This window comes from Flagellimonas hymeniacidonis (genome assembly GCF_008040165.1).
Classification (GTDB): Bacteria; Bacteroidota; Bacteroidia; order Flavobacteriales; family Flavobacteriaceae; genus Flagellimonas; species Flagellimonas hymeniacidonis.
Window position 1 is genome coordinate 989,523 of sequence record NZ_VRUR01000001.1, and the last position, 57,671, is coordinate 1,047,193.

60 protein-coding genes (2 of these 60 cut by a window edge) are annotated in these 57,671 nt (G+C 37.9%); 23 read left to right on the top strand and 37 right to left on the bottom strand.

Features of this window, described 5'->3' with window-relative positions; all coding sequences use genetic code 11:
* The 6 genes from FVB32_RS04420 to FVB32_RS04440 all read right to left on the bottom strand — a co-directional run.
* On the bottom strand, nt 1-744 hold the 5' portion of the coding sequence (locus FVB32_RS04420) for a helix-turn-helix domain-containing protein (RefSeq protein WP_147741557.1). 66 nt of this gene lie to the left of the window's left edge; 744 of the gene's 810 nt are visible here — the first part of the coding sequence; its start codon is at nt 742-744; its stop codon lies beyond the left edge, outside the window.
* Between the two features lie 231 nt (nt 745-975).
* Nucleotides 976-1,635 carry a hypothetical protein gene (locus FVB32_RS04425; RefSeq protein WP_147741559.1) on the bottom strand — a complete coding sequence of 220 codons (660 nt, stop codon included), beginning with the start codon at nt 1,633-1,635 and terminating at the stop codon, nt 976-978.
* Between the two features lie 166 nt (nt 1,636-1,801).
* A complete protein-coding gene (locus tag FVB32_RS04430) occupies nt 1,802-2,644 on the bottom strand; it encodes a tetratricopeptide repeat protein (protein ID WP_147741561.1) in 843 nt (280 codons plus the stop codon).
* A 152-nt stretch (nt 2,645-2,796) separates the two neighbouring features.
* Nucleotides 2,797-2,970: a hypothetical protein gene (locus tag FVB32_RS17685; RefSeq protein ID WP_187269541.1), complete on the bottom strand. Its 174-nt coding sequence runs from the start codon at nt 2,968-2,970 to the stop codon at nt 2,797-2,799.
* Between the two features lie 76 nt (nt 2,971-3,046).
* Nucleotides 3,047-4,339: an aminopeptidase P N-terminal domain-containing protein gene (locus FVB32_RS04435; RefSeq protein ID WP_147741562.1), complete on the bottom strand. Its 1,293-nt coding sequence runs from the start codon at nt 4,337-4,339 to the stop codon at nt 3,047-3,049.
* A gap of 96 nt (nt 4,340-4,435) precedes the next feature.
* Nucleotides 4,436-4,717 carry a hypothetical protein gene (locus FVB32_RS04440; protein ID WP_147741564.1) on the bottom strand — a complete coding sequence of 94 codons (282 nt, stop codon included), beginning with the start codon at nt 4,715-4,717 and terminating at the stop codon, nt 4,436-4,438.
* Nucleotides 4,718-4,894: 177 nt separating this feature from the next.
* On the opposite strand from FVB32_RS04440, the gene FVB32_RS04445 reads away from it, so the two are divergent.
* The 3 genes from FVB32_RS04445 (at nt 4,895) to FVB32_RS04455 (ending at nt 8,801) form a co-directional block, all read left to right on the top strand.
* Nucleotides 4,895-7,738: a beta propeller repeat protein gene (locus FVB32_RS04445; protein ID WP_147741566.1), complete on the top strand. Its 2,844-nt coding sequence runs from the start codon at nt 4,895-4,897 to the stop codon at nt 7,736-7,738.
* The gene (locus tag FVB32_RS04450; protein ID WP_147741568.1) at nt 7,739-8,128 is read left to right on the top strand and encodes a DUF2721 domain-containing protein; all 390 of its coding nucleotides are present in this window, start codon (nt 7,739-7,741) and stop codon (nt 8,126-8,128) included.
* A 247-nt stretch (nt 8,129-8,375) separates the two neighbouring features.
* Nucleotides 8,376-8,801 (top strand): hypothetical protein, encoded by a 426-nt coding sequence (locus tag FVB32_RS04455; RefSeq protein WP_147741570.1) that lies wholly within the window; start codon nt 8,376-8,378, stop codon nt 8,799-8,801.
* Between the two features lie 4 nt (nt 8,802-8,805).
* Here the strand turns inward: FVB32_RS04455 and FVB32_RS04460 are convergent, their stop codons facing one another.
* A complete protein-coding gene (locus FVB32_RS04460) occupies nt 8,806-9,765 on the bottom strand; it encodes a succinylglutamate desuccinylase/aspartoacylase family protein (protein ID WP_147741572.1) in 960 nt (319 codons plus the stop codon).
* Entirely contained in the window at nt 9,743-10,633 is an 891-nt protein-coding gene (locus FVB32_RS04465; RefSeq protein ID WP_147741574.1) for a RimK family alpha-L-glutamate ligase, read from the bottom strand. The genes FVB32_RS04460 and FVB32_RS04465 overlap by 23 nt, the downstream gene beginning before the upstream one ends.
* Before the next feature lie 291 nt (nt 10,634-10,924).
* Between FVB32_RS04465 and FVB32_RS04470 the strand changes: the two genes are divergently transcribed.
* The 7 genes from FVB32_RS04470 to FVB32_RS04500 all read left to right on the top strand — a co-directional run bounded on the left by FVB32_RS04470 (nt 10,925) and on the right by FVB32_RS04500 (nt 18,571).
* Nucleotides 10,925-12,502 (top strand): helix-turn-helix domain-containing protein, encoded by a 1,578-nt coding sequence (locus tag FVB32_RS04470; protein WP_187269495.1) that lies wholly within the window; start codon nt 10,925-10,927, stop codon nt 12,500-12,502.
* An 81-nt stretch (nt 12,503-12,583) separates the two neighbouring features.
* On the top strand, nt 12,584-13,225 hold the full coding sequence (locus FVB32_RS17940; RefSeq protein WP_147741578.1) for a collagen-like protein: 642 nt from the start codon (nt 12,584-12,586) through the stop codon (nt 13,223-13,225).
* Nucleotides 13,226-13,457: 232 nt separating this feature from the next.
* The gene (locus FVB32_RS04480; protein WP_147741580.1) at nt 13,458-14,126 is read left to right on the top strand and encodes a succinate dehydrogenase cytochrome b subunit; all 669 of its coding nucleotides are present in this window, start codon (nt 13,458-13,460) and stop codon (nt 14,124-14,126) included.
* Nucleotides 14,127-14,128: 2 nt separating this feature from the next.
* Nucleotides 14,129-16,132 (top strand): fumarate reductase/succinate dehydrogenase flavoprotein subunit, encoded by a 2,004-nt coding sequence (locus FVB32_RS04485; RefSeq protein WP_147741582.1) that lies wholly within the window; start codon nt 14,129-14,131, stop codon nt 16,130-16,132.
* A gap of 5 nt (nt 16,133-16,137) precedes the next feature.
* On the top strand, nt 16,138-16,884 hold the full coding sequence (locus tag FVB32_RS04490) for a succinate dehydrogenase/fumarate reductase iron-sulfur subunit (protein ID WP_147741584.1): 747 nt from the start codon (nt 16,138-16,140) through the stop codon (nt 16,882-16,884).
* 69 nt (nt 16,885-16,953) lie between these two features.
* Entirely contained in the window at nt 16,954-17,433 is a 480-nt protein-coding gene (locus FVB32_RS04495) for a very short patch repair endonuclease (protein ID WP_147741586.1), read from the top strand.
* Complete coding sequence (locus tag FVB32_RS04500) at nt 17,426-18,571, top strand: methionine aminotransferase (protein WP_317132197.1); 1,146 nt, start codon at nt 17,426-17,428, stop codon at nt 18,569-18,571. The genes FVB32_RS04495 and FVB32_RS04500 overlap by 8 nt, the downstream gene beginning before the upstream one ends.
* A 12-nt stretch (nt 18,572-18,583) precedes the next feature.
* On the opposite strand, the gene FVB32_RS04505 is transcribed toward FVB32_RS04500, so the two are convergent.
* Nucleotides 18,584-19,291, bottom strand: a complete 708-nt coding sequence (locus tag FVB32_RS04505) for an XRE family transcriptional regulator (protein ID WP_187269496.1) — start codon at nt 19,289-19,291, stop codon at nt 18,584-18,586.
* 133 nt (nt 19,292-19,424) lie between these two features.
* On the opposite strand from FVB32_RS04505, the gene FVB32_RS04510 reads away from it, so the two are divergent.
* Nucleotides 19,425-19,745: a hypothetical protein gene (locus FVB32_RS04510; protein WP_147741591.1), complete on the top strand. Its 321-nt coding sequence runs from the start codon at nt 19,425-19,427 to the stop codon at nt 19,743-19,745.
* Here FVB32_RS04510 and FVB32_RS04515 read toward each other — a convergent pair.
* From FVB32_RS04515 to FVB32_RS04550, 8 genes are all read right to left on the bottom strand, one after another.
* Nucleotides 19,734-20,249: a GNAT family N-acetyltransferase gene (locus FVB32_RS04515; protein WP_147741593.1), complete on the bottom strand. Its 516-nt coding sequence runs from the start codon at nt 20,247-20,249 to the stop codon at nt 19,734-19,736. The two genes, FVB32_RS04510 and FVB32_RS04515, sit on opposite strands and share 12 nt — an antisense overlap.
* Nucleotides 20,250-20,571: 322 nt before the next feature.
* A complete protein-coding gene (locus tag FVB32_RS04520) occupies nt 20,572-21,225 on the bottom strand; it encodes a CoA transferase subunit B (protein ID WP_147741595.1) in 654 nt (217 codons plus the stop codon).
* Nucleotides 21,226-21,227: 2 nt separating this feature from the next.
* Nucleotides 21,228-21,929 carry a CoA transferase subunit A gene (locus FVB32_RS04525; protein WP_147741597.1) on the bottom strand — a complete coding sequence of 234 codons (702 nt, stop codon included), beginning with the start codon at nt 21,927-21,929 and terminating at the stop codon, nt 21,228-21,230.
* A gap of 102 nt (nt 21,930-22,031) precedes the next feature.
* Nucleotides 22,032-24,356: a penicillin-binding protein 1A gene (locus FVB32_RS04530; protein WP_147741599.1), complete on the bottom strand. Its 2,325-nt coding sequence runs from the start codon at nt 24,354-24,356 to the stop codon at nt 22,032-22,034.
* A gap of 5 nt (nt 24,357-24,361) precedes the next feature.
* Nucleotides 24,362-24,850 (bottom strand): gliding motility lipoprotein GldH, encoded by a 489-nt coding sequence (locus FVB32_RS04535; protein ID WP_147741601.1) that lies wholly within the window; start codon nt 24,848-24,850, stop codon nt 24,362-24,364.
* Entirely contained in the window at nt 24,840-25,997 is a 1,158-nt protein-coding gene (locus FVB32_RS04540) for a PSP1 domain-containing protein (RefSeq protein WP_147741603.1), read from the bottom strand. Before FVB32_RS04540 ends, FVB32_RS04535 begins: the two co-directional genes overlap by 11 nt.
* A 100-nt stretch (nt 25,998-26,097) precedes the next feature.
* Entirely contained in the window at nt 26,098-27,129 is a 1,032-nt protein-coding gene (gene trhO, locus FVB32_RS04545) for an oxygen-dependent tRNA uridine(34) hydroxylase TrhO (RefSeq protein ID WP_147741605.1), read from the bottom strand.
* A 239-nt stretch (nt 27,130-27,368) separates the two neighbouring features.
* Entirely contained in the window at nt 27,369-27,779 is a 411-nt protein-coding gene (locus FVB32_RS04550) for a hypothetical protein (RefSeq protein WP_147741607.1), read from the bottom strand.
* Nucleotides 27,780-27,885: 106 nt separating this feature from the next.
* Here FVB32_RS04550 and recA point away from each other — a divergent pair, with 106 nt between their 5' ends.
* From recA to FVB32_RS04575, 5 genes are all read left to right on the top strand, one after another.
* Nucleotides 27,886-28,893 (top strand): recombinase RecA, encoded by a 1,008-nt coding sequence (recA, locus tag FVB32_RS04555; RefSeq protein WP_147741609.1) that lies wholly within the window; start codon nt 27,886-27,888, stop codon nt 28,891-28,893.
* Between the two features lie 96 nt (nt 28,894-28,989).
* Nucleotides 28,990-29,424 carry a hypothetical protein gene (locus FVB32_RS04560; protein WP_246139826.1) on the top strand — a complete coding sequence of 145 codons (435 nt, stop codon included), beginning with the start codon at nt 28,990-28,992 and terminating at the stop codon, nt 29,422-29,424.
* A gap of 28 nt (nt 29,425-29,452) precedes the next feature.
* On the top strand, nt 29,453-29,983 hold the full coding sequence (locus tag FVB32_RS04565; protein WP_147741611.1) for an RNA polymerase sigma factor: 531 nt from the start codon (nt 29,453-29,455) through the stop codon (nt 29,981-29,983).
* A 10-nt stretch (nt 29,984-29,993) separates the two neighbouring features.
* A complete protein-coding gene (locus FVB32_RS04570) occupies nt 29,994-31,586 on the top strand; it encodes an outer membrane beta-barrel protein (RefSeq protein ID WP_147741613.1) in 1,593 nt (530 codons plus the stop codon).
* A gap of 327 nt (nt 31,587-31,913) precedes the next feature.
* Nucleotides 31,914-33,770 carry a sensor histidine kinase gene (locus FVB32_RS04575; RefSeq protein WP_147741615.1) on the top strand — a complete coding sequence of 619 codons (1,857 nt, stop codon included), beginning with the start codon at nt 31,914-31,916 and terminating at the stop codon, nt 33,768-33,770.
* A gap of 1 nt (nt 33,771) precedes the next feature.
* On the opposite strand, the gene FVB32_RS04580 is transcribed toward FVB32_RS04575, so the two are convergent.
* Entirely contained in the window at nt 33,772-34,512 is a 741-nt protein-coding gene (locus tag FVB32_RS04580; RefSeq protein ID WP_147741618.1) for a lysophospholipid acyltransferase family protein, read from the bottom strand.
* 56 nt (nt 34,513-34,568) lie between these two features.
* Between FVB32_RS04580 and FVB32_RS04585 the strand changes: the two genes are divergently transcribed.
* Nucleotides 34,569-34,811: a GlsB/YeaQ/YmgE family stress response membrane protein gene (locus FVB32_RS04585; protein ID WP_147741620.1), complete on the top strand. Its 243-nt coding sequence runs from the start codon at nt 34,569-34,571 to the stop codon at nt 34,809-34,811.
* An 85-nt stretch (nt 34,812-34,896) separates the two neighbouring features.
* Nucleotides 34,897-35,865: a tryptophan--tRNA ligase gene (gene trpS, locus FVB32_RS04590; RefSeq protein ID WP_147741622.1), complete on the top strand. Its 969-nt coding sequence runs from the start codon at nt 34,897-34,899 to the stop codon at nt 35,863-35,865.
* On the opposite strand, the gene dprA is transcribed toward trpS, so the two are convergent.
* Nucleotides 35,862-36,968, bottom strand: coding sequence for a DNA-processing protein DprA (gene dprA / locus FVB32_RS04595; protein ID WP_147741623.1), 1,107 nt, complete (start codon nt 36,966-36,968; stop codon nt 35,862-35,864). The genes trpS and dprA overlap by 4 nt on opposite strands.
* 104 nt (nt 36,969-37,072) lie before the next feature.
* On the opposite strand from dprA, the gene FVB32_RS04600 reads away from it, so the two are divergent.
* Together FVB32_RS04600 and FVB32_RS04605 are read left to right on the top strand one after the other, a co-directional pair.
* Nucleotides 37,073-38,017, top strand: a complete 945-nt coding sequence (locus FVB32_RS04600; protein WP_147741625.1) for an HU domain-containing protein — start codon at nt 37,073-37,075, stop codon at nt 38,015-38,017.
* A gap of 61 nt (nt 38,018-38,078) precedes the next feature.
* Entirely contained in the window at nt 38,079-38,591 is a 513-nt protein-coding gene (locus FVB32_RS04605; protein ID WP_147741627.1) for an acyl-CoA thioesterase, read from the top strand.
* Between the two features lie 3 nt (nt 38,592-38,594).
* On the opposite strand, the gene FVB32_RS04610 is transcribed toward FVB32_RS04605, so the two are convergent.
* The 7 genes from FVB32_RS04610 to FVB32_RS04640 all read right to left on the bottom strand — a co-directional run bounded on the left by FVB32_RS04610 (nt 38,595) and on the right by FVB32_RS04640 (nt 45,349).
* Nucleotides 38,595-39,431, bottom strand: coding sequence for an aldo/keto reductase (locus FVB32_RS04610; protein ID WP_147741629.1), 837 nt, complete (start codon nt 39,429-39,431; stop codon nt 38,595-38,597).
* Between the two features lie 3 nt (nt 39,432-39,434).
* The gene (locus tag FVB32_RS04615) at nt 39,435-40,658 is read right to left on the bottom strand and encodes a murein hydrolase activator EnvC family protein (protein WP_147741631.1); all 1,224 of its coding nucleotides are present in this window, start codon (nt 40,656-40,658) and stop codon (nt 39,435-39,437) included.
* A gap of 1 nt (nt 40,659) precedes the next feature.
* Complete coding sequence (locus FVB32_RS04620) at nt 40,660-41,439, bottom strand: DUF4292 domain-containing protein (protein WP_147741633.1); 780 nt, start codon at nt 41,437-41,439, stop codon at nt 40,660-40,662.
* Entirely contained in the window at nt 41,439-42,335 is an 897-nt protein-coding gene (locus FVB32_RS04625) for a tetratricopeptide repeat protein (protein WP_187269497.1), read from the bottom strand. The genes FVB32_RS04620 and FVB32_RS04625 overlap by 1 nt, the downstream gene beginning before the upstream one ends.
* Before the next feature lie 69 nt (nt 42,336-42,404).
* On the bottom strand, nt 42,405-43,421 hold the full coding sequence (locus FVB32_RS04630) for a sugar phosphate nucleotidyltransferase (RefSeq protein WP_147741637.1): 1,017 nt from the start codon (nt 43,419-43,421) through the stop codon (nt 42,405-42,407).
* A 34-nt stretch (nt 43,422-43,455) separates the two neighbouring features.
* Nucleotides 43,456-43,890 carry a dUTP diphosphatase gene (gene dut, locus FVB32_RS04635; RefSeq protein ID WP_147741639.1) on the bottom strand — a complete coding sequence of 145 codons (435 nt, stop codon included), beginning with the start codon at nt 43,888-43,890 and terminating at the stop codon, nt 43,456-43,458.
* Nucleotides 43,880-45,349 carry a lipopolysaccharide biosynthesis protein gene (locus FVB32_RS04640; protein WP_147741641.1) on the bottom strand — a complete coding sequence of 490 codons (1,470 nt, stop codon included), beginning with the start codon at nt 45,347-45,349 and terminating at the stop codon, nt 43,880-43,882. The genes dut and FVB32_RS04640 overlap by 11 nt, the downstream gene beginning before the upstream one ends.
* Before the next feature lie 172 nt (nt 45,350-45,521).
* On the opposite strand from FVB32_RS04640, the gene FVB32_RS04645 reads away from it, so the two are divergent.
* Nucleotides 45,522-47,177, top strand: a complete 1,656-nt coding sequence (locus FVB32_RS04645) for a sulfatase family protein (protein ID WP_222707946.1) — start codon at nt 45,522-45,524, stop codon at nt 47,175-47,177.
* A 137-nt stretch (nt 47,178-47,314) separates the two neighbouring features.
* Here FVB32_RS04645 and atpG read toward each other — a convergent pair whose 3' ends face one another.
* The 11 genes from atpG to FVB32_RS04700 all read right to left on the bottom strand — a co-directional run bounded on the left by atpG (nt 47,315) and on the right by FVB32_RS04700 (nt 57,220).
* Nucleotides 47,315-48,175: an ATP synthase F1 subunit gamma gene (atpG, locus tag FVB32_RS04650; RefSeq protein ID WP_147741643.1), complete on the bottom strand. Its 861-nt coding sequence runs from the start codon at nt 48,173-48,175 to the stop codon at nt 47,315-47,317.
* A 96-nt stretch (nt 48,176-48,271) separates the two neighbouring features.
* Nucleotides 48,272-49,852, bottom strand: a complete 1,581-nt coding sequence (atpA, locus tag FVB32_RS04655; RefSeq protein WP_147741645.1) for a F0F1 ATP synthase subunit alpha — start codon at nt 49,850-49,852, stop codon at nt 48,272-48,274.
* Nucleotides 49,853-49,854: 2 nt separating this feature from the next.
* On the bottom strand, nt 49,855-50,394 hold the full coding sequence (atpH, locus tag FVB32_RS04660) for an ATP synthase F1 subunit delta (protein WP_147741647.1): 540 nt from the start codon (nt 50,392-50,394) through the stop codon (nt 49,855-49,857).
* A 6-nt stretch (nt 50,395-50,400) separates the two neighbouring features.
* Nucleotides 50,401-50,901: a F0F1 ATP synthase subunit B gene (locus FVB32_RS04665; protein WP_055395638.1), complete on the bottom strand. Its 501-nt coding sequence runs from the start codon at nt 50,899-50,901 to the stop codon at nt 50,401-50,403.
* An 83-nt stretch (nt 50,902-50,984) separates the two neighbouring features.
* Nucleotides 50,985-51,176 carry an ATP synthase F0 subunit C gene (gene atpE, locus FVB32_RS04670; RefSeq protein WP_055395639.1) on the bottom strand — a complete coding sequence of 64 codons (192 nt, stop codon included), beginning with the start codon at nt 51,174-51,176 and terminating at the stop codon, nt 50,985-50,987.
* Between the two features lie 75 nt (nt 51,177-51,251).
* Nucleotides 51,252-52,382: a F0F1 ATP synthase subunit A gene (gene atpB / locus FVB32_RS04675; protein ID WP_147741649.1), complete on the bottom strand. Its 1,131-nt coding sequence runs from the start codon at nt 52,380-52,382 to the stop codon at nt 51,252-51,254.
* 104 nt (nt 52,383-52,486) lie between these two features.
* Nucleotides 52,487-52,876, bottom strand: coding sequence for a DUF6168 family protein (locus tag FVB32_RS04680; RefSeq protein ID WP_246139827.1), 390 nt, complete (start codon nt 52,874-52,876; stop codon nt 52,487-52,489).
* 14 nt (nt 52,877-52,890) lie between these two features.
* A complete protein-coding gene (locus tag FVB32_RS04685; protein WP_147741653.1) occupies nt 52,891-53,118 on the bottom strand; it encodes an AtpZ/AtpI family protein in 228 nt (75 codons plus the stop codon).
* Nucleotides 53,096-53,530, bottom strand: a complete 435-nt coding sequence (locus FVB32_RS04690; RefSeq protein WP_147741656.1) for a bactofilin family protein — start codon at nt 53,528-53,530, stop codon at nt 53,096-53,098. The genes FVB32_RS04685 and FVB32_RS04690 overlap by 23 nt, the downstream gene beginning before the upstream one ends.
* Before the next feature lie 6 nt (nt 53,531-53,536).
* Nucleotides 53,537-56,092, bottom strand: a complete 2,556-nt coding sequence (porW, locus tag FVB32_RS04695; RefSeq protein WP_147741658.1) for a type IX secretion system periplasmic lipoprotein PorW/SprE — start codon at nt 56,090-56,092, stop codon at nt 53,537-53,539.
* A 114-nt stretch (nt 56,093-56,206) separates the two neighbouring features.
* The gene (locus tag FVB32_RS04700; protein ID WP_147741660.1) at nt 56,207-57,220 is read right to left on the bottom strand and encodes a GlxA family transcriptional regulator; all 1,014 of its coding nucleotides are present in this window, start codon (nt 57,218-57,220) and stop codon (nt 56,207-56,209) included.
* Between the two features lie 111 nt (nt 57,221-57,331).
* On the opposite strand from FVB32_RS04700, the gene FVB32_RS04705 reads away from it, so the two are divergent.
* Nucleotides 57,332-57,646 (top strand): hypothetical protein, encoded by a 315-nt coding sequence (locus tag FVB32_RS04705; RefSeq protein ID WP_147741662.1) that lies wholly within the window; start codon nt 57,332-57,334, stop codon nt 57,644-57,646.
* On the top strand, nt 57,598-57,671 hold the 5' portion of the coding sequence (locus FVB32_RS04710) for a TfoX/Sxy family protein (protein ID WP_147741664.1). It continues 304 nt past the right edge of the window; only the first 74 of its 378 coding nucleotides appear in the window; its start codon is at nt 57,598-57,600; its stop codon lies beyond the right edge, outside the window. The genes FVB32_RS04705 and FVB32_RS04710 overlap by 49 nt, the downstream gene beginning before the upstream one ends.

Genomic DNA, 57,671 nt, shown 5'->3' on the forward strand with positions numbered 1-57,671 from the left:
ATTAAAATGGCTTTGATCCGAAAAACCCACTTGATATGTAATTTCCGTTAATGATTTGGAAGCATCCCATAAAAGTGGAATGGCCTTTTTAATTTTATGTTGTCTTATATATTCCCCAAGGCTTATGGAAAGATATTTTGATGCAACTCTTGAGATATGTACAGGATGTACTTTTAGCTCATTGGATAAATATTCCAGGCTTAGCACAGCAGTATCATAGTGTAGTAATTCTTTTAATCCGTCTACCCAAGCAGGATTGTTTTGTGTATTAGTTTTATTTAGGTTACTTAAAGTTTCACAGATTTGCAGTAATAAAACCTCAACGGACACTTCACTGTAATTATCAGAAAGTAAAAATTCACGATATAATTTTGCAAACAGAAAGTGTAGTCTTGGGTTTTCAATAAGTTGGCTACCTTCTAACAAGCTCAAAGGGATTTTATTTTTTTTCAGCCAATTTTTCTCAAATTCTAGATGGAATCCACTAGCATTATCAGAATGTTTGGACCCATAATGTGGCTCTTGCCAATTATTAAACATTAAGCTACCAGAAGGACACAATGTTTTTAACCTTGTATTGCAATCCTTCATATTGCCACTTAATACGTACATAAAATAGGGGTTTTCATGGTAATGCCAATCTGTTTTAATTCCCGTATAAGTATACTGCGACAATAAAACCCCATTGAAGGAAGCTTCTGAATTTTGATTTCCAAAATATTGCCCTTTGGTTAGTATTTTCATTTTATTGGGTGCGCATAACGTTAAGCTAAAAATGGCTTTAATGATTTTCTAGTGACCGATACTAAAATAATTTCAGGGCACTCAAGTGAAGTTAGCCTAATTTAAGTTTAGAATCAAGAGAGCGTTAATCAATTGCTCTTGTACATAAATAAATCAATGTTATGATTTGTTTGATGGAAGTTTTAAATAAAATGGTCATTACCATTTTGTTAGTTCTTACTTTCAAGCAGCCTACTTGGTAATTTTATACCTAAACTCAAGCTTAATGGTATCTTGAGTGTCCCCCTTTATTCCATGGAGCACTCCCCAGTTTGTAAATGGGATTGTCTTAGGTTCATATGGAATATCCAAATACTGCTCCGGGGTTTCATATCCATTAAACCTGATGTAAAACTTTCTTTTATCCTCATAAAAAATAGCATTCCTATTTTCGTAGATGTAAAAATCATCTTCTACTTTTTCGTTCCTCATTTTACTATGTGATCCTCCTTTGGAACTTCTGAATGAAAAAGTTGCGTCTTTTAAACTTTCTTTGGTTCTAATTTCAAATGTAAGCCTATGCACTTGTTTTTCTATGCTTGCTTGTCTGGGAGTTCCTATTTCAAAAAATGTGATAAGAAATAGTAGTACTGGTAATGTTATTGGGACGAAGAAAAGAAACTTAACCCAAGTGGCGGTAATCCCTTTGAAAAAGAAGGCATTTATAATCGTAAAAATTACCGCGATCAAAAATAATATTCCAAGCCCATAAAAAAAGGTAAGCCCCGCAGCCATTCCATTTCCCGCAGCATCACTCCCTGTAAATTGTTGGTTTGAGTAACTTACATACATCAGCACCAATATGGCAATATAAATTATTACAGAAGTAATGATAACTTTATTTGATGCCATATTGTTTTAAAGCTAAAAAATTAGGGCACTTATCGTGTTTGTATATGGTTTGTTGCGTGTTTTAAGCACTTAATTTAGCAAATACAAACCGAATAGAAAATCCGCAAGGATTTTCGTAATTAGGCTAGAACTAGCAATAAATTATATACGGTGTTGGCACTAGTTTTTATTCACACAATTTTTTAAGTTTTTCAAAATCTTCGTCAGCTTCAAAATGCTCATTCTTTTCAAGGTCTAATTTGAGTGCTTTCTTAAAATCTTTGCAGGCATTTTTTTCCTCGCCGAGTTCCAAATAAATACCTGCTCTGTTGAATAGTCCAATGTCATAATTCTTTTTTAGTTTTAAAGCTTCATTTATTTTTTCAAGAGCTTCTTTAGGTTTTTCAGTTTCTCTGTAAAGACTAGCCCAGTTATTATAAAGAATATGAAGGTTTGGTTGATTTGGAAATTCGTTTACTATCTTTTGATAATCAGCTAAGGCTTCATCAAATAATTTTAATTTCTTTTTTATGTTAATCAGATTTGCCAATGATTTAAAATCCTTTGGTGTTATTTCTAATTGAGATTCTAAATCTGTTTTTGCTTTCTCATAGTTCTCCAATCTTATATTGGCATAAGCTCTGTCAAAGTATATATCAGAGAATGATGGTTTTTTCTCAATAATAGTTGAATAGTCAGAAATTGCCATTTCAAAGTTGCTATTGTCCATATAAGTGTTAGCTCTTGCGTAAAGAACACTTAAGTTATCAGGATTTAATTCTAAAGATTTGGAATAATCAGATAAAGCTAACTCATATTCTTTTCTCATTCGGTATACATTTCCTCTATTAGAATATGGTCCTGGTGAATCTGGATAAAGTTTTATTGCTTTTTCAAAAATTGAGAATGCTTTATCTATTTTACCTTTTTTCGCAAATTCAATTCCTTTAGAGTTCAGTTCCTGTGCAGTTTGAGATATTAAATTTTGAGTCGTTATTAATAGGATTGCTATTGCTAAAATTTTATTCATATCGTTTTTCAAATTAGTGCCAACTAAAAAGATATGGTCCGTTTCAATGGACTATATCGACTGATAAGTGAAGTTAGCGGAATTTAAGTTTAAAATCAACCTAGGATTGATGGATATACCATTTGAAAGGACAAGGCTTTACTTCCAATTCATTAAGACCCTCTCTTCCTTTTGTTATAATAATAAATGGCATACGCAATCCCTAGTAATACAACAAAAGGTAAATAGCTACCAATGACCACACCTATTTCATAGGCACTGTCTGGAGCCTCTTCCATCTTCTTTTCAATGTCTGGTTGTTGTGCTAAAAAGGTTATCAGTTTCACGCTTCAATTAGGATTTTTGATGATATATGACACATCCTTCCACAGTGCTTGAGGCTACGGGAAAAGACTGGTCAGGCTATGCCTGCATCAACTCCTCAATCTCATTTGCTTCAATAGGAATATTTTTCATCAAGTTAACGGGCTCTCCTGTTTCTTGAATCACCACATCATCCTCTAAACGAATGCCCATTCCTTCAGCAGGGATATAAATTCCTGGCTCCACGGTAAAGACCATATTGGCTTTCATAGGTGTTTTCAGTTCGCCATAATCATGGGTGTCCAAACCTATGTGATGACTGGTGCCATGCATAAAGTATTTTTTATAGGCAGGCCAGGTTGCATCCTCGTTTTGTACATCGGCCTTGTCCAACAATCCAAGCCCCAGCAACTCAGAAGTCATGATTTTTCCAACTTCTTTATGGTATTCTGCCCAAATAGTTCCTGGCACCAACATTTTGGTTGCTTCTTTTTTTACCCTAAGCACAGCATCATACACCGCCCTTTGTCGTGCGGTAAACTTTCCGTTAGCAGGTATAGTTCTGGTCATATCGCTGGCGTAGTTCGCGTACTCAGCAGCCAAATCCATTAGAATTAAATCCCCATCCCTTAGCTGTTGATTGTTCTCTATATAATGTAGCACATTCGCATTATTCCCCGAAGCAATAATTGGGGTATAGGCAAATCCTTTAGAGCGATTTCTAATAAATTCATGCAAGAACTCTGCTTCCAAATCATATTCCCAAACTCCAGGTTTAGTGAATTCCAAAATTCTTCGAAACCCTTTTTCGGTAATATCACAAGCCTGTTGCATCAAAGCAATTTCCTCGGGTTCTTTTACCCCCCGTATTTGTTGTAAAATGGGATTGCTTTTTGCCCATTGGTGCGCTGGAAAATCATTTTTGCATTTGGCAATAAAACGGTCTTCGCGCGTTTGGGTTTCCACAGATTGCCTGTAGTGCTCGTTGGTATTAAAATAGACCGTATCCGCTTCGGTCATGATATCAAAAAAAATCTTGTCAAAATCAGTAAGCCAATAAATAGTTTCAATTCCAGATACCTCGGTAGCTTTTTCCTTGGTCAGTTTGGCTCCTTCCCAAACCGCAATATGTTCATTGGTTTCCCTAACAAACATAATTTCCCTGTGTTTTTTATCCATCGCATCTGGAAACAAAACCAAAATGGTTTCTTCTTGATCTGCGCCACTTAGATAAAAAATATCTCGATGCTGTTCAAACGGCATGGTGCTGTCGGCACTAATGGGATAAATATCATTGGAATTGAATACCGCAATACTTTTTGGCTTCATGAGGGCCATAAATTTTTTGCGATTTTTGATAAAGAGCTGATTACTGATCTGATGGTATTTCATGGAACCCAATTGTTTGCCCAAATGTAGAAATTTGGAAGTGGGGTTACAAACAAAAAAGGAGCCAAGCTGGCTCCTTTTTCACTTCTTGTTTTCCGTTTACTTGGACATACTGCTTTTTATGGCACCTACAATGGCCATAATTACACCACCGCCAACGCCACCGCCAGCAACACTTCCAAGGATTCCGGATATATCCATTCCTCCATCGGTGCCTAGACCTAGCATTCCCAACAAGTAACCGCCCAATCCTCCACCGAGGATTCCAGAAATGGAATTCCCCAGCGTTCCAAGATTCAGTTTAGGCAATAATTTTGCAGCAAGATTTCCGCCTGCAGCACCAGAAATTAGTTGAATAATCAACGGTAAGTACTCTTCCATATTTATAGTTTAAATGGTTAATCTTCAAAAAATAAGCATTTTTTTGTCAATATGACAAAATAATTGTCTATAAAATTTGATTTTGTTAATATAATCAAGGTGAAGTTGCAGTATCAGCAGTTTGCCCCAATAGTTTCTAATTCATACCTTGATCAAAAGAATTAAAAAAGTCTCTTAATGAATAAAATTCTACTTCCTTGCTTGGTTTTAGTATTCCAATTCAGCCTAGCACAACAATCCCCTACTTCAAAAGATCAAGTGCTTCATAGTCTTACGCAAAAAGCTCAAATGGCAGAGGCCTCATTGGTTAAAAACATCCCTTTAAAAAACATTGGCCCTTCTGTAATGAGTGGCCGTGTTGTGGATTTGGATGTAAACCCAAACAACCCAACTGAGTTTTATGTGGCCTATGCCTCTGGCGGTTTATGGCATACCACTACAAATGGAATCTCATTTACTCCAGTACTTGACAACTCAGACACACAAAATGTGGGAGACATTGCTGTGGACTGGTCAAATGGCACCCTTTGGGTGGGCACTGGCGAAAATAACGCTTCAAGGTCTTCATATGCTGGAATCGGAATTCTAAAATCCGCGGATAAAGGAAAGACATGGCAAAATATGGGCTTGCATGATTCACATCATATTGGTCGTATTTTAATCAATCCCAATAACCCTAACGAAGTGGTCGTGGGAGCAACGGGTCACCTGTATTCTTCCAACGAAGAAAGAGGGGTCTTTAAAACTACAGATGGCGGAAAATCTTGGCAAAAAACCTTGTTCGTAAATGACGCGACTGGAATTATTGATATAGCAAGTGCTCCGAACAATTTCAATATTCAGTATGCCGCAGCTTGGGCAAAAGACCGCAAAGCTTGGGATTTTAAAGGTAATGGCACTTCTTCAGGAATCTATAAAAGTATTGATGGCGGAAGCAGTTGGTCTTTGGTGACAACACCCAATAGCGGATTCCCTACTGGCGAAGGTGTTGGGCGTATTGGATTGGCCGTTTTTGATGATAATACAGTTTATGCTGTTCATGACAGCCAATTTAGACGAGATAAAAAGGCTGATGAAAAAAAAGAGGGGCTTAGTAAGAATGATTTTAAAGCAATGAGCAAAGATTCATTTTTGGCACTAGAAGATAAAAAGCTGAACGACTATTTAAAGACCAATGGGTTTCAAGAAAAGTATAGGGCTGCGAATGTAAAACAAATGGTACGTAGTGGTACTGTGCAACCTGTAGATTTAGCCAAGTACTTAGAGAATGCCAATTCATTATTATTTGATACCCCTGTAATCGGTGCCGAGGTCTACCGGAGTGATGATGCCGGTGCAACCTGGAAAAAAATGAACGGCAAACATTTAGATGATTTATTCTATAGCTACGGATATTACTTTGCGCAAATAAGGGTTGACCCCAGCAATAAGAATCGAATTTATTTGGCCGGAGTACCGTTGATCAAATCTGAGGATGGTGGAAACACCTTCACTTCCATCAATAAAGAAAACGTACATGCCGATCATCATGCACTTTGGGTAAATCCAAAACGATCTGGGCACCTCATCAACGGAAATGATGGTGGTTTAAATATTACCTATGACGATGGCGAAAACTGGATGAAGAACAATTCTCCAACCGTTGCCCAATTTTATGCAATCAATGTGGACAATGAAAAGCCTTATAATGTATATGGTGGTCTGCAAGATAATGGGGTTTGGAAAGGAGCCCATAATAACAAACAAGATAGCCATTGGCATCAATCTGGAAAAAATCCGTGGGAGATGATCATGGGTGGGGATGGTATGCAAGTACAAATAGACAATCGGAATTCCAATATTGTCTATACCGGCTATCAGTTTGGCAACTACTTCCGATTGGATTTGGCCACTGGAAAACAAAAATACATTCAACCCAAACATGAACTTGGGGAATCTCCGTATCGCTTTAATTGGCAAACACCGATTCTATTATCATCACACAATCAGGACATTCTTTATTTGGGAGGCAACAAACTGCACCGTTCTTTAAATCAAGGTGATCATTGGGAGGTCATCTCCGGAGATTTGACCCAAGGAGGTAAAAAAGGAAATGTAGCTTACGGAACCATAACCACAATTTCAGAATCACCATTTAAATTTGGATTAATTTATACCGGAAGCGATGATGGTTTAGTACAGGTTTCCAAAAATGGCGGAGGTAATTGGGAAAATATATCGTCTTCGTTTCCTAAGAATTTATGGGTGAGTGAAGTTGCTGCTTCCAAGCATAAAAAAGAACGCGTGTACGCCACACTAAACGGATATCGCTGGGACGACTTTACCCCCTACGTTTATGTAAGTGACGACTATGGGAAAAATTGGAAAAATATTTCTGGTAATATTCCGGTCTCGCCTGTAAATGCATTGGTGGAAGATCCTGAAAATGAAAACCTTTTGTTTGTAGGAACAGATAATGGCCTTTATGCCAGCTTTAATCGCGGGGATTCTTGGGAATTGTTTCAAAATGGAATGCCCAATGTAGCCGTTCACGATCTTGTTATTCAGAGAGAAGCAAAACATTTGCTCATTGGCACCCACGGGCGTAGTATCTACAAGGCAGATATTGGGGCATTGCAGCAAATAAATACGGATGTGCTCTCCAAAGATTTAGTGATTTTTAACGTTGAAAACATAAAACATTCCGAAGGTTGGGGTAATTCCTGGAGCTCATGGACAAAACCTGAAACCCCAGGATTGGATGTGAATTTTTACAGCGCCACCCCTGGCACATGTAGTGCAAAAATACTTACCTCAAATGGTACAGTAGTAAGTGCTACTTCTATAGAAGCAAGCAAAGGATTGAATGTCCTTTCTTATGATCTTGCCTTCTCCAAAAAAGGAAAAAGCAATTTTCTAAAGAAAAACAAAATGAAGTTGACAGAGGCAAAAAATGGAAAAACCTATCTTCCAAAAGGAAACTACACTGTTGAAATTTCTGGGAATGGGCAGGTGGAAAAAATTGAATTTAAGATTGAGTAAATGCAATTATCATTAAGTATTCCTGCGCTACTGTTCCCGGCTATCTCTTTAACCATGCTGGCCTATAATGCCCGGTATTTGGCCATTGCCGCTCTAATACGCCAATTGCACAAACAGTATTTGGAAGATGCCACCCAACCTGTAAAAAGACAGATTACCCAATTACGTAAAAGGCTTGGCATCATTAAAAATATGCAAGCCATGGCCATCATTAGTTTTTTGTTGGCGGTGATCACCATGTTTTTAATCTATGTTGAACTAGTAGTTTGGGCCAATGTCTTTTTTGGGATAAGCCTTGTAGCGCTAATCTTCTCGTTGCTTTTATCACTACTTGAGGTTCAGTTATCCACAAAGGCACTCGGTATTCAATTGAATAAAATGGAAGAGTGAACACATCTTAAAAAAGGAAAAAAGAACCTTCAAAGTGATGGGTGGTATAAAAGTGAAATTTAGCTATGAATTCTTATATGTCATACACGGATTACATTTAAAAGATAAAAACTCTGTCATATAGATTAAATTAACATCAAAAACAGGCTATGACAGTGATTATATGCAGGATTAAAACCTAAGAATTCTTATTTTTACTCTTCCACAGTCCTCAATGTGGGTTTATGCTGATCTATAGGACAAGATTATGAAGCGTGTAAGGGAAATAGAATTTTTCAAGAACATTAGGGAAATCCGGGAATGTGAATTTGGCGTTTTTTACTTTTTTGATGGTTTGGTCATCTCCGAAATTAATGAAGGTGTAATTTTTAATTGGACCATGGCAAAAAAAGTAATCGATATCGCTTATGAAATTCTTGGTCGTGAGAGACGAATCGCCTATATTTCCAATAGAGTCAACCAGTATTCCGTAGTTCCTGCTGATTGGATAAAGTTCTACACAAATAGGCATGAACTTGAGTTCTATTCTGTGGTTGCCTATAACAAAATGGGGCTTTCGAGTATTATTTTGGAAAAAATGTTCTTTAGAAACAGTATCCGTCAATTTTCAGATCTAGAGACAGCAGTTAAATGGAGTTTATCTAAAATTGAAGCTGAAAAAGAACCTGCGTAGTACCCTATCTTCCTAAATGGAACAGGGCGTCTCCCTGATTTACCACTGCTTGGTGGTTTATGCAAAACACATGTCCACTAAAAGGGGCTTTTATTTTTTTTATTTTTTTGGCATCTGTATCTGTAATCAGTCCCAGTATTTGATTTTTTATAACCTGATTGCCATTTTTTACTTCAGGAATAAACATCCCTGCTTTTGATGCACGGATCCATTTGGTATATTCCAAATGGATAGATGATTTGGATTTATTCATTATTTTCTTAGGCAACATTCCTAGTTCACAGAGCACATTTTGCACTCCCTGAATCCCATTTTCAATAGCTAGTTCATCAAAACGCATGCTCTCTCCTGCTTCATAAACCACCGTGGGTATTCCCATTTTAAGTGTTGTTTTTCTAAACGATCCGGCAATCAGTCTAGAGGGAAAATAAAAAGGCGCATTAAAAGCTTCTGCCAACTTTTTACTTTTAATATCATCTGCAGAGTATCTAACCTGGGGATAATTATGGCGTTGGCCACCACCAGTATGTAAATCGATGCCAAAATCCACCTGAGGTAAAATTTCCGATGTATATGCATGTGCAATCCTACTGGCAAGCGAACCTATTCGGCTCCCAGGAAAGCTTCGGTTAACATCCTTGCCATCAGGTACATCTCTTGAAAAATGAATAAACCCAAAAATATTTAAAATCGGTACCGCTATTACTGCTCCCTTTTTAATGGCAAAACCACTTTCTTGTAACATACGTCTTAAGGTTTCCACGCCGTTAATTTCATCACCATGCAAACCAGCTTGCACCAAAACCGTTGGCCCTGGCTTTTTCCCATTAAATACGTGTACTGGAATATCTATTAAAGTGCCCGTTGGTAGTCTAGCAATATTAATATGGACGAGTTTGTTTTGGCCCGGCATAATCGTATCATTATTAATGGTAATGGTTTTATTTTCTTCGTCTACCCCCATTTCGTTCTACAAATTGAATAATATGCTTGGCAACGTTTACACCTGTTGCTCCCTCAATACCCTGAAGCCCCGGAGATGCATTTACTTCTATTAAAACCGGACCTTTTTTAGAGCGCATAAGATCCACGCCTGCGACCCCTAAACCCAAATGTTTTGTGGCATTTAAAGCAATAAATTGCTCTTTCGCTGTAGGCTTTATCGCTTGGGTCTCAGCACCGCGGTGTACATTAGATCTAAAATCGTCCAAATCACTGATGCGTTTCATGCTAGCAACAACTTTGTTGCCGACTACTATAATCCGAATGTCCTCTCCATTGGCCTCCTCTATGTATTTTTGAAGCAGTATACTGGTATCCATTTTATAAAAGGTGTCTATTATAGACTTGGCCGATTTCTTGCTTTCTGCCAAAATAACCCCACTTCCATGGGTGCCCTCCTGTAATTTGATGATTACTGGCGGTCCTCCCAATAGTTCAATTTGCTCACCAATATTATTGGGATTTATGGAAAAAAGAGTCTCTGGAATGGGAATCCCCTTCCTAGCCATGATCTGAAGGGTACGAACTTTATTTCTAGCTCTTGTAATCCCCAATGAACGGGCAGTACTAAAAATGTTATTCATCTCAAACTGCTTTACAATAGCCGCTCCGTGTCTGGTTACTTTGGCCCCTATTCTTGGAATGATTGCATCAAATTCATCAGTCACGTTTTCATCGTCCAAATAAATTTGGGGTTTTCCATCTCCCAATTTTACGGAGCATTTTGTGTGGTCAATCAGCTCAACATAATGTCCTGCTTTTTGCGCTTCTTCTACTATTCTTTTGGTAGAATGCACGTTAAGGCTAACAGATAAGATGGCAATGTCCACAATTTTGGTTTAGTTGGTTTTTAAAACTCAGTTTCAATATCGGTTAAAAAAATAAGCCTTCGCACTTATTATAAAATTATTTAAAGACCATTCATACACTTTTCTATACCACCCAAAAGATAAATCTTTCTCGGGCGCTTTTGAAAATTAATTTTAATGTTCAACCTATGCTTACTGTTGCAAATGAACTGGAATCCTCTCAATCTTACTGTTTTAATATGCTCACTCCCGATAATTTTTCTTTGCCTATTTAAAATTCTGGCTCACAAAAACAGCAAAGTTTCCCTGTACATGTATTGGCTCATTCTACTCTCCAATCTTGTAATCGTTCAGGTTATTTTAATTGATATTGGAATTACGAAAGCGTATCCACTGCTCTTGCTTTTTTATATGCCTTATCAGTTTTTATGTCCTGTACTATTTACTGCATTCGCCTATGCCTACATAGAGCGTACCGAAGTATTCAAAAAATATCGAGGATATTTTTTAATTCCTTTCATCATCTTTTTTGCCCTCTACGCCTTTTTAAAGGTGAATGTAGTATTGGAGTACTCACTTCTTTCAATGAAAACCGCTGCCAAAATTGGAGCAGAATGGGATGAGAACAGTGCCGTTGTACTTTCTTTATTGGCAGCTCTTTGGAACTATAACCTTATAAAAAACTACGAAAAAAGTATTGGAAGCCTACCCTACCAAGTAGTTGTAAAAAAGACAAAGTGGTTAAAAAAGATGTATCTCTCTATGGTTTTTTTATCCATCCTATGGGTATTGGTCATTCTAGGTATTAAAGCAATAGATTCTTGGTCTGGCCATGCGCCTTATTATCCGTTGTGGTTGCTTTTTATTGGATTCTATTACTGTTTTTACTTTTTGGGTGTCACACATTTAAAGGAGGTTGACAACAGAAAGTTGATTCAGAAAAATAAGCTTAAGTTCATGAATGAAAATTTTCAAATCTCTGCTTTGCGAAATATTTTTAGCAGCAATGAGCTTCTTTCTATTCATGAAAGTCAACATCATGTTACAGAAATCCTAAGCTATTTTGCCACATCGTTGTTCGATAAAAAAAATCAAGATGGGGTTATTTGGGACATCACCAAAAATTGCATTGCACAACTGGGGCTGGAAGACTGTGTAATCTACATCTGGAATGATACCAAAAATGTGCTGCAGCAAAAGGCTGCCTATGGAAGCAAGGACAATGGGGACAAAAAAGTCTTGAGCCCAATTGAAATTCCTTTGGGAAAAGGGATTGTGGGTATAGTTGCACAAACTAGAAAATGGGAGCTGGTCAATAATTTAGAAAATGATCGGCGTTATATCATAGATGATGATAAAAGAAATTCTGAGTTGACCGTACCTATTGTATTTGAGGATCAACTTATAGGTGTGCTAGATTCTGAGAATTCCAACAAAGACTTTTTTAATGAAAAACATGTTTTGCTCTTTCAATTAATTGCAAAGCTTACCGCAACAAAGTTGGCTCAACTGAACAAACAGTCACTTTTTGAACTCACAGATGACAACGCTTACTACAAAGAACTCCTAAAATGGTTTGAAAAAGAAAAACCTTATCTAAACCCTTATTTAAATCTTCTAATTGTTAGTGAGTATTTAAATATTAGTGGCGGCTACTTATCACAAATCATCAATAAAATAAGTGGTTCAAATTTCTCGGATTTTATCAATGTTTACCGTTTAAATGAGGCAAAAGAAATGCTTACTGGTCCTAGTTTTTCCAATTACACCATTTTAGCCATAGGCCTGGAGGCAGGTTTCAATTCCAAATCTGCATTCTACACCGCATTTAAAAAATATACAGGAATAACACCCTCCGAGTACAGAAACATGCATCTTGTTTTGTCCTGATTCTTTAAAATTGAAAGAAACTGGACTTCTAAAATTTACATCGGGCCTAGGTTTGCTAACAAATTTAAACCTCATAAAGTTATGCAGACAAGAACAAAATTCTTTCATTTATTTTTTAGTATGCTCTTTGGGTCATTGCTATTTATATCCTGTTCAGCAGAAGATGGCGCTACCGGTCCTGCTGGGCCTGCCGGGCCTCAAGGAGAACAAGGACCAGCGGGAGCTGATGGAGCTGACGGTGAAAATGGTGCTGACGGTGCCAACGGAGAACAGGGCGAGCAAGGCGAGCCAGGAACTGCCAATGTAATTTTTTCAGATTGGATAGATTCAGAATTTCCTGCCAATATTGTCGCTGTAGGTGCGGGCTTTGATATTGATGTAGAGGAACTAACTCAAGAAAACATTGATGGAGCAGCAATTTTAGTATATGGTAGGAATACTAATGTTATTGGCACACCAGACGTATTCCCTTTGCCTTTTATTACCAATTCAAACCAATACAACTATAGAATAGAAGATGTTGGTGTTTTGCGTATTACCATTGCATCTACTGAAGGATTATCTATTGGTATACCATTTTTTGAAGACTATAGATTTATTATTATCCCTGGCGAAAATCCAGCCAATGGCCCCGGAGGTGGTATTAGCATCAAAGGAAGTACAATAGATTACACTAAAATGTCTTATCAAGAAGTAATACAGTATTTTAATATTCAAGAATAAACTGAAAGTTCCAGAAGAAAAGTAAAAATCCCTCATCGAAACCTAAAGCTAAAAGCCCCTATCTTGGGGCTTTTTTTGTTTAGATATTATGTTTCATTTACCCAATAATGGTGTCAACATATTCAACAAAATCCATTTCATCTTATATTGATTCTAAATAGCACCCTTTAAAATATTCAAAGCTTGTTAATAACTCTCCTGTGCCGTAAATTTGTAGGTAAAACCAGCACTAATGAGTGGATTGATAAAATCTTCGATAGCCCGTAAAGTAGTGATGGCACTTTCGGGTCTTTTTTTGGTTGTTTTTCTAACACAACACTTTGTCATCAATATCACCTCGGTCATAGATCCTGAAACTTTTAACTCTTGGTCCCATTTTATGGGATATAACCCATTGGTTCAATTCATTTTGCAACCCATACTTATTGCAGGGGTAATTATCCATTTCGTTATGGGCTTCATTTTGGAGATTCAAAACAAAAAGGCCAGAGGAATCAGTTATGTAAAATATAAAGGAAGTGCTAATGCACCATGGGTCTCAAGAAACATGATTTATTCAGGATTAGTAATCCTTGCATTTTTAGGCCTGCATTTTTATGATTTTTGGGTTCATGAAATGACCTATAAGTATGTTGAGTTTTTACCAGAAGACCCTTCTCGCTACCATGAAGAAACTGTAGAAAAGTTTGCTCCATTCTGGAGAACCATCATCTATATGATTTCTTTTGTTCTGCTTAGCTTGCATTTATGGCATGGCTTTTCATCCTCCTTTCAAAGCATGGGTGTAAATAATAAATATTCTGCAGGCATAAAGATATTTACTAAATTATTTTCTGTGGTCATTCCACTGGGCTATGCATTCATTGCTCTATATCACCACCTTAACCCAATAACACATTAATTATGGGAGTATTGGATTCTAAAATTCCATCTGGGCCTTTGGCCGATAAATGGACCAAACATAAAAATGAAATTGACCTTGTTAACCCTGCAAACAAACGTAATATTGATATTATCATTGTTGGAACAGGTCTGGCAGGAGGTTCTGCGGCAGCCACTTTAGCAGAGTTGGGTTATAATGTAAAAACCTTTTGTTATCAAGATTCACCAAGAAGAGCGCATTCCATTGCAGCACAAGGTGGGGTTAATGCAGCTAAAAATTATCAAGGTGATGGAGATAGTGTCTACCGTTTGTTTTATGATACCGTAAAGGGAGGGGATTATCGTTCCCGTGAGTCCAATGTGTATCGTTTGGCTGAGGTTTCTTCCAATATTATTGACCAATGTGTTGCACAAGGGGTTCCTTTTGCCCGCGAATATGGCGGTCTTTTGGACAACCGTTCTTTTGGGGGCGTTTTGGTCTCAAGAACTTTTTATGCCAAAGGCCAGACAGGACAACAATTGCTTTTGGGTGCCTACGGCGCTATGAACAGACAAATTCAAAGAGGTAAAATAAAATCCTATACACGTCATGAGATGTTGGATTTAGTTTTGGTTGATGGGAAAGCACGAGGAATCATTGCAAGAAACTTGGTCACAGGAGAAATTGAAAGACATTCGGCTCATGCCGTGGTTTTAGCAACAGGGGGTTACGGAAATCTATTCTTCCTCTCTACCTATGCTATGGGTGCCAATGTAATGGCAGCTTGGCGGGCACACCGAAGAGGTGCTTTCTTTGCCAATCCATGTTTTACCCAAATTCACCCAACATGCATTCCAGTTTCAGGAGATCATCAATCCAAACTAACATTAATGTCAGAATCTCTGAGAAATGATGGTCGTATCTGGGTGCCTAAAAGAAAAGAAGATGCTATAGCGATTAGGGAAGGTAAATTAAAACCTATTCAATTAAGCGAAGAAGAACGAGATTATTATCTGGAAAGACGTTATCCTGCTTTTGGAAATTTAGTACCAAGAGATGTCGCATCAAGAGCAGCAAAAGAGCGATGTGATGCTGGCTTTGGTGTAAACAAAACCGGAGAGGCTGTTTTCCTTGATTTTGCTTCGGCAATTATGCGTTATGGAAAAGAGAAAGCTTTGACTTCGGGGATGAAAGACCCAGATAACAATACGATTCGAGAGTTAGGGGAGAAAATCGTTGAAGCAAAGTATGGTAACCTTTTTCAGATGTATGAGAAAATAGTGGATGCTAACCCGTACAAAACCCCTATGATGATTTATCCAGCGGTACACTATACCATGGGTGGGCTTTGGGTAGACTATAACCTTCAAACTACAATTCCGGGTTGCTATGCTGCCGGTGAGGCCAATTTTAGTGATCATGGCGCCAACCGTTTAGGTGCTTCTGCTTTAATGCAGGGCTTGGCAGATGGTTACTTTGTGTTGCCATATACCATTGGAGATTATTTATCCGATGATATTAGAACAGGAGCCATCCCTACAGATTCTCCAGAGTTTGACGCTGCTGAAAAAGATGTAAGGGATCGTATGGAAAAGCTTATGTCTGGCACGGGAATCCATTCTGTGGATTATTACCACAAGAAATTGGGGAAAATCATGTGGAATAAATGCGGAATGTCCCGTAATGAAAAAGATTTGAAAGAAGCAATAAAAGAGATTGCCGAGTTACGAAAAGACTTCTGGGAAAATGTAAAAATTCCGGGGAGTCCAGATAGCAAAAATCAAGAACTTGAAAAAGCTGGAAGGGTTGCTGACTTCTTGGAGCTAGGAGAACTTTTTGCAAAAGATGCTTTGGAACGTAAGGAATCTTGTGGCGGACACTTTAGGGAAGAATATCAAACGCCAGAAGGAGAAGCATTGCGGGATGACGAAAACTTCAAATTTGTTTCTGCTTGGGAATACAAAGGAGAGCCAAGCGCAGCAAAACTCCACAAAGAAGATTTGGTTTATGAAAACATCAAACTAAAAACACGTTCTTACAAATAAAAGCTATGAAATTATACTTAAAGATTTGGAGACAAAAAGATGCTTCTGCTAAGGGTCAAATGGTGGATTATACCTTGGACGGTGTGGAAAGTGATATGTCTTTTTTAGAAATGCTGGACATTTTAAATGAAGAGTTGATTTCCAAAGGAGAAGAACCCATTGAATTTGATCATGATTGCCGCGAAGGTATTTGCGGTACGTGTTCATTGCAAATAAACGGCAGACCTCATGGTCCAGATACCATGATTACGGTATGCCAATTACATATGCGCAGCTTTAATGATGGTGATGAAATTGTAATTGAACCATGGAGGGCAAAGGCATTTCCCGTTATCAAAGACCTTATTGTTGACCGCACTGCTTTTGATAGAATTCAACAAGCGGGAGGTTATATTTCGGTAAATACTTCTGGAAGACCGGTGGATGCCAACGCAATCCCCATTGAAAAACATATAGCGGATACAGCAATGGATGCCGCAACTTGTATTGGTTGTGGAGCTTGCGTAGCCGCTTGTAAAAATGCAAGTGCCATGTTGTTCACCTCTGCAAAAGTTTCTCAGTTTGCATTATTACCACAAGGTCAGGTTGAAGCCGCTGATCGTGTTCAAAACATGGTAAGGCAAATGGATTTAGAAGGTTTTGGAAACTGTACCAATACTGGAGCTTGTGAAATTGAATGTCCTAAAGGGATTTCATTGGAGAATATTGCCCGCATGAACCGTGAATACTTTTCAGCGAGTTTAAAAGGCTGATAGTTACGGCACATAAAATAGTAAAACCCAAACTCCTTAAGGAGTTTGGGTTTTTTAGTATCTTAACCTATGCCCAAAAAGTATTCAGAAGAGCGCATCAAGGTACCTCGGTTTAATGAGGAGTCTGGATTTTATACCACTCCGAAGCGCTCCAAAATTATGGGCAAGATTCGGGGGAAAAATACCAAGCCAGAATTGGCTTTTAGAAAAGCATTGTGGGCCGCCGGGTATCGGTATCGAGTCGATTATAAAAAATTGATTGGCAAGCCAGATATCGTGTTGAACAAATACAAGACGGTCATTTTTATAGATGGGGAGTTTTGGCACGGACACAATTGGGAGACCCGTAAACAAAAAATAAAGACCAACCGAGAATTTTGGATTCCCAAAATTGAACGGAACATACAACGGGATGCTGAAGTAAATGCTGCTTTGGAAAATCTAGGCTATACTATTTTTCGGTTTTGGGAAACTGATGTTAAAAAGAATCTTGATGCATGTCTTAAAACAGTAATTGCATCGCTACAAAACATGCATTCAAATGATTGAAATACATTCAAAACTACCTAATGTAGGCACCACCATATTTACCGTTATTGGGAAGTTGGCCAATGAATATGACGCAGTAAACCTATCCCAAGGGTTTCCAAATTTTGATACAGACCCAAAACTTTTGCAATTGGTGACCGATGCTTTAAAAGAAGGATATAACCAATATGCCCCAATGCAAGGTTCCTTTTCTTTACGTAAGATTATTTCTGAAAAAATAGCCACTTTATATGGGAACACATATCATCCTGAAAGTGAAATAACGATTACTGCTGGGGCAACCCAAGCTATTTTTACTGCTATATCTACATTTATAAGACCGGGTGATGAGGTAGTTGTGATAAAACCTTCTTTTGATTGTTACGAGCCTGCCATTGAACTTTTTGGTGGGAAAACAGTTCCAGTTGAATTAGAAGGGCTTGATTACAGCATCAACTGGAACAAGTTTAAATCTGCCATCACTCCCAATACCAAAATGGTCATTACCAATACTCCGCATAACCCCACAGGTACCATTTGGTCTGAAAATGATATGGTTCAGCTTCAAGAAATTCTTAAGGGAACCAATATTATTTTATTGAGTGATGAAGTATATGAGCATATCATATTTGATGGCAAAAAGCACGAGAGTGCCGCTAAATATCCCGAACTGGCCAGTCGGAGTATTATTTGTTCTTCCTTTGGAAAAACATTTCATGTTACCGGATGGAAGGTTGGTTATTGCGTTGCTCCAAATGCCTTAATGGGTGAATTTCGAAAAGTGCATCAGTTTAATGTATTTTCTGCCAACCATCCAACCCAGGAAGCTTTGGCTAACTATTTAAAAAACCCAGAGCATTATCTTAATCTTGCGCAGTTTTATCAAGAGAAAAGAGATTACTTTTTAGATGCTATCCGCAGTTCACGTTTTAAAATGATTCCCTCTTCTGGAACCTACTTTCAGGTTTTGGATTATTCTAATATCAGCAATGAAAGTGACACCGAATTTGTTGAGAGATTAATTAAAGAGTATAAGTTGGCCAGTATTCCCATGTCTGCATTTAGTTTAGATGGCTTTACTAACCGTCAAATTCGTTTTTGTTTTGCAAAGACCAATGAGGTACTTGATCAGGCTGCGGAGATTTTGAATCGCATATAATCCAGGTGTTCTTCACAATTGTTTTTTGATTACTTTAAAAATCTGGAGCACATCTTCCAAAGGAAGCTCAAAATCTTGGTATTCTGGTGACTTGTTTAGGTTTTGACAAAGGAGGATATTCTTTTTGGCATTTATGCTTGTAATCTGCTTACAGATAATCCGGTCACGGCAAACAAGCACATAGGCACTTTTCCTATCTAAAGCATCCTGGTTTTTAAATGCTTCTTTATCGCATTGAAGCCCCAAAACAATTGCCTTGTTAGGTATGGATGCAATGGAAGTATCGTTCATGGAATCTCCTGCTATTTCAAAAGCTATTTGGGCTTCGTCCTCCAAGTTGTCCACCACAAAACCTACCTGAAACATTTTTCGTTCTGATTCTTTCGCTAGAACCCTTTCAATGTAATCCTTTTGGTGCTCCATTAAAACAAGTGGGGCCATTACCAGATACTTTCCGTGTTCAAAAGGGTAAAAAACACTGCCATGTTTAGTGAACGGCTTGCTTTTACCATAGGGCTCTCCCATTTCGTTTAGCTCGTGCAGGTATAGTTCGGCTATGCTAAGATCAAAAAGGTCGGCTATTTTGGTCAAATTCTTAATAGGGATGTTGGCATCTTTCCTTTCGTAAAGCTGTATGGTACGTAGGCTAACGCCAATTTCTTTGGCCAAATCGGATTGGCTTAAGTTTTTTTTACGCCTTAATTGTTTAATAATGTACATATTATTACTATATTGTGTAGTATTATTACGCATATAGAGGTTTGCGTAAAAAATAACCCCATTTCTGTAATTCAATTACAATCAAATATAAAGATTTGAATTACATCATGATCTATAAATCAAAAACATAGTTATGGGTACACTTAAACATTTTGACCTCACTATCAACAGCGAGAACGTCTTTAACAAAGATGAATACGGCAAACCAATAAGCGAAGACCTTTCCGTTATCCTTAGAAGAAATACCTCAAAAACGGAGTATGCAGATATTGCAATGAGAACCAATGTTAGTTTTTCCACCATTCGGGATGTGGTTTATAGGACCAATAGCCTTACCAAAGCAAATGCAGAGGCCATTTCTCTGCTGATTCATGCTGCTTTTGAAAATGCTATTGCATATAAATTACAAGCAGAGGGCGATAGCTTGTTTTTGGACGACCTCTTAAAGGTCTAATCGCATCAGCCAATCCGTTTGCCTGTCTTTTCCGATATAGTAAGGGTGCGTATCGAACTTTTTAAAGCCGAATCTTTGGTAAAACCGAATGGCTGCAGTATTCTCTTCCCACACCCCAAGCCATACATACTGCTTACCTTCCTTTTTGGCTAGTTCCAATACGTTTTGCAGCATGGCCGCACCAATTTTTCTGCCTTGATGTGACTCAACTACATAAATGCGTTCCAGTTCAAAGGAATCGAAATCTTTAACATCTGTTTGGACCTCTCCTTCATTTACTTTGAAATATCCCACCAATTCTTCTTTCTCCTTTACAAAATAGAACTTTGACTTTTCATTTTCCAACTCGGAAAGGAGTTTATCCCTATCGAAGGCAAAATCTATATAGTTTTGAAAATCTGTAGGATCATTTGCTTCTTTAAATGCAGCTTCAAAAGTTTCTCGTGAGATGGCTATTAATTGCTCCAAATCTGAACTTGTACAACGATGAAATGTCAAATGCATTACAGTTTTTTAATCCTTAAAAATACTGCAAAAAAAAAGAGTCAAACAAAATGTTGACTCTCAAATTTTTCCTGATTTAATGGATACTAAAGCATAAAAAGCTTCTTAATCAAAAGCATAAATCCAGTAAAGAAATCGTTTCTGTAAACTTGAAGATTTTCGTCCATAGACGCTTGGTTGAATTTGGGTGCCATGTTGTTGTTGTTTAAGGTGTTAATTTGGGAAAAATATTCAATAAAACCAAAAATACGGAAACCTAATTCCCAATTAAAAAGTTTGTTGTGTAACGCTAATTTATTGTGGTGAACAAACTGATTGGTATTTAAGATGCCATCTCAGGCACTTCTCCTTCCACAACCAATTTCCCTTCTGTTGCAGCCACAATAGTCTCTACAGAAACTCCTGGGGCTCTTTCCAGCAGTTTAAACCCATCTGAGGTAACTTCCATGACAGCAAGATTGGTCACTATTTTCTTCACACAGCCAACACCTGTAAGTGGCAAAGAGCATTTTTTTAACAGTTTGGACTGCCCCGCCTTATTGGTATGCATCATGGCAACAATAATATTTTCTGCAGAAGCCACTAAGTCCATAGCTCCTCCCATTCCTTTTACCATTTTTCCAGGAATTTTCCAATTGGCGATGTCTCCGTTTTCTGCAACTTCCATTGCCCCTAAAATGGTAAGATCTACGTGCTTTCCGCGAATCATTCCAAAACTCATAGCGGAATCAAAAAAAGAGGCGCCGGGAAGCGTAGTAATAGTCTGTTTTCCTGCATTTATGATATCTGCATCTTCTTCTCCCTCAAAGGGAAAGGGGCCCATGCCAAGCACGCCATTTTCGCTCTGAAATTCTACACTTATATCTTCTCTAACAAAGTTGGCCACCAAAGTAGGAATACCAATTCCTAAATTCACGTAATAGCCATCTTTAACTTCTTTTGCAATTCGTTTTGCGATTCCGTTTTTATCCAACATATCTACGCTTTTTGCCTAACGGTTCTTTGTTCTATTCTTTTTTCGTAATGAGTTCCCTGAAAAATGCGCTGTACAAATATTCCTGGTACATGAATTTCATTTGGATCTAGACTGCCTGCCGGCAATAATTCTTCTACCTCAGCCACAGTTACTGTTGCCGCACCACACATACAAGGGTTAAAATTTCGGGCTGTGCCTTTAAAAATTAGATTGCCTGCTTCATCCCCTTTCCATGCCTTCACAAATGAAAAATCGGCCTTATAAGCGGGCTCTAACACATACATTTTTCCATCAAATTCTCTAGTTTCCTTTCCCTCAGCTACCTCGGTTCCATAACCAGCAGGCGTATAAAAAGCTGGAAATCCGGCTTGGGCCGCTCTACACTTTTCGGCCAAAGTACCTTGTGGTGTTAGTTCCACTTCAAGTTCTCCACTTAACATTTGCCGTTCAAACTCATCATTTTCACCCACATAGGACGAGATCATTTTCTTTATCTGATGTTGTTGTAAAAGCAATCCCAATCCAAAGTCATCGACCCCGGCATTATTGGATATACAAGTAATGTCCTTAATCCCCAACTTTACCAATTCTGCTATTGCATTTTCTGGAATACCGCATAACCCAAATCCCCCCAGCATAAATGTCATTCCGCTAGCTACGCCTTTTAATGCGTCCTCCACATTTGGAACTGTTTTTTTAATCATCTGCTCTCTTATTTTCTAATGGTTTGAAATTACGATATAAATAAAAAAGCCCCAAGACATAAATGGCTCAGGGCAAAGTTTTTTACAGATTTCCAAAGAAGGTTAAAAGCCTACGTCTTCTAAATCATCTTCGGTATCCAAATCATCTTGCAGTTCTTTCAACACCTTAGTGCAGTCCACATTGATAGACATATTTTCCGGTTTTTCAAAAGCCTCTTGCGAAACTCCCAATTCTTCATTTTCGTAATTTTTCTTCATATAAAGGGCCCAAATAGGTAAGGCCATTGAAGCACCTTGTCCATATGCAAGACGATTAAAGTGAATCGCTCTATCATCTCCGCCTACCCATACGCCGGTTACCAAATTAGGCACCATCCCCATAAACCAACCATCACTTTGGTTTTGCGTAGTACCCGTTTTCCCTGCAATTGGATTGGTTAATTCGTATGGATATCCGGTAATAATTTCTTTATACACCGTCTGGTTTTTTGCAAAGGAATGTCTTAGTCTTCCGCCCGAACCATATTGGGTAACTCCTTCCATTAGATTTACCATGGCATAAGCCACATCTTTGCTTAGTACATCTTTGGTTTTTGGAACATATTCGTACAATACCGTCCCATTTTTATCTTCTATTCTTGTGACCATTACTGGCTTCACATAAACTCCTTGATTAGCAAAGGTTCCATATGCGCCTACCATTTCATATACACTAAAATCATGGGTTCCTAGAGCAATAGAAGGTACTTCAGGAATCTCTCTGTCAAGCCCCATATCTGTTGCAATACTCACTACTGATCTTGGCCCTACCTTGTCTATTAACTGTGCGGTGACCGTATTTACTGAATTGGCCAACGCATGTTTAAGGGTTAAATTTTTACCTGAGTATTTTCCATCTGAGTTTTTAGGACACCACGCCTCCATGTTTCCATGCTTTAGGGGCTCAATACAATATTGGTTGTCCGGAAGCGAATCACAGGGAGAATATCTTAGTTGGTCAATGGCCGCTGCATATACAAATGGCTTAAATGTAGATCCTGCCTGTCTTGCTCCCTGAATTACATTGTCGTATTGAAAGTGTTTATAATCCACACCTCCTACCCATGCTTTCACATGTCCGGTTTGCGGTTCCATGGACATCATGGCCGTTCTTAAAAAGGTTTTATAGTATCTGATGGAATCCCGCGGGGTCATTATAGTATCCTTTTCAAAGGAATCGCTATTCCAATCAAAAACGGTCATTTCTGTTTTCTCTTCGAATGAGTCTTTTATTTCTTTTTCAGATTTCCCAGCTCTTGCCATGCTTCTCCATCTGTCTGAGCGCTTCATGGCACTATTCATAATGGTGTCTATAGCTCCCCTGGTCAAATCTAGAAAAGGAGCTGTACGATTTCTGTCGGGTGTATTTTGATGAAAAAATTCCGTTTGCAGGTTTTTCATATGTGCTTGAACTGCATCCTCTGCGTTCTTTTGCATTCGAGAGTCCACGGTTGTAAACACTTTTAGTCCATCCAAATAAATATTGTATTTCTCACCATCCGGTTTAGGGTTCTCATTCACCCAATTCTTTAAAAACCGTTGCAAGTACATTCTAAAATAAGTGGCCAACCCTTCTCTGTGAGATTCGGGATTAAAATTGATATTCATTCTCAGTGCTTGAAGGGAATCCTTTTCTTGCTCTGTGATATATTCATATTTGGCCATTTGCCCCAAAACCGTATTTCTGCGGTTCAAGACCAGTTCTTCTCTTCTAATAGGGTTGTATAGTGAAGAGTTTTTTAGCATTCCCACCAAAACCGCAGATTCCTCTACTCTTAGCTCTGCAGGTTCCTTCCCAAAATAAATCCGAGCGGCGGATCGTATTCCATCTGCGGCATAACCAAAATCGTAGATGTTTAAATACATGGCTACAATCTCTTCTTTGGTATAATTGCGCTCTAAACGAGTGGCAATAACCCACTCTTTTATTTTTTGCGTGTATTTGGTCCAGTCTTTAGCACGAATTCCTACAAATAGCTGTCTTGCCAACTGCTGGGAAATGGTACTTGCTCCTCCCTTTTTTCCCAGATAAGCAAAGGCTCTAATAGTTCCCCTAGCATCTATACCAGCATGGTCATAATATCTAGCGTCTTCTGTAGCGATAAGGGCATTTACCAAATTCTTGGGAAGCTCTTCATACGCAACTGGTGTTCTGTTGTCATCCAAGTACAGCTTTCCTAAAGTCTCTCCATCTGAAGAAATAAATTCTGTTGCAAGATTGGTCTGCGGATTTTCTAAACGCTCAAAAGTGGGCATTTCACCAAATACTCCCCACGATGCCAAGAGAAAAACCAATAAGACTAAAAGAATACCAGATCCGAAGAGAATCCAAAACCATTTAATGTAGGGAAAGAAGCTTCTTTGCTTCTTTTGCTTAGCTTTTGCCATTGTTTTTATTGCGTGCTTTTTTCAATTTCCAAACCGACATCTGTAATGCCTTCTAAGGCATAGATGCCATTTACATCGCCATTTTTGCGCATGGCGTGGGCAATGTTTAGTTTATATACGCCAGAATCTGGAAAAACGATGTTCTCCTGAAACCAAAGCTTGTTTTCTTTTATGCTCCCCAGTCCTTTGCCCAACCATGCTCCAGAGGGTTCCGCCATTTTGTACTCCAAAGTGTCCTTAAATGTTTTGCCATTGGGATATTCCAATTCCGTAATCAGAAAAAGATTGCTGAACTGAAAGGTGTTATCATTCCTAATGTTGATGAACATATTGTAATCTTGGACGGAGTCCATTTCGGAAAATTCAAAGTAAACTGATTTGTCCATTTCCCATTTTCCACTTTCTATGGCTTCATACTCAGAATACACCAAATTATTGTTGCACGAAACTAAACATAAAGAGAAAACCAAGGCAATGAGGAATTTATTGTGCATTGGGGGAAGCTTTTGGTTTATTTTTTCTTCTTTTTTTATTATTTCGCTTCTTCTTTGGGCGATCAAAACGAGTAAGACTGTCTTGGCCAACTACATTTTCAAAAACCATTTTTTCTTCGCTTACATTGTCCTGTGCATATTCTTCCAGGCTTGCAATTTTTTCATTCTTCTTGTTCATCTCCAGAATTTCTATAACCTGGTCTTTATCCAATGCGTGCCAAGTAGCTGGATCATCCTTATACGAAAACCAAAGAGTTTGTTTAAAAATATCAGCTTTTTGGCAGAAGGCAATACCCTTTTGGGTCATTAACTTACTGTCTTGTGATGGAAAGTCTTTTAGTGCTTCCAAATACATGTCCAACTCATAATTGAGACAGCATTTAAGCTTTCCACATTGGCCTGCCAACTTTTGTGGGTTTAAGGCCAATTGTTGATACCTGGCGGAAGCTGTGCTTACAGACCTGAAGTCTGTTAACCATGTGGAACAGCACAATTCCCTTCCACAAGAACCAATGCCCCCTAGACGCTGTGCTTCTTGACGGTATCCAATTTGACGCATTTCAATTCGGATGCCAAAAGCTTTGGCCATGTCCTTTATTAATTGTCTGAAATCTACTCGGTCTTCGGCAGTGTAATAAAATGTAGCTTTAGAGCCATCCCCTTGAAACTCAACATCACTAAGTTTCATTTGCAGTTTGAGCGAAATAGCAATCTCCCTTGATCGTTTTTGAATTTCGGGTTCCTTATTTCTACACTTCTGCCAAATGTCTATGTCTCTTTGGGAAGCTTTCCTATAAATTTTAGGTATTTCATTGTCATCCGGTGCAACCTTTTTTCTTTTCATTTGCACTTTCACCAATTCTCCGGTAAGCGTTACAATGCCAACATCATGGCCAGATTTTGCCTGAGTGGCTACCACATCTCCAATGGCCAAAGGGAGATTGTCCGCATTTCTAAAAAATTCTTTTCTACTATTCTTGAAACGTACCTCAACACAATCAAAAGGTTTTTGACCGTTGGGTAGCGACATATTGGAAAGCCAATCGAAAACGGTTAGCTTGTTACAACCATCAGAGCCGCAAGTACCATTGTTCTTGCAACCACGCGGTTGTCCATCCTTGCCGGTTGAACAACTGCTACATCCCATATTTTGTATCTTGATTTAAAGAAATGACTTGCATTTCCTTAAAAAGGGTTCATAAATAACTAGTTGTAAATATAGCACAAATTGTCGCAGATGAGAAATGCTACTTTTTATACTTTAATACTTCAGAACGGCCCTTTTTAAAAATTTTGTTGCTTGCTTTTTTACCCTTGCGAAGGCTTTTTTGCTCTTCATATGGCAACGCATGTGTTTCCTTACATTCCAAAGAACAACAATCATCCATGGCCTCTGCACATTCTTTACATTGTATAAAAAGCAAGTGGCAAGCTTCATTTGCGCAGTTCACATGGGTGTCGCATGGTTTTCCACATTGGTGGCAATTGGAGATAACATCTTCAGATATGCGTTCTCCTCTTCTATGGTCAAAAACAAAATTCTTGCCCAAAAACTTGTTTTCAAGATTTCGGTCTTTTACCTGTCTGGCATATTCAATAATACCTCCTTCCAATTGGTACACATTTTTAAACCCTTTATGCTTATAATACGCACTGGCTTTTTCGCACCGAATACCTCCCGTGCAGTACATCACCAATTTCTTATCTTCTTTGTGTTCCGCTAGATTGTTTTCAATAATATCAAGGGAATCCCTAAATGTATCTACATCTGGTGTAACAGCATTTTTAAAATGGCCTATTTCGCTTTCATAATGATTTCGCATATCCACCAATACCGTTTCGGGATCTTCAATAAGTTCATTGAATTTTTCCGCCCCCACATGAATTCCTTTATTGGTCACGTCAAAAGTGTCATCATTCAAACCATCTGCAACAATTTTATGCCGTACTTTAACCTTCAATTTTAAGAACGATTTATTATCTTGTTCTATAGCAATATTTAGACGAACATTCTCTAAAAAAGAAATGCTGTCCAAATGTTTTTTGAATGCCTCAAAGTTTTCTGCCGGCACTGAAAGTTGTGCATTAATTCCCTCGTTGGCTACGTAAATTCTTCCGAGTACGTCTAACTCGTTCCAATGAATAAAGAGATGGTTTCTAAAAATTTTAGGGTTTCCAATGTGTGCATATTGGTAGAAAGAGATAGTCAACCGATCCTTGCCGGCCTCTTCTATAAGTTTCTCTCTTTCCTTTGCACTTAAGGTATTGTACAGTTGCATGCTATACTAATATTTAAGTTAAAGAATTGTCTTTTTAAAAGTGGTTACAAAGGTAAAAAATCCACATGTCAAAAAAAGAAAAGGGACTCCTAAAATTAGGAGTCCCTTTTAACCACATAATTTTTTCATAGCACAAATTTCCCTTTTGCGGTGTGGCTGCGAATTAGAATTCGCCACTATAAATACTAGAGTTAGTAATTCGTAGATACGGTTTTTTGCATAAGGTTGCGTTACCTGTATTAATTACCAATTCCGCAGTTTTGTGTTTCTGGCCAAACAGCAATTCTATCCGTTACCTCTTCACTTGCAATGCTCTCTTTTTCTAGACTATTTGCATAATCAATATATCCTAAAAATTTACCAGAACAATCAAGGACCTCTGGAGGGAGAGAGTTACAAAAAGGGCAACAATTCCCAAAAACAAATACCGTGTTTCCCTGATAGTTTGCTTTAAAAACAAAAAGGTAATCCTTGATAATTGAGTCGTCACTGATATACGATTCTATTTTTTCCTTAATGATAGTCAAGTTTTTTTCAGCACAACTTTCTTCAGCATTTACTAACAATGCATTAGAATCAACGGAATCATCTTGATCTTTTGCACAAGAAACTAAAACCGCAAGCAGAAAAATCATGATGTATCTGTTCATTGATTGGTGTTTTTAACAAGAAGATTTTCTTCTTTCAAAAAGGTTGCGTGCCTTTTGCCGTATGTTGAAAGAAATGGTAATTTAGCCTTCCTAATTATAGAGAACCATGAGCAACGAAAAAGAAGCAAAATTAAAAGCCTTAAAACTTACCCTGGACAAATTGGACAAAACCTATGGAAAAGGTGCCGTAATGAAAATGGGGGACAGTGTAGTTGAAGATGTTGAAGTTATCCCTTCGGGATCCTTAGGGCTGGATATTGCTTTGGGCGTAAGTGGTTACCCCAGAGGTAGGGTCATCGAAATTTATGGTCCAGAATCTTCTGGTAAAACTACCTTAACGTTGCATGCCATTGCAGAAGCTCAAAAAAATGGTGGCATTGCCGCTTTTATTGATGCTGAACACGCATTTGATCGTTTTTATGCCAAAAACTTGGGTGTGGATATTGACAACCTTATCATATCTCAGCCTGATCATGGAGAACAAGCCTTGGAGATAACTGATAATCTTATTAGATCTGGTGCCATTGATATTGTGATTATTGATTCTGTTGCTGCCCTTACGCCAAAAAGTGAGATTGAAGGAGAAATGGGAGATTCTAAAATGGGACTTCATGCCCGTTTAATGTCACAGGCCTTACGAAAATTGACCTCTACCATTAGCAAGACCAATTGTACGGTTGTTTTTATTAACCAATTACGGGAAAAAATTGGTGTAATGTTCGGAAATCCAGAAACAACTACTGGTGGAAACGCACTTAAATTCTATGCCTCAGTACGTTTGGATATTAGGCGATCAACCCAAATAAAAGACACGGATGGAGCGGTTCTGGGCAACAAAACCCGGGTTAAGGTGGTAAAAAACAAGGTTGCACCACCATTTAAAACGGCGGAATTTGACATTATGTATGGTGAAGGCATCTCTAAAATTGGGGAAATCCTTGATTTGGGAGTAGCTTATGAAATTGTAAAGAAGAGCGGTTCTTGGTTTAGCTATGGTGATACAAAACTTGGCCAAGGTAGAGATGCTGTAAAGGCCCTATTGGCGGACAATCCAGAATTGGCAGAAGAATTGGAATCCAAAATAAGAGAGGCTATTTCAGCAGTGAACGCCTAAATTATGGCCTAATTTTTATGCTTATTTAGGCATAGGTTGTGAAAATCTTACGCAACCCTTATATATACCGTTCATCTAGGAGTTAAAAGAATTTTAATGATGAAAAAGGTAATTGCGCTATTTATCCTTTTGGGGGTAGGCTTATTGTCCAGTTCCTGTGATTTAAATGATGACGCCCCAAACTTTCATTTTACCACACTTTCTGTAGTTGAGGCTAATGTCCCCGAATCCTTTGAACTAAATCAGACATACGATATTGAGGTTACTTATTTAAGACCTGATGGCTGTACTTTTTTTGAAGGGTTTGACGTAGCAAAAACAGGGGAAACAGATCGGGATATTGTGGTAATAGGCTCCGTGCTTTCAGATGGTGACACCGCCTGTACACAGGCAGTTGAAGAGGTCGTAGCCATTTTAAAGTTCAATGTGATTTTCACTGGAGAATATAATTTTAGATTTTACGCAGGAACCGATGCAAATGAAGATGCGGTATATCTGGAGTATACTATTCCAGTAGTGCCAACGAACTAGATAATCAATAATCCAAAATAACCAACATTTGGATCTTGAAGAATTAATACATAACTGTAAAAAGGGAAAAAGACAGGCGCAAGCTGAATTATACCGGAAATATTCCGGTATTCTTTTCAGTATGTGCCTTAAGTATTCTAGGAACAAAACTGAAGCTGAAGACAATTTGCATGATAGTTTCATGACCATTTTCAGCAAAATTGATCAGTATAAGTTTAATGGTTCTTTTGAAGGTTGGATCAAAAGAATTACGGTAAACACAGTACTTCAGAAGTACAGAAAAGAACAATATCTCAATGTAGTTTCGGAAAATCATGGGGAAGAAACGGAAGTGGACACAGAACAAACAGATGTAAGTCTGTCCACACTATTGGGATATATTCAAGAATTGCCAAACAAATATAGATTAACGTTTAATCTATATGTTTTGGACGGCTATAGCCATAAGGAAATAAGTGAGATGTTGGGGACATCCACCGGAACTTCTAAATCCAATTTGGCTAGGGCCAAAATGATTTTGAGGGAAAAGATTGAAAAGGAAAATATAAACATTGCTTAATGATTTAAGAATGGGGAAAAAGAATTTAGAGCAATTGTTCAAAGACACCTTTAAGGACTTTCATGAGGTTCCAGACGAAAAAGTCTGGCAATCCATTGAAACTTCTTTGGACAAAAAGAAGCAAAAGAAAAGAGTTATTCCAATTTGGTGGCGCCTGGGAGGGGTTGCAGCACTATTGGCAGTTCTATTTTACGTTATCAATCCGTTTGGTAACCAAAATAATGATGGTGAAATTATTACTGAAACCGAAAACAATAAGATATCCACTCAAAAAGATAGTATTGAGCAAGAATCAGATGGGTTAAACTTGCCTACAACTATAGATGAGACCCAGCAATTGACCAAATCTTCTAGTGACAATGGCAGTTCTACTTTGGAAAGCACAGAAGCCATCACAGAAAATGATTCCCAAAATACTTCCACTGAAAATAAAAGCATCAAGATTGACCAGCAGCTTTTGACTTCTAGTTCTGATGGGCAAGGGAAAGCGGTGCAAAACAGAATTCAAAATCAAAACGGTTCAAAAGAAGATGAGCAGTTAAATATCAATAAAAATTCCAATCGGAATGCTGTCGTTGTTAACAATACATTGGACAACAAGAGTCCCACGGAAGTTACTGAGTCCGAGGCATTGAAACTTTCAGAAAAAAATGAAGCTATTGCTGTTGCAACTTTAGAAGAAGAAACCAAAAACAAGATTTTACCCTCTGAGGAGAACAAAAATTCGGTTTTACAAAAAGAAAAAGTTCCTGAAAATACCGTCACAGAAGAAGCCGTAGCTCAAAATGAAGAAAAGAGCGAAGAGCTTGAAAAACGATCTATTTTTGAAGTAATTAATGAACAGCAAGAAGACGCGGTTGCAGAAAATTCTCAAGAAAAATGGTCTGTAGGTCCTTCCGTGGCCCCGGTGTATTTTAATGCCACAGGAGAAGGTTCGCCAATCCATTCTAATTTTGCCTCCAATTCCAAATCAGGGAATATCAACCTAAGTTATGGTCTTACCGTTGCATATAACTTGAGCAAAAAACTTAAAGTCCGTTCAGGTGTCCACAGAGTCGACTTTGGATATGATACCAATGAAGTGATATTCTCATCTTCTCTTGAAGGTTCCACGAATGAGTTGATAGATAATATTAGTTACAGCCAAACCTCTAGAAATTTGGTGTTACAAAGTAAAAATAACGCTCCAACCGCTGCCAATGATGCTTTGTTTGAGGTTGCAGCGAGCGAAAGCCCTGCTTTAGATGGCAAAATGGTACAACAGCTGGGTTATATTGAAGTGCCTGTCGAGCTCAATTATGCTTTAATTGATAATAAGTTTGGTGTCAACCTTATTGGAGGAGTGAGCTCACTTTTTCTTGTGGATAATTCGGTTTTGCTAGAGTCGGAGGGATTGGTAACAGAGGTAGGAGAAGCCAATAATGCAAACTCGGTAAACTTTAGCACCAATGTGGGGATTGGTCTTAATTATAAATTCTCCCCAAAAGCGCAATTAAATTTAGAACCTGTTTTTAAATATCAGCTAAATACTTTTTCGGAAACAGCCGGTCCATTTAGACCCTTTTCTGTGGGAGTTTATAGTGGTGTTACTTTTAAGTTCTAGTTATATAAAGATGTTGGTTAGGAAGGTTGCTCCTTTAGGCAATCAATTAAGCGCCTCGTGTTTATCGGGGTGCTTTTTTTGGTCAATACTTTGAGGTCATCAAACTCGTGTTTATTTGAGGTAAACTTTCGTTAAAATAGCCTAATTTATTCCAAATTATAGGAAGGTTTTCTTCAAAAAGCAGCTTAGTAAATTATTCTTAAAGCTACCCTTAAAACTATTTGGCTAAATTTAATGTCATAAATGTTTTTTTATGAAGACAGTATAAATTTGGAAAACTTAATTCTGTTTAGAATAACTTAAAGGTTCCCCAATCTTATTTAACCAATGCATAAACTTCTAAGGAACATACTACTTCTCACATCCTTGCACTTAAGTGTTCCGGGGTTTGCCAGTAACACGTCCAACAGTATTGGGAAAGAAATTGCATTCAAAGTTTTCAAGGCTCAAGGAGATGGTTTTACCATACAACATATTTTAGATTCCCCTAATGTTTTTCAGAAACCAAATGATTTTATAGAAAAAACAAACGCAGATGAGGTTTTTTGGATACAATTGGATTTTGGCCCCTTGTTAGATGCTATAAAACTGGATTCTGCAGCATATCTAAAATTGAACACCTTTGATTATGGTGACTTATTCTATCAAAAAGATAGTGTCATAGCTAAAAAAAGTATAGGGCAGTTTAACAAGAATAACATTATCCAAAAAATAAGCACGTCCTACTATTATTCGTTTTTAAACCTTAAAGCGGAGGATTTAATTAAAAATCGATATCTGATCCTTAAGGTAAGGCGCGTAACTTTTAATGAGGATATTAAGAACTGGCATTTTACCTACTATAATCTTGCTCCCGATTCTTATATGACCTCCAGCGATTTCTCCAAAGAGGTTCCCTATTACTTTTTTGCAGGGCTTTGTTTTATTATGTGGTTTTCCACACTTTCTTTCTTTTTTATGTTGAGAAAACCAGAATTCTTGTATTATTCCATTTACATCATCGTCACATTTATTTATGTGACTGGCAATAAATTTGGAATTTATCAATATTTCTTTGACAACAATCATTTGACCCATTGGATATCCCAAAGTTTTATGATTCTGGCCAATTTGGCCTACGTATTCTTTTTTGTCAATTATTTGCGCTCCAAAAAGGACTATCCCATTATTCACTTAATAGCCCAAGCTGTTGCTTGGCTTAATGTTATTACTATTATTCTCATATTCATTATTTATGGAACAAATAACATCACTGGTTTCATTTATGTTTTAATGTATGCTTTTCAAGTATTATGTGTTTTGGCCATTTTGGGCCTTATTTATCTGCTTTTTATAGGCAAAGGACCCCTGGCATATTTTGTTGCTCTTGCTACATTGGCATATTGTATCGCCCCTATAGCACGCATCTATTTTGCGGAACCCGAAGATGGCCTTTTCCTTGACAGCCTTGTTTATTTGATAGTTGGTTGTTCTATTGAAATGGTAATATTTGCATTTGGATTAAACTACAAGGTTCATTTAGAATTGGTAGAGAACTTCCAACTTCAGCAAGATGCTTTTATGAACAAAACCAAAGCCTTGCGAGCCCAAATAAATCCTCATTTCATCTTTAATTCGTTAAGCTCAATCCAGCATTTGGTCTCTAGGAACAATAAGGTAAAGACACTAAAATATTTATCCAAGTTTAGCCGATTAACCCGCAACATCTTGGAAAGCTCCATGGAAACCAATGCCATGCTTACCGAAGAGATTAAAATGATTCAGGATTATCTAGAGCTTGAGTCACTTCGTTTTGATAATGCTTTCACCTATAAAATACATGTTGACAAAAACTTGGATGCAAATGATGTTGAAATTCCTTTTATGATCTTACAGCCCTTTGTAGAGAATGCCATTATTCATGGCCTGCTACCAAAAAAGTATGGGATTAAAGAATTGAACATCAATTTTAAAAAAGGTGATAACATAATGATCTGTGAAGTTGATGATACTGGTGTGGGCAGAAAAGTTGCTACCCAAAGATTGCATATTTATCAGAGAGAAAAGAAATCTAGGGGGCTAGAGGTAACCAGGCAACGATTGGAATCACTGGGCAAAAACCCCGAAAGCCTTCAAATTGTAGACAAGTTTGATCAGGATAACAACCCTTTAGGTACAAAAGTGATCATCAACATACCTATATAAATCAAAGCTTCTCACTTAGTTCCTTAAAAATCACTTCCCTTACCTCCTCTCTAAGAGTGGATTTATCCTCCTCTGCCAAAATACCAGTTTCAAAAAATTGATGTACCCGTGCCCTAATCCTGCCAGGCGCACCGTTTAAAAATGTAAACGGGAATCGTTTTTTGTTATCGTAAAAAGTTATGGGCACAACTGGAATTTTATGTGCAATAGCCATTTTAAAGGCTCCATCTTTAAATGCATCGAGCGCAATATGCTCTTCTGGCACTCCTCCTTCAGGAAAAATACAAATACTTAACCCTTGATCTAATCTTCGCTGTGCTCTTCTGTATACTCCTGTTCTACTTCTAATATTATCTCTATCCACCATTATACAGACACGCTTGTAAAAAAATCCAAAAACAGGAATTTTTACAAGTTCTTTTTTGCCCACAAACACAAACGGATTCTTACTCACCATGAGCATCAACATTATGTCCAACATACTGGTGTGGTTTGCAATTAACATATAGCTTTTTCCTTTTTCCATATGTTGGTCCCTAACTATTTTTGGAAAGCACCCCATACCATATAATATGGTTTTAGCCCATAAATTTCTGGCTAACCAAAAAAACTGCGGATAGGTTTTTTCAGAGAAAGTCGTAGCCAACAAAAAGGGAAAGAAAATGAATATAGGAAGTGTTACAAGGATGTAAAACCAAATTCTATACAAGACATGTCCTATGTTTTTGAAGATTGCAAACACGACCCAAAAGTAGAATTTTTGAATATCTTTATGTAAACAATCTAAAAATCAATTATATGGGACTACTTTATGCGTTGTTAATTGGAGCTCTTGCAGGGTGGCTTGCTGGTAAAATTATGAAGGGTGGTGGATTTGGAACCCTATTGAATATTATTCTGGGTATTGTGGGAGGTGTTGTGGGCAACTGGCTCTTTGGAACACTAGGAGTTCATATTGGTTCTGGAATTGTCGGTGATGTTATTACTGGAGTTATTGGAGCAGTGGTAATCCTTTTTGTTGCAGGACTGTTTAAAAAATAGGTTTTGGCATTCTTTTCCCAATAGCGGCTTATGCCGCTTTTTTTATCCCATGTGGATTGTTACATTTACGCCTTAAAAATTAGGTATGTCCAGAATTTTAACCGGAATTCAAAGTACAGGAACTCCACATTTGGGAAACATATTGGGGGCAATAATCCCGGCGATTCAAATGGCGCAAAATCCCAAAAACGAGTCTTTTCTTTTTATCGCTGATATGCATTCCCTCACCCAGATAAAGAATGGGGAAGAATTAAGAAACAACACCTATGCCACCGCAGCTACTTGGCTAGCTTTTGGCCTGGATATTGAAAAGACTGTTTTTTACAGACAAAGTGATGTTCCCCAAGTAACGGAATTGGCATGGTATCTTAGTTGTTTTTACCCGTATCAACGCCTAACCTTGGCACATTCTTTTAAGGACAAGGCGGATCGATTGGAAGATGTAAACTCTGGGCTATTTACCTACCCTATGCTCATGGCAGCCGATATTTTATTGTATGATGCACATATTGTTCCGGTAGGCAAAGATCAACTGCAACATTTGGAAATGACAAGGGATGTCGCTTCTAGATTTCATCACCAATTAGGGGAAACTTTTGTAATCCCTGAAGCCAAAGTGCAAAAGGAAACCATGTATGTTCCTGGTACGGATGGCGAAAAAATGAGCAAAAGCAAAGGAAATACCATTAATCTGTTCCAGCCAGATAAAAAATTACGAAAGCAGCTTATGGGCATTGTTACGGATAGCACCCCGATGGAAGACCCAAAAGATCCGGCTAAGGACAATGTCTTTGCCTTATATAAAATACTGGCATCCCCAGAGCAAATAGAAGAAATGAGTGCTAATTACCTAGCAGGAAATTATGGGTATGGTCATGCAAAGCAAGCACTATATGAGGTTATCTTGAACAGGTTTGAAGAGCCCCGCGAAAAATTTGAGTATTACATGAACCACTTAAATGAAGTGGATGAAGCTTTGAACTTTGGAGCAGAAAAAGCCAAAAAGGTGGCTGATGGTGTTTTGGATCGGGTGAGAGGTAAGTTGGGGTATTAAATCGCCTCAAACAGTTTACCAGGTAACGGCCGAACTACACCTTTCATTTCCAAATTAAAAAGTGTGGACGCTGTTTTAAAAATGGGCAGGTTGCACTCTAGGGCGACAGTATCAAGCAACTGTTTTCCGTTCATTTGCAAGTAGGAATAGATAATCCTTTCTGTTTCATCCAATTCTACAAACAACTGTTTTTGAACGGCAGTTTTTTTCTCTTTTTCTTCCAATTCCCACCCCAATAGATAAACCAATTCTGCAGCCGAAGTCAATATATGGGCCTTTTGGCGTTTGATAAGATCATTGCACCCTTTGCTAAACTTATCTGTGGACCTTCCTGGAACGGCGAATACTTCACGATTGTATCCATTTGCAATATCAGCAGTAACCAAACTTCCTCCTTTTTCGGCCGATTCAATTACAATCGTAGCCTCACTCATTCCTGCAATAATTCGGTTTCGTTTTAAAAAATTCTCCCGGTCCGGATTGCTCGTACTCCAAAACTCAGTTAAAAACCCACCATTCTTTTCTATTGGAGAAACATATTTTTTATGTGGTTTTGGATACACTTGATTTAATCCATGTGCCAAACAACCAATGGTTTGTAACCCCTTTTCGTTAGCTGCTTTCTGGATTGTGATATCCACTCCATAAGCAAAACCGCTTACAATAATGGGGTCTAGGGGCAAAATCTCTTCAATAAATGCTTCACAAAATGCATTTCCGTAGCTAGTGATATTCCTAGTGCCTACTACACTAATGATTTTTTTGTTCTTCAAATCAATATTACCGCTTTGAAAAAGCAATATGGGCCCATCTATGCAGTGCTGAAGATACTTTGGGTAATCTTCATCCATAAAGTAAGTGAAAGCCACCTTCTCTTTTAAAAGAAAAACATACTCTGCTTCCGCTTCTTCTAGATGAATTGTGTCATGGAGTCCTTTTAATATTGTTTGCCCAACTCCCTCAATCTTTAATAGGCTTTGCACTTTGTCTTCAAAAACTGCTTTTGGGCTACCACAATGGGAAATCAGTTTTTTAGCCGTTACATCACCAATATTTGGAATTTTCTGCAACCGAAGTGCGGCAAGAATTTCATCCTCAGTCATTTATATAAGTGGTTAAGTTGTTCACAAAATACAGAATTTCAAATGTTAATAAAAAGTGATAGCCTCTATTTCGTTCTCTTCGTTTTTTTGCAATATTTGTGACAATGCAGATTGAGTCCTACATAGAAGAATTATTATACAATTATAATTGTGTTGTTATCCCAGGATTTGGAGCCTTTTTGGCACATGGGAAATCTGCGGAGCTTGATAACCAGACCAATACTTTAATTCCACCTTCCAAGACCGTTTCCTTTAACTCGCAATTATCCAAAAATGATGGTCTGCTAGTATCGCATATTGCAAAAGAAAAGCGTCTTGGTTATGAAGAATTGTTGCAAGAAGTTGAAAATGTAGCGGAAACTTGGAACAAAAAACTACAGCGTGGAGAAAACATTGAGCTTTTTGGTGTTGGTAAGTTGTGGTTGAACAGGGAGCAAAGAATTCAGTTTCAACCTGAAAATAAAATCAATTACCTAACCTCTTCTTTTGGTCTTTCCACTTTTGCTGCAACACCTATTCAGCGCGAAGTATTAAAAGAGGAAGTTGAAGAATTGGAGGAAAAGATTCCATTTATAATCACTCCAGAAAAAAGAGAGCAATCTTCTTTTAGACCGTGGTTAAAATATGCTGCCGTAATTCTTCTAGCTGTTTCCCTGGGTTCTACTTCTTATAGTGCCTATGATGGTATTCAAGAAAAACAAGTTGCTGCACAGCAAGATGCACAAAAACAAGTTTCCCGGCTTATTCAAGAAGCCACTTTCTTTGAAAGTGCTCCATTGGAATTTCCCGCAATTAACATCAAGGTCAATAAAAAGCAACTCGGAAAACATCATATCATTGCCGGTGCTTTCAGAATTGAAAAAAACGCTGAAAAGAAGGTGCGCATGCTCAAAAATAAAGGCTTTAATGCATTTTATTTAGGCGCGAACAAGTTTGGGTTGCATCAAGTGGCGTATGATAGCTTTGAAAACCCCAAAGAAGCCCTTTCCTTTTTAAGAAAGATTAAAAGAACAGAGTCTGCAGATGCTTGGATGTTATCTGAGAAATAATCCTTGTTTCTTTAAAACCATATTCCACACTTCAATATCTTTGCGCAAAAATTAAAAGGCTATGCGCACAAAAACACCGAGTGAATCACGAACTGTAATGACCGATATGGTATTGCCAAGTGAAACTAATCCTTTGAACAATCTTTTTGGAGGGGAACTTTTAGCTCGTATGGATAGGGCTGCCAGTATAGCGGCTAGACGGCACAGCAGAAGAATTACCGTCACTGCGGCCGTAAACCACGTTGCATTTAACCGTTCTGTCCCTTTAGGAAGTGTGGTAACTGTAGAAGCTGCCGTTTCAAGAGCTTTTAAAAGTTCTATGGAAATATTTATTGATGTTTGGATGGAAGACCGTTTTACAGGGGAACGCGCCAAAGCAAATGAGGCTATTTACACCTTTGTTGCGGTTGACGATACTGGAGTCCCCACTGAAGTTCCACAACTAGATCCCCAAACGGATTTGGAAAAGGAACGTTTTGCTGCCGCGCTTCGCAGAAAACAGCTTAGTTTGGTCTTGGCAGGAAAAATGAAGCCTTCAGATGCTACCGAATTGAAAGCCTTATTTACTTCTTAAGACTTAAAAATCAAAATTATCTGGGTCTGGTCCAAATCTTTTGCCTCTATCCAGTCCATCAAGTAATTGAACATCTTCTTTGGAAAGTTCAAAATCAAAAATAGTAGCATTTGAGATAATGCGTTCTTTTTTTGAGGATTTTGGGATGGTAACCACACCTTTTTGAAGGTCCCAGCGTAAAACAATCTGGGCAACAGTCTTGTTGTATTTTTTTGCTACATCTCTTAAAAGTGGAATATCAAAAATGTTCCCTTGCATCATAGGGGACCATGCTTCGTACTGAATTCCTTTTTTATGACAAAAATCGATTAAATCTTGCTGTACCAAATACGGATGAAATTCCATTTGGTTGACCATTGGTGTTATTTCTGCTTCCGTCAATAAATCTTCTAAGTGGTGTTGCATAAAATTGCTCACTCCAATAGCGCGAACCCGTTTTTCGTTATACAAACGTTCCATCGCCCTCCAGGTATCTTTAGATTTACTTCCCTTAGGCCAGTGGATTAAATAGAGGTCTAAATAATCCATCTCCAATCGTTCCAAACTATCATCAAAGGCTTTTAATGTAGCATCATATCCTTGATCATCATTCCAAACCTTGCTTACAACAAAAATATCTTTTCGATCAACACTACTTTGTTTGATCCCTTGGCCTACACCATTTTCATTCTTATAAATTGAAGCTGTATCAATATGTCTGTACCCATGATTTAAAGCATCCTTAACGGCATTTACAACCTCATCTCCGTCTTTTGATAGATAAACCCCTAAACCAAAATAGGGCATTAGAACACCGTTGTTCAACTCAAACGTTCCGTGTAAATCTGTAATTGTTCTCATGTCTTATAATTGATATATCCAATCCTCAGGATTCAATCGATTGGAATCTTGATAAAGATAAAACTTCAATTTTGTAGTACCATCAAACCGACTGGTATAAATATCGCCAAGCACCTCTTTTACAGTAACTTTATCTCCTTTTTTCACGTATACGTTGGACAAATTATAATAGGTGCTTATATAATTTCCATGCTTTATCTGAACTCCTCGACTACCTCCGGGAACGGTTAAAATGGCAATGACTTCTCCTTCAAAAATTGCCCTTGCCTTACTTCCCTCATCGGTTGCTATGGTAACCCCATTGTTCCTATGTTTTATTCCAGGATAAAGTTTATCGTTGTACACACCATATCCTTGACTTTTGATTCCCTTCTCTACAGGCCAAATTAATTTTCCCTTATTGGCGGAAAAATTGTTGGCTACCAATTTGGCTTCAGGGGTAAGTACGAATGTAGTTCTGCCAGATTTCCCTGCTTTTTTGTTAGTGCTTGCAATTGCGCTCTTTATAAGTCGTTCTATTTCTCTATCTATTTTGCGCGCTTCCTTCCGCTTTTTGGCAATAGCTGCAGTGTATTTCGTTTCATTTTGTCGAATGCTCCTTAAGAGGTTTTTTTGCGATTCAATCTCATTAAAAAGCTCATTCTTTACTTTTTTATTTTCAGCCAGCAACTGCTCCTTAGTTTTACGCTGAACTACCAGCCCTTTGTTCAAGGCCGCAAGTTCATCTGTTTTCGTAATGATGTCCTCACCTTGTTTCTTTCTATGCTTTGCATATTGCTCCATGTATTGGAGTCTTTTAAAAGCTTGATAAAAATTCTCTGAGGATAAAAGAAACATTAGACGATTGCTTTGTGTCCTATTCTGATACGATTTTTGAATAAGATTGGCATAATCTTCCCTTAGAATTTTAAGATCTTCTCTAAGCTTACTAATACTTCTAATATTAACATTAATCTGCCTATTAAGTAAATTGGATTGCTGGTTGGTAACTCTAATAAGCTCTTGTCGCACATTTATTCTTTTGTCCAACGCTTCCATCTGATCCAGGACAGTCCCCTTTTCTTTCTTCTCTGCAAAAAGCAATCTGTTGATTTCCTTGATTTCTTGCTGCAATCGTTCTCTTTTGGCCTCTAGTGCTTTTTGTTCACTAGTTTGACCATAGGTTGAAACCGAAATTAAAAAAGTAAAAATCAGACCAACAGTATAATATGAAACTCTATTTATCATATTACTTTAATATAATTTCATCAAACCCTTTTGGAACTTTGTAGGGAAAATTCAAAGACCTATTCAATTCCAAGTTCTTAAAACTTAAATCAATTACAGTCTTATCTTTATCTTCTGCTGCAACAATCTGAATTTCATTTGGAAGTATCTTGCCTGAAATATCTTGATAGGTATATTTTGCTTGTAGTCGCCTATCTTCCTCCGGTTGTGAAACTTCTTGGGAAGATATTTTAAAATTTCGCGGCTCTAATTGAAATAATATTTTAAATAACTCTCTTGCTCTTTTTGGCTTTAATTGATAATCTCCCTGATTGATAGCCGAGGTGTACTTGTCTTTTCTCAAATCAAATACTGCATTACCTAACAGCAGATTTTGCACTTTGTCAAAATCAAGTTCTGTGCCCAAAAGGTCACTTAAATAACTAAAATCTCCATCAAAATATTCTCCTTGCAGTTTGTTATAAAAAGACACCTTTTTTGGTGTAATATGTGCTTTCACCACCCCAAGTGGGGCACTGATCCAGATTACCTTGTTCTTTTCCATTCTCAGGCTCACATTTACCCCTTGATTTTTTTTCCCGTCCGAATAATCAATTTTCACCCTGCCACTCAACGTCTTAAAATCGACCTGGTTGGCATAATGGTTTTCTATAATACGCTTTGTTGAAATTCCTGAATCTGCTTCACCCCCAGTAACAGCCTTAGTACTTTTACATGAGCTTAAAATAATCGTAGCTAAAAGCAAAAGACTATATTGTATTTGAAATTGAAATAACCGCATTACAAGCCTGTTTTTATTTTGTTCAAATATTCATTTGCTTTGGATGTATTGCCAATAGCGGTATATGCTTTTGATAGCTCTGCGTAAATTTTATTTGCCAAAGAAGTATCATCGAATAAGTAATCAATAGCGCTTTCTAAAACTTCCACTGCTTTAGTGGATTTTGAAGTTCTATTGAGTGCCGTTCCATAAGCAAAGTGAAAATAAGGTTGAAGCGGGTAAGAATCCAGAGCCTCTTTTGAAACTACTTCCATGTTCTTATAATCTTCTTTTAGCAGCAATTCTTCTATTTGTGATTGGTATTGCGCAATTGGATTATCCTTATTCTCTACTGTCTTTTTTGTGTTCTTAACTATGGTAGTAGCACTTAATTTTTCATTTATGCGCTGTATGGAATCATTAATTTTTAATGTTAAATCGGTGGCGAATTTTGAATTCCCCAGTCCTTTTAAAACCTTTAATGCATCCTCGTATTTTCTTTTTTTGAAATAGAAAACGGCCAGATTCTCTTGCAATTTATTGTTAGAAAAAGGAATTTGCTGCTGTATTACACTAATGGTGTTTCCTTGTTTTTCCAAAACACGCAATAGGGTTTCCAAATACCAAAAATCCATTGGTTTTGCGTTCAACGCTTCAATAGCGAACTCCTGCGCTTGAATGTACTGTTTGTCTAAAAAATAGGCTTTTGCCAATTCGTAATCAATTACACTATTTGAGGAATTCATTTTTTTGCATTCCAAAAACAAATCTATGGCCCTATCATAGTTTTGAATTCCTTTTTGCTTCAACGCTTCAAAAAAGCTTTCTTGAAACTCATCTGTATATTCTTCCAAAAAAACCTCAGCACTTTGCTCTTCTTCTTGGGCATATGTCCAAAAAGAAAAAAAACAGATCATTAGATATGTACTTACCAGTCTTTTCAATTCATCTTAGCATTTAGGTTCTAATCAAAACAATTTTGAAGGTTATTCCATAACAGAATAATCTCCAATGCTTATGGTCTCAAAATTTCCATCAAAAACCACATGGTTGCCAATCATGGCGTTATCCAAATTAGCATTTTTGATAATGCTTTTACTTTGAATTAAGCTATTTTTAACGGTTGAGTTTTCAATTATAGTTCCCGCTCCAACAGATACATAAGGACCAACTGTAGCATTTTTAAGAACCACATTTTCTCCTATAAAGGAAGGCTCAATAATATTTGCATTCTCTTTTTCAACAGAGCTTGCAATTAATCCCTCGCCATCTTTTTCTAAAAAGCCGAGCATTCGTTGATTTGTTTCTACGGTCACATTTTTGTTTCCGCAATCCATCCACTCATCTACTTTTCCAGGGACAAATTTCATGCCCTTTTCCATCATTCGTTTGATTCCATCATTGATTTGGTATTCCCCGCCATTCAGGATATCATTATCCAAAACGTATTGCAATTCATTTTTAAGAACCCCTATATCTTTAAAGTAATAAATACCGATTACTGCTAGGTCCGAAACAAATTCCTGGGGTTTTTCAACCAACTCTACAATCTCATTTTGCTCATTCAACTTTACCACTCCAAATGCCTCTGGACGCTCAACTTGTTTTACCCAAATAACACTGTCAGCAGATTTATCCAAATCAAAATCAGCACGAATCAAAGTATCTGCATAAGCGACAACCGCAGGACCGCTTAAGGACTCTTTTGCACTCATAATAGCGTGACCAGTTCCCAATGGTTCATCTTGTCTATAGATGGATCCTTTTGCGCCCAGACTCTCTGCCAATTTCATAAGGCTGTCCACAACATCATCTCCAAAAAACGCCGGGTCTCCCAAAATAAAAGCCACTTCTTCTATTTGTTCTCCCAATACTTTGGCAATATCGCTCACCAAACGGTGCACGATAGGCTTTCCCGCAACCGGGATTAATGGTTTTGGAATTGTTAATGTATGTGGTCTTAATCGGGAACCTCTTCCCGCCATGGGTACAATAATTTTCATGTGTCTATAAGTATAACGTAGTTAGTGTTTAGATTTATTGTGTTCCGGTACTTCCAAAACCGCCAGCACCTCGATCCGTTTCAGAAAGAGAATCTACTTCGGTCCATTCTGCTCGTTCATGTTTGGCGATGACCATTTGGGCAATACGCTCACCATTTTCAATGGTAAAATCATCTGCGGAAAGGTTTACCAAAATAACACCCACTTCACCTCTGTAATCTGCATCGACAGTACCAGGTGCATTTAGCACGGTAATGCCTTTTTTGGCGGCAAGCCCGCTTCGCGGTCTTACTTGCGCTTCGTAACCAACAGGCAATTCTATAAAAATTCCTGTAGGCACAATAGCTCTTTCGAGTGACTTTAATGTAATGGGTTCGGTAATATTTGCCCTTAAATCCATACCTGCAGAGGCAAGTGTTTCATAGTGGGGCAATTGATGATTTGAGGTATTAATTATTTTAATTTTCACGCTGTAAAAATATGGTCTTTAACTTGTCTCCTTCCATTTTGTAAACTAGCATCAAAAATAGCAAAAGTAAGACCCCTCCTGCTATTAAATTTCGATTAAACGCATAAAAAGACAAGGCAGAAAATAATATAGAGATGGATAAATAGAATATTATTTTTCGCATATTATAGGGAACGGGATAGTACTTTCTGCCAAAATAATAAGATAATAGCATCATGCTGCCGTATGCTGCCAAGGTTGCCAAAGCCGAAGCCATATATCCTATTTTTTCAATAAAAGCAATGTTTAGAATTAAGGTAATCAATGCTCCAATAGAAGAAATATAGGCTCCAAATTTAGTTTGATCCGTAATCTTGTACCAAACGGATAGATTGTGATATATCCCTAAGCACAGACTTCCCAATAGTATAATGGGCACTACATCCAACGCTTCCCAATAGGTAGCATTTCTGATTAGCAGTTTTCCCAGAACATCTATGAATACCACTACGGCCAGGAGTATAATGCTTCCTAGTATCACAAAATAATTGGTGATTTGAGCATAGGTTTTCTGCGGCTTTTCCGTCTTCGCGTGACTAAAGAAAAAAGGTTCTACGCCCATTCTAAATGCTGTTCCGAATAAGGTCATGAATAGCGCCAATTTGTAACATGCACCATATTTCCCAACTTCGGAAGCAGCAGTTTCTGGTGGTAATAACTCCGTCAACAAAATCTTATCCACAACCTCGTTTATGGTAAATGCAATCCCCGCTACCATAATAGGCCCTGAGTATTTAAGCATTTGCTTCCATAAGGCGGAATCAAATTTATATGAAACTTTAAAGTATGTAGGCAATAGCAATATTAGGGTTACAGCGCTTGCAATAATGTTGGATATGAAAATATATTGAATCTCCCAACCCTCTTTATATATTGAGTTTAAAAACCCTTCATCGGTGTCTTGAACAGCTTTTGGCAGAATTAACAAGAAAAAAACATTGAATCCAAGGTTAATGCCAACATTGACGGTTTTTAGGATTGCATATTTCATGGGCTTTTCCTGAGCCCTTAAAAGCGCAAAGGGAATAATGACCAATGCATCTAAAACCAAAATGTAGGTGGTGAACTTTATATAATCAACATTGATATTGGTGAAGCTTGCCAAGCTTTCCTTTACCACTAGTGCCAACACTAGAAATAATAGCGATGATGCCAATAAGGAAATTAAAGCGGTAGATATAACAGATTTCTTATCGTCTCTTTTATGATAAAAACGGAAAAAAGCGGTTTCCATTCCGTATGCCAAAAAGACGTTGAAAATGGCAATCCAAGCATAAATGTTTATATACTGCCCATAGCCAGAGGCATTTTCAAAAACGGATGTATATAGCGGTAGTAAAAAGAACGAAATGACCCGTGGCAAAACAGTTGCCAAGCCATAAATAAAGGTCTGTTTAAAAAGTCTTTTTAGTGGGTTCAATAGGAATCCGTTCTTTAAGAAAGCTTTTAATAAGGTAGGCGCAAGTTACGCAAAAGCCCTTACTTATTGACTTATAACCTCAATTTGTGTTTTGTCAACTTCAAACTAAAACTGCTCTTGAACTAGATTGAGGTAAATAATTTATATCTTTTGAGTGTAAACAATTCCACCCATGAAAACTTATTTAAAACAAATGGCAGCCATCATACTTCTCTTGGCAGTAGTATCCTGTGTTGAGAAGAAAAAAGCTGACCCCATAGTCCACGAAAAACCCAATATCATCTTTATCATGTCCGATGATCATGCCTATCAGGCGATAAGCACTTATAGTGATCATTTAATTGAAACCCCAAACATTGATCGTATTGGCAAAGAAGGTATTGTGTTTACCAATGCTTGTGTATCCAATTCCATCTGTGCGCCGTCAAGAGCCACTATTTTGACCGGAAAGCACACACATCTTAATGGGAAGGTGGACAATAGAATGCCTTTTGATACTACTCAGGTTACCTTTCCACAAATTTTTCAAGAAGCAGGCTATCAAACCGCAATGTTTGGAAAACTTCACTTTGGTAACAATCCCAAGGGAGTGGATGAGTTTATGATTTTACCAGGTCAAGGAAATTATATCAACCCAGATTTTATTACCAAAAATGGGGACACTACCAGAATTGAAGGCTATGTTACCGATGTGATTACAGACTTGACTTTGGATTGGTTGGACAAAAAAAGGGATACGTTAAAACCTTTTATGTTGATGTACCTGCACAAAGCACCGCATAGGCCTTGGTGGCCACGACCGGATAAGTTTAAAGAATTTTTGAGTAAAACATTTCCTGAACCGGCTTCATTATTTGACGATTATAAAAACAGAGGTACAGCCGCCAAAACTGCCGAAATGAACTTGCTGTACGACATGATGTATAGCCATGATAGCAAAATTCGCCCTGAGACCATTACTAGAATGAAGAATGTGACCCCAGATGTACAAGAGTATCCTGGTGGATGGGAGAATCCCTATGTAAATAGGATAACTGAAGAACAAAAAGCATTGTACGAGCCTATTTTAGATGAAATCAATACAGATTTTGAAGAAAATTGGCCATCCATGACGGACAAAGAAAAAATGCAATGGAAATACCAACGCTATATGCAAGACTATTTGGCTTGTATCTCTTCTGTGGATGATAATGTAGGTCGAGTGCTGGACTACTTGGATGAGAGCGAATTATCGGATAACACTATGGTGGTTTATACATCCGATCAAGGTTTTTATTTGGGTGAACACGGGTGGTTTGATAAACGTTTTATTTATGATGAGTCTTTTAAAACTCCTTTGTTGATTCGCTGGCCTAATAGAATTGAGCCAGGAATAACCAGTGAAGAGATGGTTCAAAACCTCGATTTTGCCCAGACCTTTTTGGAAGCAGCCCAAATTGAAGCCCCAGAAGATATGCAAGGAGAGAGTTTAATGCCGCTGTTAACGTCCAACAACAGTGAATGGACAAGGGATGCCGTGTATTACCATTATTATGAATATCCTGCCGTACATCAAGTAAAAAGACATTATGGAATAGTGACGATTGATTATAAACTGGCTCATTTTTATTATGATGTGGATGAATGGGAGTTATATGATCGTAAAAAAGATCCACAGGAAATGAACAATGTATATGATGACCCTGCCTATGCGGATATCGTAGCGGAACTTAAAATAAAGCTTGGAGAGCTGCGTGTACAGTACAAGGATTCAGATGAATTGAATCAGCAGTACATCGATATTCATCACGCAAATAATATTGATTCTCCTTTAAATAAAAAGGGGTAGTTCAGTTCTTAACTTTCACTCGAACTGACACAAAACAAAAAGCCACTTCTAAAGAAGTGGCTTTTTTGAATTCATTTATATAATAGGCTAGTTGTTCAATGCTTCTGCATTTTAAATTTGGCTTCGCTCAGCTACACCTAATTGCTCAGCGCTTCTGCTCCACCAACAATTTCAAGAATCTCATTGGTGATAGCAGCTTGTCTTGCTTTGTTATAGGTCAATTTTAATTGATCTCTAAGTTCCGTAGCATTATCTGTTGCCTTGTGCATCGCTGTCATACGAGCACCGTGCTCACTGGCAAAAGAATCTCGAATTGCTTTATACAATTGTGTTTTCAATGATTTTGGAATCAATTGTTCCACAATCTCAGGTTTGGATGGCTCAAAAATGTAATCCGAAGCGCCTGACGTATCTCCTTCAACGGGGACCAAAGGCAAGAACTGTTCTGACATCACAATTTGTGTCGCCGCATTTTTGAACTTATTGTAAACCAATTCAATTCTGTCATAATTCCCTTCAGTAAAATGGTCTATTAAACTCTGGGCAATTGCAGCTACATTGTCAAAAGTCAAATCATCAAAAACATGACTGTGATTTGCTATTACAGTACCCCTTTTTCCTAAAAGATCATTTCCTTTTTTCCCAATCGCCATAAAATCTACCTGCTTTCCAGCATAAGTGTCTTCAAGTAGCGAGTTGGATTGTTTCATGATGTTGGAATTGAACGCTCCACACAATCCTCTATTGGATGTAATGGCTACAACCAATACTTTATTGATTGCCCGGTTATCGGTAAACTTACTTCCTGCATCACCATCTAAACTTGCACTAAGATTCTGCAATAACTCCGTAAGCTTATTTGCATAAGGACGCATTGCGGTAATAGCATCTTGGGCCTTTTTCAACTTTGCAGCAGAAACCATTTTCATGGCACTGGTAATCTGCATGGTCGATGATACCGTAGCTATCCTATTTCTTATTTCTTTTAGATTCGCCATTCTTTAATTAGTATTTGGTCTCTAGTATTTAGTCATGAGGTTTCTAATCTAAAAACCCCTTCTAAATACTGAATACTTTGTACTCAATACTCAGTACTAATTTCTATACTTTCCTGAAAGGTCTTTACAAACAGCAGTCAATGTATCCGTTACCTCATCTGTCAATTTTCCAGCTTTTAAGGTATCCAAAACATCTCTATGCTTGGCATTCAAGAATTCTATAAAGTCTCTTTCAAACTCTTTAATTTTGTCAACAGGAACATCTCTCAACAAGTTTTTAGAACCTGCGAAGATAATAGCCACCTGATCTTCCACTGTAAAAGGATCGTTTTGCGCTTGTTTCAAAATCTCAACGTTTCTACGTCCTTTTTCAATTACGTTTAAGGTAGCAGCATCCAAATCTGAACCAAACTTGGCAAAAGCTTCCAATTCACGGAACTGTGCTTGGTCCAGTTTCAAAGTACCTGCCACTTTTTTCATGGATTTAATCTGAGCGTTACCCCCAACACGAGATACAGAAATACCCACGTTAATTGCAGGTCTCACCCCTTGGTTAAATAAATCTTGCTCCAAGAATATCTGTCCGTCAGTAATGGAAATTACGTTGGTTGGGATATATGCTGATACGTCACCCGCCTGTGTTTCAATAATTGGTAAAGCAGTCAAAGAACCTCCTCCTTTTACCATAGGCTTCAAGACATCAGGAAGGTCGTTCATGTCTTTTGCAATAGTGTCATCATTGATCACTTTTGCTGAACGCTCCAATAATCTTGAGTGTAGGTAGAAAACATCACCAGGATATGCTTCACGTCCTGGAGGTCTTCTTAATAGAAGGGAAACTTCACGGTAGGCAACTGCTTGTTTTGATAAATCATCATAAATAATCAAAGCAGGTCTACCAGTATCTCTAAAGTATTCTCCAATAGAAGCACCTGCCATAGGAGCATAAACCTGCATTGGGGCAGGATCTGATGCATTTGCTGCAACTATAGTGGTATATGCCAAAGCACCTTTATCTTCCAACGTCTTTGCAATAGCTGCAACAGTAGAAGCTTTTTGACCTATGGCAACATAGATACAGTATACTGGCTCTCCAGCATCGTAAAATTCTTTTTGATTTAGAATGGTATCGATACAAACTGTTGTTTTTCCAGTTTGACGGTCACCAATAACCAACTCACGTTGGCCTCTACCTACAGGAATCATGGCATCAACGGCTTTAATTCCAGTTTGCAATGGTTCGTTTACTGGCTGACGGTAGATTACACCAGGCGCTTTACGCTCTAATGGCATTTCGTACGTATCTCCAGCAATTGGTCCTTTACCATCAATTGGTGCACCTAAGGTGTTTACCACACGACCAACGATTCCTTCACCAACGTTAATAGATGCAATACGTTGTGTTCTTTTAACTGTAGCTCCTTCCACAACTTCTCTAGACGGGCCTAATAGTACAACACCAACATTATCTTCCTCCAAGTTCAAAACAATACCTTCCATACCGCCATCGAACTCCACAAGCTCACCATATTGAACATTGGAAAGTCCGTAAACACGGGCAATACCATCACCCACTTGCAATACGGTACCTACTTCATCCAAAGAAGCGGTAGCTTCAAAACCTGATAATTGTTTTTTCAAAATTGCTGATACTTCAGCTGCTTTTACTCCTGCCATTTTTATAGACTATTTGTAAATTCTCTTTTTAATCCGTTCAATTTGTTTGCTACGCTTGCATCATATTGTAAATCTCCAACGCGTAAGACAAATCCTCCTATAATGCTTTTGTCAATCTTATTCTCTATGGTGACCTTATTTCCGGTCATTTTGACTACCTCAGCTAAAATTTTCTTTTCCAATTCTCCAGTTAAGGGAACGGCTGTGGTAACATACGCCACATCTTCTCCTTTTAATTGCTCGTGGAGAATAACATATTTTAGAGCAACTTCTTGCAACAATCCTATTCTTTTGTTGTCTGTTAAAGTGCTGATAAGGCCTTTGGTGATTTCTTGGGAACCCCTGAATAGTTCTTGCAAAGAATTCTTTTTTATCTCACCCTTTACAACTGGACTTCCCAAAAGGTTTTGAAGCTCTACATTTTCAGTAATTACAGCTGCTATTTCCCGCATATCCTTTTCCACAGCCTCAGCTGCTTTCTTTTCGATAGCGAAATCCAATGTTGCTTTTGCGTAGCGTATGGCTGCTCTACTCTCGTTCATCTTCTTCTAGTTCAATTTGATATCACCCAACATATCATCAACCAATTTTAGTTGCTTCTTCTTATCGGATAATTCTTCTTTGATCACTTTTTCTGCAATGTCTACTGAAAGGTTGGCGACTTGTGCCTTAATATCAGCGACAGCTGCTTTCTTTTCACTTTCAATAGTTGCTTGGGCTTGCTTTACCAATTTGTCACCTTCTACTTGGGCTTGCTCTTTGGCATCAGCAACAATTTTATCTTTTATTTCGCGAGCTTCTTTAAGCATGGCTTCTCTTTCTGCTCTAGCTTCTTTTAAAAGCTTCTCGCTATCCGCAGTAACATTCTGCATTTCTTTTTTGGCATCCTCTGCTGCAGCTAAGGCATCCTTGATCCCATCTTCACGGTCATTTACCGCTTTTAGGATTGGTTTCCATGCAAACTTCCACATAAGGAACAACAATAGTCCAAACAATAATGTTTGCCAGAAAAACAGTCCTAACGAAAACTCTTCTAATAACTTTGCCATAATTACTTTCTATTTGTATTCATTTTTAAACAAAAGCAAGGGCTGCAACCAACCGTTACAGCCATTTGCCTTAGATGTTTTGATTATACTGCAAATAATGCCGCGAAACCAATACCTTCAATCAACGCTGCTGCAATCAACATCGCTGTTTGGATTTTACCTGTAGCTTCAGGTTGACGAGCAATAGCCTCCATAGCAGAACCACCGATTCTACCAATACCAAGACCAACACCGATAACAACTAAACCTGCACCTACCATTACTGGAATTTCCATATCTATCTAGTTTAAAAATTAAATATTCAATTTTAATCACCACACTTCAACAAGCTCAGCGTGACAATACTTTTATTAATGGGCAACTTCTGCCTCATGTTCATGATCGTGCTCATGTTCTTCGGAAGCAAATCCGAAATACAAGGCACTCAACATGGTGAAAATATATGCTTGTAGCAATGCTACCAATACTTCAATCAATGAAATGGCAAAAGCAAGTCCGAATGATAACGGGCTACCCAACCAACTTTTAAAGATGAACATTAACCCAATCAAACTCATTAATACAATATGACCAGCTTGCATGTTCGCGTACAAACGAATCAATAATGAGAATGGCTTAATGAACAATCCTAAAATTTCAATAGGAATCAATATGACATATAAGGGAATCTTAGCATACCAAGGCATGGTGTCCCCTAAAGGATTAAACTGGTGCATCCAATAATCCTTAGTGCCTGTAAAGTTGGTTATCAAGAACGTCATAATTGCCAAAGAAACTGTAATGGCAATGTTTCCTGTTACATTAATTCCGAGAGGTGTTAGTCCAAACATGTTCAAGAACCATATAAAGAAGAATATGGTCAACAAGAATGGCATGTATTTTTTGTAACGTTTCTCTCCTATATTTGGTCTTGCAATATCGTCTCTGATATAAAGTACTATCGGCTCAAAGAAACGGCCTACACCTGTTGGCACTCCGTTGTTCTTTGTATAAGATCTTGCCAAACTAGTGAACAACCACAACATCAACAATCCCGTAACAATAATCATCACAACATTCTTGGTGATTGAAAAATCCAAAGGTTTTACATTGGTAGCATGATGCTCTTCATCATAATGAATTGTGCCTTCAGCATCTGTTTTATAAATCTTACTGTGGTAGAGTTTGTAATAATTTCCATCTACCTCAGCCAAGGTCTCTCCATGGTGGAATTTGGAAGAGGAAAAAACCTTTAATCCATTATCCCATAAAATCACTGGCAATGGAAACCCAACATAGGTATGCTCTCCATTTTCTTTGGTATATGAAAACAAAGAAAAATCATGTGCATCTTGAAGGTGATGGGAGATGTATTCCTTAATTTCTGTCTTAAGGTCCTTGCCGTGTTCGCCGGACTCTTTTTCCGTATCACTTGCAAAAGTGAACTGACCTAAAAATAGTGCAACTACAAGAAGAAATCTAGTCAAAGTGTTTTTTTGCATTTCGCTCAAAATATCGGTCTCTCAAAATCGGTGCAAATGTAAGTCTTTCTTACAAAAAGAAAAAAGCTTTCAAACTTTTATTTTTGAGGATTTTGGACTCCTATTTATTTGGTGGATTCGTCTAAATTCTTGAGCATTTTTGAAGTGAAAAAAGTCTCCAAAAAAAGACAAACCAAATACGGTACAAAAAAGGATGCAAATTCTAAACCGGACATTTTCCCATCACTTTTATATGTGGGATAAAACAATAAGAAGAAAAAGATGAATTTTAGGAAGCTGCCTCCCATAAATAAAAAGCCCATTTGGCTTTTCAGTTTTTTTCTATATCGATATAATAAGAAGAATATCGCCGCTGCCAAAAGAGCGTTTACCACATAGGAACGAATGATCAGGTGGTCAAAAATGGGCAGGCCTCTGTAGGAAAGAATCCATATGTGCAATCCAAAGGAAAGCAGAAGCAAAAGCGCTAGTAGTAAATAAAATTGAGTTGGCAAGCTTCGTTTTGGCATCAATACTTAATACGTTTCAACTGCTGCAAAACTACCCAAATTGAAATTGCCACTCCCAATAAAGTGGCAATAACAGTGAAAATATTTTTCTCATTTTGATAATGTACATCCAACCACTTTCCGCCTTTGACAGCTAAAAAAATGATGATTCCCATTTCAAATGCAATGCCCGAAAGCATTGCCGCGTTCTTAAAGTTATTTTTCTTAGGAGACTTTTGCTGGCTCATTGGTCTTTGTGGACTGCAATCTTTGTGTAGGTGCCGAAGCTGTTGTGGTAGCTCCTTTGCCCATGGTACATGCAGCATTAAACGTAGCGCCTGGCTCTACGGCCAATTTGGAAACGCTTACAGTTCCTTCAATAATAGCAGATGCTTTTAAGGATAGTAGGTCATTCACCAAAAGTTCGCCATTAAACTTTCCTTCAATATCTGCATTTACACACTCTACTTTTCCGTTAATGTAGCCATCTTTGCCAATAACCACCTTGCCGGATGTTTTTACATTACCTTCCAATTTACCATCAATTCTAAAGTCGGCTTCGGACGTAATGTTTCCTTTAATTTTCGTGTTCTTCTCAATTCTATTGGGTTGTCCTCCAAATTCGTTCATAGGGCGGGGTTTTTTGTTGTCTGAAAACATGGTGTTCTAGGGTTTTGGGGTTGAAATATGTTCTTTGTAAGTTTCTAAATTCTTGTGGACTTGTATAATCTTGTAATTGTCCGATAAAACTACAAAATTCTCATCGTTGATGCGGTAGTCCTTATTCTTTTTTATGAGTTCGGCGTAGCCTAGGGCAAAGTCTTTGGATTTAAAACCGTGCACCACTACAAATTGATCTTCTAAATTGTAAATGTCCTTAGACACGATATTCTTATACTTTAAATCCTTAATGACCTCTTCTAGCCTTTCTTTAAGTTTCAACGCTTTTTCATTGTCCTTTATTTTAAAAGGAAAGACAACTTTCCAATTGCCTGCTCCTGTGGAGCCAATTTCTGGTGAAAATTCTTTAGCCTCCAGCTTTGGTAGTTGATCCGCTACCATCTGCTCGGCCTTTTTTCCTTCGGGGTTGTTGGGGTAAGTTAATGCCACATAGTTAAGCGCTTCTTTAAAGGATTCAAAACCTTGAAGACGACCAATGGCATTTGCTTTCAACATTTCAAACTTGGGGACTATTGGATCCCCTGTAAACCTGTTGATGTATTCTTGCGATTTTGTTATCACCTGAAGGTATTCCTGTGCTCTGTAGAGCTTAAATAGAGATGCATAACGTGTGTCCGGACTGTCCGTATTCCCTTCAAGAATGGCTTGTGGATTTAAAAGGATTTCTGCATATCGGGTGTCTGGATGATTCACAATAATGTCCTGTTTCATATTTAAAGCCAAAGGGCTTCCAGTCTCTTCATAGATTTTAAAGAGATTATATTTTGAAGGCAAAATCAATCTTTCCTCTGGGTTGGAAGTTAAAACACGCTCCAATTTTCCTGCTGCCAAAAAGTTATCCTTGAACTTTTCCTTATAAATAAGTCCCAATTGATAGTTGGCAAAATTTCTTTCAGTTTTTAAACTGTCTATTACCGTAACATCCGTGGGAACTTGTTCCAAGTAAAAGTCAAGTGAATATTTTTGCTCATCCGTAATCTCCTCTGCGGGTAGGCCATTGGCCAAAACATCCTCGCCTGTAGCTTCTGATGGTAATGCTCTGTTTTTGTTGCTCCATCTCCAATCGTCTTCCAATACGCGTTCACCCCATCGGGTTTTAAAGTCATTTTTTCCGTACCCTAAACTGGTAATGTTGTAAAAATAAAACTTGCCCTTATTCTCCTTTCCTCCTTTTGTTTCAGCAAATGCGGCAAAGCCAGCCGTTGTTCTTTTTAACTCTTTCTCGGCAGCCTCTTCATCTTTACGCTTTAGCTCAGCAATGTATTCCTCAAAATATACTTTGCGTTCTGCTTCCGGCATATCATAAACAGTGATAACGCTATCTGCATACTGCACAATGTCCTCGTATTTAATAACATCTTCAAGGTTGTCCAGCTTCTTTTTTATAGTACGATATTTTCTTGTGTTCTCTGTGAGATTGGTCAAGGTGCTGTCGTAATACGCCCCTGCAGTTTTGTATTCATCCTGATCAAAATTGTAATCCGCCAAACTTTGATAGTTGAGTGCGTTCAATTTTCTCTCCCCATTGGTTGCTTTAAGGGATTTGTTATAATATGCTATCGCCAAACTATCCGACTTATTGGTCAGATGAAATTGGGCTATCTCCCTATATATTTTGTCCAAAAAAGGCCTGTTCTCTCGATTCTCCTCCAAATCAGTCAAATATTCCAATAAGGCTTCTCTATTGGCATCTGTAATCTCCGTATTTTGGATTTTCTTTAAATGGGCATTGATCATATATACCCTCGGGGATTTTCTGTTGAGGGCAATCACTTTATCAAAAGCATAATTGGCACTGTCCTTATGTCCCATTTGGTTGTACAATTGCCCTATTATGAACAAGTACCTCCCTTTTTCCGGATTCTTTTTGGTATAACCCTGTGCTATTTTTAATTTTTGAATAGCGGTGTCAGCAGCTTTTAGGTTGATGTAACACTGTGCCAATACTGCATTGGCATCCGCGTATTCTTGATTTTTTAAGGTTTCAAACTTAAAGAGGCGTCTTAGGTTTTTGATGGCCAATTCAGGATTGTCCAATCGCATATTGGTTTTTTCACGCCAGATGGTTGCCTCATTTAGCTTGTCGCTTTCTATATATTTTCTAAGGATATAATTAAAGGATTCCAAGGCAGGAATATAACGTTGATCAAAGTATCGTGCTTTGCCCAACAACAAAAAAGCTTCATCGGTCTGAGGGTTGCGTTCCTCATCCTTGATATCCATACTGTGCTTTTGGATGGCTTTGGTCGCTTTTTCCTCTGCAATGATAAAGTTGGGATTGTTGTCTTCCGAATCCAGTTTAATTTCTTCAGTTACTTCCAAACGTTCTACCGGAAGGACCTCCCAATAATCATCTCTGTAACTGGAGTTCAATTCTTCGCGCCCTTGCTCAAAAGCAATATTACCATTATAAAGTGTATTATACTTGGTATTTAGTGCATGCCAATTACGGTTAATGAACTTATCTTTTTTGGTGGAACAAGCGTTAAAAACCAGTCCCCCTAAAATGGTCGCTATTAAAAGTGTTTTCTGAAGCTTCAAAATTATTGGTAATCGTGTCTAACCTTAACTAAAAAACAGGCAGATTATTATAAGGCTCATCGGTAAAATGCAATAATTTTTATCGGCAATGAAAACATTGTCCAAAAGAATGTGCTACCAAGCGGTAGGTCTTTCAAAATTCACCCTGCTCCGGTTGTATTTGGTCTTGTATGCCACAGGCGATAATCCTGCGTATTTTTTAAACACGGTTCTAAATGCTTTTTGGTCTGCATAACCCACTTGGTACATCACCTCATTAACATTTTGTTCCGTGGATTCCAAACTGCGTTTGGCAGCTTCTATCTTTACCCTCTGAATATATTCCAAAGGGGTGTTTTGGGTAGCTTTTTTAAATCTTCTAACAAAGTTACGACTGCTAATGGCATACTTTTGCGCCAATTGCTCCACAGATATTTTATCTTTTACATTGCTCTCGATATATTTTTGCGCTTCTTGAATGGCAATATCATCATGATCTTTTTGCCCTTGAAAAATGGCAAACTGATTTTGATCCACTCGATCCATATCAATTTCAAAAAACTTTGAAATATAAATAGCAACTCCTCGTCCACAATATTTCTCCACCAAATGTAGCATCAGGTTCAAAAAGGAAAACGCCCCGCCACTAGAATAGATTCCACTTTCATCCGTCACAATTTTATTGGAAACTAAATTCACTTGCGGAAACATTTTTTGAAACATTTCCATGGCTGCCCAATGTGTTGCACATTGCTTACCATCTACCAATCCCGTTTGTGCCAAAACAAAAGCTCCCATGCACATACTGGCCACCTCAGCATTGTGCTTATTTCTTTGATTCAAAATCCACGGCACAAAAGCTTGGTTATCCGCTAAATCTTCGGTGAGCTTATCTGGTCTTAGGGCTGGTATTAAGATCAAGTCTGTCTTTTCAATATCATGAATAGTGCTATCACAATGAATACTGAACATTCCATTATATAAGGAGTAATCATGGTCAAGGCCCACTAAATGGATTTCAAAAAAATCATCTTTTCTTGCTCCTGTCTGTTTTAAAAACTGATTTACCGCCAATAGTACTTTAAATGGTCCAACAACATTGCTCAATATGGCATTCCCCTTAGGCACCAAAATACTTACGTGTTTCATTGTCAATGATTTTAGTGCTATAAATGTAGTGGATATCCTTGGCACAATCAACCCTTAAAAGTGTCTTATTTGCCCTTACTTTCACTTAAAAGCCTTTTGTAGCTTTGGAATATGGAGTTTGAAAAGTTCAAGGAAATCCGGGAATTACTTTGTTTAAAACATCCTGAGGTAACCGAAGGAAAAATGATGAGTTCTCCTGCAATTCATTATAATAACAAAGTTTTTGCTTTTTTCTCCAGAAAATATAGAATGGTTTTTAAGTTGGGAAAGGACCATTCGTTGGAAGAATATGATTTTGAGCTTTCAGAATTCAGCCCCTTTAAAACCAAAAAACCATTAGTGGGTTGGTATGAGGTTGACTTTGAATACCGAGATAAATGGGAAACGCTTACGCTAAAAGCTTTGGAGTCGATAAAATTGAATTGAATATGGGTGAAAAAGGAGACATAGG

Coding starts and splice junctions, on each gene's coding strand:
- FVB32_RS04425 (WP_147741559.1), bottom strand. CDS start 1,635: ATGGCATCAAATAAAGTTATCATTACTTCTGTAATAATTTATATTGCC.
- FVB32_RS04430 (WP_147741561.1), bottom strand. CDS start 2,644: ATGAATAAAATTTTAGCAATAGCAATCCTATTAATAACGACTCAAAAT.
- FVB32_RS04435 (WP_147741562.1), bottom strand. CDS start 4,339: ATGAAATACCATCAGATCAGTAATCAGCTCTTTATCAAAAATCGCAAA.
- FVB32_RS04440 (WP_147741564.1), bottom strand. CDS start 4,717: ATGGAAGAGTACTTACCGTTGATTATTCAACTAATTTCTGGTGCTGCA.
- FVB32_RS04445 (WP_147741566.1), top strand. CDS start 4,895: ATGAATAAAATTCTACTTCCTTGCTTGGTTTTAGTATTCCAATTCAGC.
- FVB32_RS04450 (WP_147741568.1), top strand. CDS start 7,739: ATGCAATTATCATTAAGTATTCCTGCGCTACTGTTCCCGGCTATCTCT.
- FVB32_RS04455 (WP_147741570.1), top strand. CDS start 8,376: ATGAAGCGTGTAAGGGAAATAGAATTTTTCAAGAACATTAGGGAAATC.
- FVB32_RS04460 (WP_147741572.1), bottom strand. CDS start 9,765: ATGGGGGTAGACGAAGAAAATAAAACCATTACCATTAATAATGATACG.
- FVB32_RS04470 (WP_187269495.1), top strand. CDS start 10,925: ATGTATTGGCTCATTCTACTCTCCAATCTTGTAATCGTTCAGGTTATT.
- FVB32_RS17940 (WP_147741578.1), top strand. CDS start 12,584: ATGCAGACAAGAACAAAATTCTTTCATTTATTTTTTAGTATGCTCTTT.
- FVB32_RS04480 (WP_147741580.1), top strand. CDS start 13,458: ATGAGTGGATTGATAAAATCTTCGATAGCCCGTAAAGTAGTGATGGCA.
- FVB32_RS04485 (WP_147741582.1), top strand. CDS start 14,129: ATGGGAGTATTGGATTCTAAAATTCCATCTGGGCCTTTGGCCGATAAA.
- FVB32_RS04490 (WP_147741584.1), top strand. CDS start 16,138: ATGAAATTATACTTAAAGATTTGGAGACAAAAAGATGCTTCTGCTAAG.
- FVB32_RS04495 (WP_147741586.1), top strand. CDS start 16,954: ATGCCCAAAAAGTATTCAGAAGAGCGCATCAAGGTACCTCGGTTTAAT.
- FVB32_RS04500 (WP_317132197.1), top strand. CDS start 17,426: ATGATTGAAATACATTCAAAACTACCTAATGTAGGCACCACCATATTT.
- FVB32_RS04505 (WP_187269496.1), bottom strand. CDS start 19,291: ATGTACATTATTAAACAATTAAGGCGTAAAAAAAACTTAAGCCAATCC.
- FVB32_RS04510 (WP_147741591.1), top strand. CDS start 19,425: ATGGGTACACTTAAACATTTTGACCTCACTATCAACAGCGAGAACGTC.
- FVB32_RS04515 (WP_147741593.1), bottom strand. CDS start 20,249: ATGCATTTGACATTTCATCGTTGTACAAGTTCAGATTTGGAGCAATTA.
- FVB32_RS04520 (WP_147741595.1), bottom strand. CDS start 21,225: ATGTTGGATAAAAACGGAATCGCAAAACGAATTGCAAAAGAAGTTAAA.
- FVB32_RS04525 (WP_147741597.1), bottom strand. CDS start 21,929: ATGATTAAAAAAACAGTTCCAAATGTGGAGGACGCATTAAAAGGCGTA.
- FVB32_RS04530 (WP_147741599.1), bottom strand. CDS start 24,356: ATGGCAAAAGCTAAGCAAAAGAAGCAAAGAAGCTTCTTTCCCTACATT.
- FVB32_RS04535 (WP_147741601.1), bottom strand. CDS start 24,850: ATGCACAATAAATTCCTCATTGCCTTGGTTTTCTCTTTATGTTTAGTT.
- FVB32_RS04540 (WP_147741603.1), bottom strand. CDS start 25,997: ATGGGATGTAGCAGTTGTTCAACCGGCAAGGATGGACAACCGCGTGGT.
- trhO (WP_147741605.1), bottom strand. CDS start 27,129: ATGCAACTGTACAATACCTTAAGTGCAAAGGAAAGAGAGAAACTTATA.
- FVB32_RS04550 (WP_147741607.1), bottom strand. CDS start 27,779: ATGAACAGATACATCATGATTTTTCTGCTTGCGGTTTTAGTTTCTTGT.
- recA (WP_147741609.1), top strand. CDS start 27,886: ATGAGCAACGAAAAAGAAGCAAAATTAAAAGCCTTAAAACTTACCCTG.
- FVB32_RS04560 (WP_246139826.1), top strand. CDS start 28,990: ATGATGAAAAAGGTAATTGCGCTATTTATCCTTTTGGGGGTAGGCTTA.
- FVB32_RS04570 (WP_147741613.1), top strand. CDS start 29,994: ATGGGGAAAAAGAATTTAGAGCAATTGTTCAAAGACACCTTTAAGGAC.
- FVB32_RS04575 (WP_147741615.1), top strand. CDS start 31,914: ATGCATAAACTTCTAAGGAACATACTACTTCTCACATCCTTGCACTTA.
- FVB32_RS04585 (WP_147741620.1), top strand. CDS start 34,569: ATGGGACTACTTTATGCGTTGTTAATTGGAGCTCTTGCAGGGTGGCTT.
- trpS (WP_147741622.1), top strand. CDS start 34,897: ATGTCCAGAATTTTAACCGGAATTCAAAGTACAGGAACTCCACATTTG.
- dprA (WP_147741623.1), bottom strand. CDS start 36,968: ATGACTGAGGATGAAATTCTTGCCGCACTTCGGTTGCAGAAAATTCCA.
- FVB32_RS04600 (WP_147741625.1), top strand. CDS start 37,073: ATGCAGATTGAGTCCTACATAGAAGAATTATTATACAATTATAATTGT.
- FVB32_RS04605 (WP_147741627.1), top strand. CDS start 38,079: ATGCGCACAAAAACACCGAGTGAATCACGAACTGTAATGACCGATATG.
- FVB32_RS04610 (WP_147741629.1), bottom strand. CDS start 39,431: ATGAGAACAATTACAGATTTACACGGAACGTTTGAGTTGAACAACGGT.
- FVB32_RS04615 (WP_147741631.1), bottom strand. CDS start 40,658: ATGATAAATAGAGTTTCATATTATACTGTTGGTCTGATTTTTACTTTT.
- FVB32_RS04620 (WP_147741633.1), bottom strand. CDS start 41,439: ATGCGGTTATTTCAATTTCAAATACAATATAGTCTTTTGCTTTTAGCT.
- FVB32_RS04625 (WP_187269497.1), bottom strand. CDS start 42,335: ATGATCTGTTTTTTTTCTTTTTGGACATATGCCCAAGAAGAAGAGCAA.
- FVB32_RS04630 (WP_147741637.1), bottom strand. CDS start 43,421: ATGAAAATTATTGTACCCATGGCGGGAAGAGGTTCCCGATTAAGACCA.
- FVB32_RS04645 (WP_222707946.1), top strand. CDS start 45,522: ATGAAAACTTATTTAAAACAAATGGCAGCCATCATACTTCTCTTGGCA.
- atpG (WP_147741643.1), bottom strand. CDS start 48,175: ATGGCGAATCTAAAAGAAATAAGAAATAGGATAGCTACGGTATCATCG.
- atpA (WP_147741645.1), bottom strand. CDS start 49,852: ATGGCAGGAGTAAAAGCAGCTGAAGTATCAGCAATTTTGAAAAAACAA.
- atpH (WP_147741647.1), bottom strand. CDS start 50,394: ATGAACGAGAGTAGAGCAGCCATACGCTACGCAAAAGCAACATTGGAT.
- FVB32_RS04665 (WP_055395638.1), bottom strand. CDS start 50,901: ATGGCAAAGTTATTAGAAGAGTTTTCGTTAGGACTGTTTTTCTGGCAA.
- atpE (WP_055395639.1), bottom strand. CDS start 51,176: ATGGAAATTCCAGTAATGGTAGGTGCAGGTTTAGTTGTTATCGGTGTT.
- atpB (WP_147741649.1), bottom strand. CDS start 52,382: ATGCAAAAAAACACTTTGACTAGATTTCTTCTTGTAGTTGCACTATTT.
- FVB32_RS04685 (WP_147741653.1), bottom strand. CDS start 53,118: ATGAGCCAGCAAAAGTCTCCTAAGAAAAATAACTTTAAGAACGCGGCA.
- FVB32_RS04690 (WP_147741656.1), bottom strand. CDS start 53,530: ATGTTTTCAGACAACAAAAAACCCCGCCCTATGAACGAATTTGGAGGA.
- FVB32_RS04700 (WP_147741660.1), bottom strand. CDS start 57,220: ATGAAACACGTAAGTATTTTGGTGCCTAAGGGGAATGCCATATTGAGC.
- FVB32_RS04705 (WP_147741662.1), top strand. CDS start 57,332: ATGGAGTTTGAAAAGTTCAAGGAAATCCGGGAATTACTTTGTTTAAAA.